We start from the raw sequence: 44610 nt of genomic DNA on the forward strand, positions 1-44610 counted from the left end.
CCGGGGTTTTCGTTTGTGCGACAGGCGGTCGATAAGCCGATGCTGACAGCCCGCCGGCAAGCGGTTAATGTCTTGTCTTCGCTCCCTGCCGTATTCCCCATGAATCCCTTGCGTTGGTCGTTCCGCGTCAGCCTGCTCGCCGGCTTCCTCGTCTGCGCCGGCCTGATCGGTTTCGCGCTGTACGCGCAGTACGTGCTGCAGATGGACCCGTGCCCGCTGTGCATCCTGCAGCGCGTGGTGTTCATCGGGTTGGGCCTGGTGTTCCTGGTCGGCGGCCTGCACGCGCCGCGCGGCGGGGGCCGCTGGGTCTACGTGGGGCTGCTGGTGCTGGTTGCGCTGGTCGGCATCGGCATCGCCGCGCGCCACCTTTGGATCCAGTCGCTGCCGCCCGGCCAGGTGCCGAGCTGTGGCGCGCCGCTGGGTTACCTGCTGGAAACCCGCGCGAGCAACGGCGGCCTGGTCCGCGTGCTGCTGAAGGTGCTCAGCGGCTCCGGCGAATGTGCCGCGGTGCAACCTATCCTGGGCCTGTCGATGCCGTGGTGGTCGCTGATCTGGTTCGTGCTGCTGGGACTGTGGGCGGTGCTGGCCGGTGCGCGCCGCCCGACGGCGACGCGGCGATGAACAACGCCACGCCAAGCGTGTTCGTGGCGGACTGGACGCCGTCGTCGTGGCAGCAGCGTACGGCGCTGCAGCAGCCGCAGTACGAGGACGCCGCCGAACTGGCCGAGGCCACCACGCAGCTGGCCGGGCTGCCGCCGCTGGTGACCTCGTGGGAGGTGCTGGCGTTGAAGCAGGCGCTGGCCGAGGCGCAGGAGGGGCGGCGCTTCCTGTTGCAGGGCGGCGATTGCGCGGAAAGCTTCGCCGACTGCAGCAGTCCGATCATCTCTAACCGGCTCAAGGTGCTGCTGCAGATGAGCCTGGTGCTGGTGCACGGGCTGAAGCAGCCGGTGCTGCGGGTGGGGCGTTTCGCCGGCCAATACGCCAAGCCGCGTTCGACCGACAGCGAGACGCGCGACGGCGTGACCCTGCCCAGCTTCCGCGGCGACGTGGTCAACGGCCCTGAATTCACCGCCGTGGCGCGGCGTGCCGATCCGCAGCGGCTGATCCGTGCCCATGCGCATTCCGCGCTGACGATGAACTTCGTGCGGGCGCTCATCGACGGCGGCTTCGCCGACCTGCATCACCCCGAGTATTGGGATCTGGCCTGGGTCGAGCACTCGCCGCTGGCCGCCGAGTACCGCCGCATGGTGGCAGGCATCGGCGATTCGCTGCGCTTCATGGAGACCCTGGCCGGGCCGATCGCCGGCTTCACCAAGGTGGATTTCTTCACCTCGCACGAGGCGCTGCTGCTGCATTACGAGGAGGCGATGACCCGCCAGGTGCCGCGGCATCCGGGCTGGTTCAACCTGTCCACTCACTTCCCGTGGATCGGCATGCGTACCGCGGCGCTGGACGGCGCACACGTGGAGTACTTCCGCGGCATCCGCAACCCGATCGCGGTGAAGGTCGGTCCCTCGGTCACCGCCGAGCAACTGCTGCCGTTGATCGACGCGCTGAATCCGCAGGACGAACCGGGCCGGCTGACCCTGGTCCACCGCATGGGCCACGCGAAGATCGCCGAAGCGCTGCCGCCGCTGCTGCGGGCGGTGCAGCGCGAAGGGCGACGCGTGCTGTGGGTGGCCGATCCCATGCACGGCAACACCGAGAGCACCGCCAACGGTTACAAGACCCGCCGCTTCGACAACATCCGCGGCGAGCTGGACCAGGCTTTCGACATCCACGCCGCTGCCGGCACCCGGCTGGGCGGCGTGCACCTGGAACTGACCGGCGAGGACGTCACCGAATGCACCGGCGGTGCGCGCGGACTCTCCGAGGCCGACCTCGAACGCGCCTACAAGTCGATGGTCGATCCGCGCCTCAACTACGAGCAGTCGCTGGAGCTGGCGATGCTGATCGTGCGCAAGTCGACAGCTTCATTGTCTGGTTGACATTGGGGCGTACCTTGCCCGCGATAACTCTGGCGGCTTGATCGAAGCGAAAGCTCAAGGAGGAAAGATGGCTTCAGTGATGTTATCGAAGAAGGTGCGATTCATTGAGGTGGTCTTGCTCGTGATGAGCGCCATGGCTGCGTATGCTCCGCTGCTTCTCGGAATGGGTCTCTCGCTGATCATGTTGATGTTTTGCGACAGCGGCCCTCTGGCGAAATGCGCGGCGATGAGCGGCGATACTTTGCTGATTGCGGCGCTAGCGGCGACCGGGCCATTTTTGGCAACGTTTGCGCTGACCTGCCCGAATGCGAAGATCGCCCGCTTTCTCACGGTATATCCCTACTGGATGCTCGTGCAGGCGTTGGCAACCCTGTATGGGGCGATCAAGTTGCAGTCGATTCCGGCGACTTGGCGGGTCATGCTGGCGCAGGTGGCCGCAGGCTACTTGGCAATGGTAGCCCTGCTGTTCGTGCGTTCGCGGTGGATCAAGCAGGCGACGAAGGCGACACCGTTGTTGGCAGAGTGAGCCTAGCCACGGCCGCGGTCAGCGTGGCGCCACCGGCTTGCCGCCCACCGTGTCGAGGAATTTCGGCGGCTGCCATGCGTGCGTGTGTTGTTCGTAGCCGTAGGCAATCGAGATGAGTGTCGGCTCGCTCCACTTCGCGCCGAACAGCACGATGCCCACCGGCAGGCCGTGCGCCCAGCCGGCGGGCACGGTGATCGAGGGATAGCCCGCCATCGCCGCCGGCTGCGAGGCGCCGCCGATGGTGGGATCGCCGCTGACGATGTGGTCACCCAGCACGAGGTCGGTCATGAAGGCGGGGCCCCAGGACGGCGCCAGCAAGGCGTCGAGGTGCTGCGACTCGAGTGCGGCGTCGATGCCTTCCGGGCCGGCCAGCCGTTTCGCCTTGGCCAGCGCATCGAGGTACGCCTGGTCGGTCAGCGGCCCCTTCGCCTCGGCCTGCTCGAACAGCTCCTGCCCGAACCACGGCATTTCCTGGGCGGCGTGCGCCGTGTCGAAGGCGATCAGGTCGGCCAGCGTGTGCGCGGCGAGGCCGGTACGCGTGGCGAGGTAGGCGTTGATGTCGTGCTTGAAGTCGTACAGCAGCACCGTCATCTCCGGGGCCCCCAGCTCGCTCAGGTGCGGCAGCTGCACGGGGTCGACGATGATCGCGCCCTGCGCCTTCATCGTGGCGATCGCCGCATCGAGCACGCGGTCGGCATTCGGTTCGTTGCCGGCCAGCTCGCGCGCCACGCCGATGCGCTTGCCCTTGAGGCCGTTCGGGTCGAGGAACTTCGTGTAGTCGGTGGCGTGCTTGTCGGCCTCCACCGTGGCCGGGTCGTGCGGGTCGCTGCCGGCGATCACCGAGAGTAGGGCGGCGGCGTCGGCCACGTCGCGCGCCATCGGGCCGGCGGTGTCCTGGTTGTGGCTGATCGGCACGATGCCGGCGCGGCTCACCAGGCCCAGCGTGGGCTTGATGCCCACGATGCCGTTCATCGAGGCGGGGCAGATGATCGAGCCGTCGGTCTCGGTGCCGATCGCCACCGTGGCGAGCCCGGCCGCCACCGCAGCGCCGGAGCCCGCGCTGGAGCCGCAGGGATTGCGGTCCAGCGCATACGGATTCTTCGTCTGCCCGCCCATGCCGCTCCAGCCACTGCTGGAATGGTTGGAGCGGAAGCTGGCCCATTCGCTGAGATTGGTCTTGCCGAGGATCACCGCGCCGGCCTTGCGCAGCTTCGCCACCACGGTCGCGTCGCGCGACGCGGGCGCGCCGGCCAGCGCCAGCGAGCCGGCGGTGGTGCGTTCGCGGTCGCCGGTGTCGATGTTGTCCTTCAGCAGCACCGGGATGCCGTACAGCGGGCCACGCGTCTTCCGGCGTTTCTTGTCCAGCGTGCCGGCGATCTGCAAGGCGTCGGGATTGGTTTCCAGCACCGCACGCAGGTTCGGGCCGCTGCGGTCGGTGTGCTGGATGCGGTCGAGGAAATCCTGCGTCAGCGCCTTGCTGCTCAGGTTGCCGGCATCCATGCGCTGCTGCAGCTGGGCGATGGACGCATAGGCATCGTCGTCATGCTGCTGCGCGCACAGCGGCGCGCTGGCGAGCAGGGCGATGGCGAGCACTGAACGGGCGAACAGTTGGCGCGTCATGACATCCCCCGGCTGGTGCGACATGGTGTCGTGCCGGCAGAGCATAGCCCGCCGGTCCACCCGCGACACGGCGGTGAACCTGCCTATACTCGACGGATGAATGTACGCATGCCTGGCTCCCCGCGTGTCGCTGCCGGACGTACCGCCCGGCGCCTGTCGTCCCTGGTCTTGTCGCTGCTGCTGGCGCCGGCGTTCGCCGCCGCACCCGCGACGTCTTCGTCGTCGCCCGCACCGTCGGTGCCTGACACCTTGCAGCAGCGCATCGCGGCCTGCACCACCTGCCACGGCGTGCACGGCGAGGGTTCGCCCGGCAGCGGCTTCTTCCCGCGCCTTGCCGGCAAGCCGGCCGGTTACCTCGTGCGGCAGCTGCAGGATTTCCAGAACGGCCTGCGCAAGTACGCGCCGATGGAATACACCGTGCGCGGGCTCGATCCGGCCTACCTGAGGGAGATCGCCGAGTACTTCGCGGCGCAGCAGGTGCCGTACGCGCGCTCGCCGCGGCCCGCGGTATCCGCCGCGACACTGCAGCGTGGCGAGCAACTGGTGAGCGCGGGCGACCCCGCGCGCGGCATTCCCGCCTGCGAGCGCTGCCACGGCAGCCAGCTCACCGGCGTGCAGCCCGACATCCCCGGCCTGGTCGGCTTGCCGTACGACTACATCAGCGCCCAACTCGGCGCCTGGCGCACGCACACCCGCGCCACCGTGGCGCCGGATTGCATGGCCGAGGTCGCGGGGCGCCTGAGCGAGTCCGACATCACCGCGGTGGCAGCGTGGCTGGCCGGTCGCGAACTGCCGGCTGACATGCACGCGCAAGCGGCCGGCAGCGTGCAGCCGCCGCTGCGCTGCGGTGTGCTGGCGGACAGCGCCGACGGTACATGAACACCGCGTCGCGACGCGGCGGTGCCGCTGGCCATGCGCCAGCCTTCCGGATCGAGTCGGATTGCGGCAGCGTCGGGGTAAGTGCGTAAGCTCCGTAGAACCGTTCTCCATTCGGAGTGGAGCGCAGCTGCTATCGGTGTATCTGCTGTTCGGTGCGATACAACGCACCCAGTGCACGCCACGACTCGACATCCCAATGCCCTCGAGCCTGCCCGGAAGGCGAAGGCAACACGAACACTTGCGTCTCGCCGATGCGCTCGTCCTGCAGGCCGCAGTCGACGGCATGGCCCAGCGCGGCGCGCGCGGCATTCTTGCTGGTGAAGGCGACGAAGCGCGGTGCGTAGCGCTCGATTTTCGCCCACAGTGCCGGCGCGTCGAAGGCATCGCGCGGCAGTTCGTCGTCGTTGCCGCTGTGGCGCTTGGCGAGGTCGGTGAGGCCGATGCCGAATTGCGGCAGCAGCGGAAACTCGGCGGGTGCGAGCAGGCGCGGCGTGAAGCCGGCCTCGTGCAATGCACGCCAGAACAGGTTGCCGGGGTGGGCGTAGTAGGCGTGCTCGGCGGCGGAGCGCTTGCCCGCCGCGGTGCCGCAGAACACCAGGGCGAGGCCGGGCCGCAGCACGTCGGGCAGCACGTGCGCTTCAGGCTTGCGGGTCATCGTCGAGCAGGAAATCGGTGAACTGGAAGCGGTTATCGCGCAGCACGGATTCACCGCGCCTGAGCTTGAGCGTCTGCTTGAACAGCGGGCCGCCGAAGCTCAAGGTATGAAATTCGCCGCGCTCGCCGCAGGGATCGACGCCGGCCGGCAGGGCGTCGAGCAGGGCGGCATCGTAGGCGCGGCCGCAGAAATCCGCGGCGAGTTGCTGGGTGTCCACGCAGCACAGCATCGCGTGATGGCCTTCGGCCACGAAGCGGCGCGACAGTGTGGCGGTGTCCTCGCCCCACAGCGGGAAGACCGCGCGCCAGTTGTCGCGGCCGAGCTGGCGCACGCGGTAGTCGCGCACATCTTCGAGGAAGAGGTCGCCGAACGCGCAGTGGCGGATGCCGGGCCAGCGCCTGTGCGCCTCGGCCAGCGCCTGCACGTGCGCGGCCTCGTACGCCTCGTTGCTGCCGGGCCAGTCCAGCAGCACTTCGACCAGCGGCAGGCCGAGTGCGGCCACCTGGGCCTTCAACACGTCCTGCCGCACGCCGTGCATGGCGATGCGCTGGTAGTTGCGATTGATCGTGGTGAGCAGGCCGACGACCTGCCAGTGCGGGTCGGCGCGCAGGCGCTGCAGCGCCATCAGGCAATCCTTGCCGCCGCTCCAGGCGAGCAGGATGGGCGTGGGGGTGTCGCTCATGGCGTCTCCGAAGTGATGGCGGCGCGCCAGTCCAGCGTGGCATGCAGACGCTGCTGCGGATCGAGCCGGAAGTCCAGCGCCAGGCCCAGCGCCTGCGCCGCAGCGGTGGTGAGCGCCAGGCCCAGCCCGGCGTGCCCCGCGTGCGGCAACTGCTTGCGCCAGAAGCGCTGGCCGAAGCTGGCGAGATCGGCGTCCGTGAGGCCGGGCGCGGCGTTGTCGATGGAAAGCCCCCGCGTGTCGACGCGCAGGCGCACGGTGCCGCCTGCAGGTGCGTAGGCGCAGGCATTGCCCAGCAGGTTGCCCACGATCACCTCCAGCAGCGCCGAGTCGGTGTGCAGGCCCTCCGGAGGCGTGCCTTCGCAGCTCAGCACGAGGTCGCGCGCCGCGGCGGTGGCGTGCTGGCGCTGCAACTGGCGTTCCAGCCACGGCGCCAGCGTCAGTGTCTGCCATTGCGGCTGCTCCAGGCCGGATTGCAGGCGGGTGAGCAGCAGCAGGGCGGTGACGGTGGCTTCCAGTTCGGCGCCGATGCTGCCGATCTCGGCAAGCAGTTCGGGCGTGCTGCGGCCGCTGGGGTAGCGCGCTTCCACCTCGGCCAGCACGCGCAGTTCGGCGAGCCGGGTGCGCGTCTCGTGGGCGAGGCCGCTGGCGAACTGGCGCTCGCGCGCGAGGCCGTCGTCCATGCGGCCGAGCACGTCGTTGAAGCGCGCCACCAGCGGGTCGAGTTCCTTCAGGCCGACCGCGGCGAGCCGCTGGCCGGGCGCGTTGGGGCCGATGCCGCGCATGCGCTCCACCAGTGCGCCGATCGGGCGCAGGCCGCGGCGCACCACCAGCGGCACCACGATCAGCGCGAAGACCGCGGCGAGCAGCGGCCCCAGCGCGAGGATCCAGTCGATCGCCAGCAGCAACTGGTCGAGCGAATGGCGATCCTGCACGAACAGCAGGCGGCAGGTGGCGGGCGCGGCGTTGGCCGCGGCCAGGCCTTCGTCGTCCTCACCGACCGGGCGGGGGAAGCTCAGCCGTACCGAATCCAGATGATGCTCGTGGTGGCCAAGCCGGGCAAAACGCGGCTGCGGGCCGGTGTCGTCGGGCCAGCCCTCGGGCACGGCCGGCGGCGGCGGGTCGCTGCGCCGGGGCGCGGCCCCGTCGCAACGCAGCTCGTACCAGCTGTTGCCGTCGCCACCGGGCTGGCCGGCGGCGAGGCGGCCGTTGGGCGCGTCCTGCTCCAGCGCGACCATGTTGCCGAGGGTACGGGCCTGGCTCAGCAGGTCCGCGCGGAAGCGGCTGGCCATTTCGTGGTCGATCCGCCAATCCATCAGCTTGGCGCCGCCGCCCAGCACCAGCAGGCAGACGATGGCCAGCAGCACGGTGACGCGGGCGGAGAGGGAGGTGGGCCTCATGTGCGCAGGCTCCCCCTCTCCCGCTGGAGGAAGAGGGGGTTGGGGAGAGGGGCTTTTCTCGTCGCGCTCTCGCAAGATTCAAAGCGGTTTCGTCCACCTGCCGGTGGCCGAGCTACTTCTCTTTTGCTTGTCCACGCATGCGCAGGAGCGCATGCGAACAGCGAAGCTGGCCCGCAAGGGCGAAGGGCAGGATGCCCGGAGTCAAAGAGAAGTAGCCAAGAGAAAAAGACACCCCGCGGCGGCGCTTTCCACCCATCCATGGGCGGAAAGTCCGTGATCCGTGGCCGGGCTTTTCGAGCGGGCTCCTGCCCGCGCGAAAAGGCGAGCCCATCCATGGCCTCGCCCGCTGCGCGGCCTTGTCGTCCACGCCTCACCGCCGCCGAGGGGCCCCACAAGAGCCGGTGCGCATCGTGCGCGCCAGAAGCAACAGCGAGAGCAAAAGCAGGGCGATGCAAGCGTGTTGTCTCCCTCCCCTGCCTGCAGGGGAGGGCCGGGGTGGGGTGCTCTTGCCGTTGTTTCTGCGCGCAGGAGCGCGCTGCTTCACCCGGGCCCCCTATGGCGCGGCGGGTGGGTGGAGGAAAGTCCGCAGGATGGCCCGCAGGGATGCGGGCCAGTTTTCCGCCGGCACACGGAGGTGCCGTCGGAAAACCCCGTAACCCGCCCGCGCACCCGTAGCCCATGGGTGGGCGCAGGGCGCGCCATCGGGGGGCCGTTTCTCTTTGGCTACTTTCTCTTGACTCCGGGCATCCTGCCCTCCGCCCTTCGGGCCAGCTTCCGCTGTTCGCCGCCGCTCCTGCGGCGGCGTGGACAAGCAAAAGAGAAGTAGCTCGGGCGCCGGCAGGCGTCCGAAACCGCTTTGAAGCGCGTGCAAGCACAGAAGCAGAAACCCCCCTCACCCCAACCCTCTCCCCCAACGGACAAACTGTTGGGGGAGAGGGAGCAATCGCATCCCGCAAGTAGGTGAAGGGAGTCGGATACCGACAGGTATCCGATACCGCCTCGAACCTCGCGCAAATCGGGCAACCGCGATGCATGTTCATGGCGCACCGCCCGCCGGCGCCTGCGGCTGGCCCAGCCGCAACGTGTCGAAGTGCGCCGTTTGCGGATGCGCGGCGCTGCCCCACTGCACCGCCAGATCCAGCCGGTACAGCTGCAGCGCGCCGCCGCCACCGGGCGGCGTGCCGGGCACTTGCCACGGCGTGACGTCCAGCATCCAGCGATAGCGATCATTGAAGCGGCCACTGCGACTGCCCGGCGCCACCGGCTCCGTGACGAAGGCGCTGTCGAGCAGGCTGCGCGCCCACAGCGCCGCCTCGTCGTGCGCCGCCGCGTTGCGCGACAGCGCGATCGCGCCGCCGGCCACCTTCATCAGCGCGGCGAAGGCGATTGCCAGCAGCAGCATCGCGGCTATCACTTCGAGCAGGGAGAAGCCGCGCTGCCGCTTCATCGCGCCACCACCTGGTCCACCACCGCGACCTGCCCGGTGAGCCACGACACGTTGATGCGCCACTGGCGGCGGCCGCTGGCCAGGGTGATGTGGCCGCCGGTGGAGCTGCCGTCGGGGAAGAAGCGGATGCGCCCGGTGTGCTGGTCCGGGCGATCTTCCAGCGCGCTGGTGATCGAGAGTTTCAGGCCCTTGGGCAGGCGCACGTCCTTCCGCTTCGCGTCGCTGTACGTGTCGCTGCGGACATCCACATCGAAATGCTGTTCCTTGCCCTGCACGATGGCCTGTGCGCGCGTGGCGCGCAGCGCGGCGGCGATCTCGCCGCTGGCCGCATTGATGCGCGCGCTGGCCAGCCCCTGGGTCACCGACACCGCGACCGCCGCCGCCGCGATGCCGATCAGCACGATCACCACCAGCATTTCGAGCAGGGTGAAGCCGCGCCCGCATCGCCACGCTCCCGTCGCCTGTGTGGCAGGGAATCCGGGCTCGCATGGCGATGCAAGGCGCATGGATTTATTGCCAGTTGCCCACGTCCTTGTCGTAACCGTCACCACCGGGCTTGCCGTCGCGGCCGAAGAAGATCAGGTCGAAGCTGCCGTGGTCGCCGGGCGCCTTGTAGCCGAAGGCATGGCCCCAGGGATCCTTCAGTTCGGATTCCTTCGCATACGGGCCTTGCCAATTCGGCGCGTTCGCGGGTTTGGCGACCAGATCCTCCAGCTGCTGCGGCGGGCTGCCGTTGTCCAGCGCATAGTTCTCGATCTTCTGGCTCAGGGTCACCAGTTGCGCCTTGCCCGCGCCGTACTTGCCCTTGTCCATGTTCTTGCCGACCTGGGTCACCACCACCGCGCCGATGACGCCGATCAGCACGATCACCGCGAGCATTTCCAGCAGGGTGAAGCCGCGCGTGCGGCGCAGGGAACGGATGCGTTTGTGTTGCATGCAAGACCTCGTCATGTCGAACTCCGGAACGGTGTGCGGTGGCTACTGGATGTTGCTGGTGAGGCTGAGCAGCGGCAGCAGGATCGCCGCCATGATGAAACCCACCAGCACGGTCATCACCACGGTGAGTGCGGGCACCAGCGCGGCGAGCAGGCGGTCGATGCTGCGACGGCTCTCCAGCTCGAAGGTGTCGGCCACCTTGAGCAGCATGCCGTCCAGTTCGCCGGCCTCCTCGCCCACCTGCACCATCTGCAGCGCGAGCCGCGGGAACAGCTTCGACTGGCCCAGCGCGAAGCCGAGCCCGGAGCCTTCCTTCACTTGCTCGTGCGCCTGCGCCAGCGCCTCGTCCAGCGCGCGGTTCGCGGTGACCTGGCGCGCGATGGCGAGTGCGCCGAGCAGCGGCACGCCGTTCTTCAGCAGCGTGCCGAGCGTGCGGGCAATGCGCGCGGTCTGCACCTTGAGCAGCAACGGCCCCACCACGCGCAGGCGCAGCACGCGTGCATCCCAGGCCAGCCGCGTGGCCGGCTCGCGCAGACGCATGCGGAAGAAGAACGCACCGCCGACCAGCAGCAGCAGGATCAGCCACCACCACGACTGCAGCGTCTGGCCCAGCGCCAGCACCGCCTCGGTGATCCACGGCAGCGGCACCTGCATGTCCTCGAAGATCGGCACGAACTGCGGCACCACGTAGGCCAGCAGCAGCACCAGCGAACCCAGCACGCCTACCAGCAGGAAGGCCGGGTAGATCAGCGAGTTGACGATGCTGCCGCGCAGCTGCTGCGAACGTTCGAGGTAATCGGCGAGCCGGCGCAGCGTCTCCTCCAGCGAACCGCCCGCCTCGCCCGCACGCACCAGCGCGATGTAGAGCTTGGGGAACACGCCGTGTTCCTCGTCCAGCGCCTGCGACAACGGCATGCCGCCGCGCACGCGGTCGCGCACGCGCTCGATCAGCTTCTTCGCGCGCTCGCCTTCGGGCAGGTCGAGCAGGATGCCCAGCGCGCGATCCAATGGTTGGCCGGCGCCGAGCAGGGTGGCGAGCTGGTGGGTGAACTGCGCCAGCTGGTCGCCGGTGAACGGACCGCGCTTCAGCAGCGCGGCAAGGCCGGAGCCGCCTCCCGACGCATCGGCCGGCTGCGCCTCCAGCGGCGTGTGGCCCTGGTCCTGCAGCCGCGCCACCACTTCTTCGACGCTGGCGGCTTCCATCTGGCCTTGCAGGACTTCGCCGGCTTCGCTGACGGCTTTGTATTGGAACTGGCTCATGGCGCCGAACTGCATGCTTGAGCCCCTCTCCCGCTGGACGCGGAGAAGGGCCACGGATGGCCCTGCTTTGAGGAGCGAGGAAGAGGGTTGGGGTGAGGGTTCGGGTATGCCGCAATGCTGCGCTCCGGCCGTACCCTCATCCGCCTTGCGGGCACCTTCTCCCGGAGGGAGAAGGAAAAGAGCACATCAGCCCTCCTGCGTGACACGCAGCACCTCCTCCAGCGTGGTGACGCCGGCGAGCGACTTGGCGATGCCGTCCTCGTACATGGTGCGCATGCCTTCGGCGCGCGCCTGCTTCTCGATCTCGCCGGCGTCGGCCTTCTGCATCACCAGGCGGCGCAGCGAGTCGCTCATCACGAGGAATTCCATGATCGCCTGACGGCCGCGATAGCCGCTGGGATTCGCCGCGCTGCTGCCGGGCTTCCACAGGCGGATCGGTTTGCCGCCCGCGTACTTCTCCAGCTCGAACTGGGCGATCACCTCGGGCGAGGGTTCGTAAGGCACCGCGGTCGCCGGGTCGAGCCGGCGCACCAGTCGCTGCGCAAGGATGCCGTTGACGGTGGAGCCGAGCAGGTAGTCCTCCACGCCCATGTCGAGCAAGCGCGTGATGCCACCGGCCGCGCTGTTGGTGTGCAGGGTGGACAGCACCAGATGGCCGGTGAGCGCGGACTGGATAGCGATGCGGCAGGTCTCCAGGTCGCGCATCTCGCCGATCATGATCACGTCGGGGTCCTGGCGCACGATGGAGCGCAGCGCGCCGGCGAAATCCAGCCCGATCTGCGGCTTCACCTGGATCTGGTTGATGCCTTCGATCTGGTACTCGACCGGGTCCTCGACGGTGATGATCTTCACGTCCGGCGTGTTGATCTTCGACAGCGCGGTATACAGCGTGGTGGTCTTGCCCGAGCCGGTGGGGCCGGTGACCAGCAGGATGCCGTGCGGGCGTTCCAGCACCTCGACGAAGCGCGACTGGAAGCTGTCGGTGAAGCCCAGCGTGGCGAAGTCGAACACCACCGATTCGCGGTCGAGGATGCGCATCACCACCGACTCGCCGAAGCTGGTCGGCACGGTGGACACGCGCAGATCCAGCTCCTTGCCCTGCACGCGCAGCTGGATGCGGCCGTCCTGCGGCAGCCGGCGCTCGGCGATGTTGAGCTTGGCCATGATCTTCACGCGCGAGATCACCGCCGCGGTGCTCGATGCCGGCGGCGCCTCCACCTCGTGCAGCACGCCGTCGATGCGGTAGCGCACCTTGAGCCGGTTCTCGAACGGCTCGATATGCACGTCGGACGCGCGCTGCTCCACCGCGCGCTGCAGGATCAGGTTGACCAGGCGGATCACCGGCGCCTCGCTGGCGAGGTCGCGCAGGTGTTCCACGTCGTCCACTTCGCTGGCGCCGCCGTCGATGTTCTCCACGATGGTGCCCATCGCGGAACGACCCGAGCCGTAATAGCGCTCGATCAGGTCGTCGATCTCCGAGCGCAACCCGATGCGCAGCGCCACCGGGCGCCCCGCCGCCAGCGTCACCGCCTGCAGCGGATACGGGTCGGCCGGATCGGCCATCAGCAGCGCCAGCCCGTGCCCGCCGTCGCTCACCGGCACCACGTGCTGCTGCTTGAGGAAGCGCAACGAGAGGTCGAGATCCGGTGGCGCGAGTTCCGGCGCCTCGCGCGCGGCCAGCATCGGCACGGCCAGCAACTCGGACCAGGCCTCGGCCAGCTCGCGCTCGTTGACCAGGCCCAGCCGCGCCAGCAGCGCGGTGAGCGTGCCCTCGGTGGCCTCCTCGTGCAGCCGGCGCGCGCGCGTCAGGTCGCCATCCTTCAGGCGGCCGCGCGCGACCAGCAGCGCACACACCGCCGCCTCGCGTCCTTCCGTTGCCGTCGATGTTTCTCCAGCTGCCGCCGTCGTCAACATCCGCTGCACCCTCGCTTGCGATCCATCCCCGATCGGACAGTCACTGTACCGTGCCACCCCGACAAGCGGTACGACCGCGCCGGCGCGATGCGGTTCAGCGCGACAGTTCTTGCGAACACCGCGCCGGACGCGCAAAGAAAGCCGGCGCCCATGGGCGCCGGCTTTCCCTACATCGCTTCGATGTCGTCGCTTACCAGCCGAAGCCCACGCCCACGCCGCCGGACGCCTCGTTGCCGCTCACTGCGGCACCGACGGTGAGGTTCGCGTTGCGCGACAGCGAGCGCGAGTAGCCCACCGACAGCGCGGCCTGGCCACGGTAGCCGCCCACGCCCACGCCCACGCGGCTGGGCGTGTCGATGCCCTGCGTGCTGAACGCCATCTGCGACATCGCCGCACCCATCGCGCCGATCCGGCCCATGCGCTGGTTCACCACGCGGAACTGGTCGTTGACCTCGCCGCGCAGGGAGTTCAGGTCGGCGCTGGTCGCCATCCCGGCCACCTTCTGGTCGGTATAGGCCTTGGCCGAATTCAGCGTGGCCTGGTTGCCGACATCGGCATAGGCCTTGGCGTCGACCAGCGCCTGCTGCACCTGCCCGGTGTTCGCCGCGTCGGTGGCCTGCGTGCCGGCCGCCACGTTGACAACCTGGCGCTCGCTGCCCGCCGCGCCCACCGACACCGTGTTCGCGCGATCGGCCACCGAACCCGCGCCCAGCGCCACCGCGTTGCTCGCCCCGTTCACCACACTGGCGCCGGCACCCAGCGCAACGCCGGAGGCCGCGTCGTTGCTGGCGTTCGCGCCCACCGTGACCGAGTCGGTGGCGGCCGCGGTGGAGCTGGCGTTGGTGCCGATCGTGGTGCTGTTGTCGGCGCCGATCGAGCTGCCATGACCGATCGCGATGTCGCCGCCGTCCTTCGCCACGCTGCCGTGGCCGAGCGCCATGCCGTCGCCGCTGCCGGACGGCAGGCCACTGTTGCCCGAGCCGGGCGCGCCGCCGTTCTGCAGGTCGGTCAGCGCTCTTTCCGCACTATCCACGCGACCGGTGAGGTTGCCGAGCGCCCCGTCCAGCGCGCCCAGCGCGTCGCCCACGCTGTAGTAGCTGCCGAGCTGCAAGCTGTAGACCGGCCCCATGAAGCCGCCGGCCCCCATCATCGCGCCGCCGCCCAGCGCCTGCGCCACGTCGCCGGCGAGGTTGAACAGCTGGCCGCCGTTGACCGCCTCCATGCTGCCGGCAGCCAGCGCGCCTGCCCTGACGTTGGCCAGCGTGGTGCCGCCGTTACCGGCCAGCGAGATCGCGGCCTTGTCGGCATCGTCGTAAGTCACCGCATTGACGATGTTGCCGTCGATGCCGCCGATGGCGTCCTGCAGCTGCTTTACGTTCACCGCGTCGGTGGCCGCGCTGCCGGCCGCCACGTTGGCGATCTGGCGCTCGAAGCCGGCACTGCCCACCGAGACGGTGTTCGCGCGGTCGGCCAGCGACTGCGCGCCCAGCGCCACGGCGTTGACCGCAGTCGCCTTTACCCAGGCACCGGCGCCGAGCGCAGTGCCGTTCGCCGCATCGGCCCCGGCCAGCCAGCCCAGCGCGGTGGCCTGGTCCGCCGTGGCATAGCTGCCGGCACCCACCGCCACCGTGCCGAAGCCGCTCGCCTCGGTGGCGAACAAGCCGTACACGCTGCCGCCGATCGCCACGCTCTGGTCGGCATGGGCCAGGCTGCCCTCGCCCACCGCCACGCTGCTTTCGCCCGCCGCCTCGGCGCCCACGCCGCCGGCATAGGCGTAATCGCCCGAGGCCGTGGCGCCGTAGCCCACGCCGGTGCCGAGGAAGCCATCGGCCTGCGCATAGCTGCCCAGCGCCGTGGCCCCGTCGGCCGTGGCGCTGGCGCGGAAACCCGCGGCCAGCGCCTGCGTGCCGTCGGCTGCCGATCCGGCGCCCAGCGCCGTGCCGTACGCACCGGTGGCCTGTGCCGCGTTGCCGTAGGCGGACGCCCCATCCGCGTCGGCCAAACTGCCCGCGCCGGTCGCCACGCTGTCGTCTCCATTGGCCTGTGCCCCGTTGCCTGCCGCCACGCTGTTCACGCCCTGCGCCAGGCTGCCGTAGCCCACGGCCAGGCTGCCCACGCCCAGCGCGTACGCACTCGATCCCAACGCCGTGGACTGGTCCATCCACGCGAAACTGCCCGCACCGATCGCGGTGCTGTTCACGCCTTCCGCGTCGGCGCCGAAACCGAACGCCGCGCTTTCCGTGCCCAGCGCCATCGCGCTCGCGCCCGCCGCCACGCCGTGCTCGCCCAGCACCAGCGCATCCTCGCTGCCGTCCGTCGCGCCATCCGCGGCGAACAGGTGCGAGGCCGACGCGGCGGCATTCGCCACCGCGTCGAGCTGGGCCTTGTTCACCGCGTCCGTCGCCTCCGTGCCAGCCGCCACGCCGGTGATCTGGCGGGTCAGGCCATCCTTCACGCTGCCGACCGAAACGGTGTTGTCGCGCTCGGCCCAGCTGTTCGCGCCCAGCGCCACGCTGCTGTCGGCGAGCGCGGTGCTGCTGTCACCGATGGCCACACTGCTGGCACCGGAGGCCCAGCTGTTGGTGCCCAGCGCGGTGGCATAGTCCGCCGGCGCGTAGGCGAAGTAGCCCAGCGCGGTGCTGGCGATGCCGCCGGCCTCGCTGATCGCACCCACGGCCGTCGCGTTGTCGGCCAGTGCATGGGCGCCCGCACCCAGCGCGGCGGCGTTCTCGCCGCTGGCCACGGTGTCGACGTAGAAGCCCAGGCCCGGGATCAGGTCGGCCGAGCCGCCCAGCGCCACGCTGCCGTTGCCGATCGCGGCGCTCTGCGAGCCCACCGCGGTGGCGAACGTGCCGCTGGCGGTGGCCACGCCGCCCAGCGCCGTGGCCTGCTGGCCGACGGCGCTGGCGCCCACGCCGAACGCGGCGCTGGCCAGGCCATCGGCCTCCGCGCTGGCGCCGACGGTGGTCGCGCCGGCGCCCTTGCTGCTGGCGGCGGCGGCGACCGGATTGCCGCTGCCGTCCTGCAGCAGCGGATCGCCGTCCTCGTCCACGGCCACGCCGCCGATCGCGATGCTGGCGGCGCCGTCGGCGCGGGCGTCGGCGCCGTACGCCGCGCTGTTTTGGCCCGTGGCCTGCGCGTTGTTGCCGGTGGCCACGCTGTTCGCGCCCTGCGCCAGGCTGCCGTAACCCACTGCCACGCTGCCCAGGCCCAGCGCGTACGCGCTCGAGCCCAGCGCGGTGGACTGGTCCTGCCAGGCGAAGCTGCCCGAACCGAGCGCGGTGCTGTACATGCCTTCCGCATCGGCCTTGTAGCCGTACGACGCGCTCTCGTCGCCGATCGCGAAGCTGCTTGCACCCGCCGCCACGCCGTGCTCGCCCAGCACGAGGACATCCTCGCTGCCGTCGGTCGCGCCGTCGGCCTGGAAGAAGCGCGTCGAGCCGGCCACCGCCTCGTTCAACTGCGACAGGTTCACCGCATCGGTGTCTTCGGTGCCCGCGGCCACGTTGGCAACCTGCCGTTCGGCGCCGACGGCGCCCACCGAGACGGTGTTCGCGCGATCAGCCACCGCATTCGCGCCGATCGCCACGCTGTTGTCGGCCAACGCCACGGCCTGGAAACCCAGTGCCGTGCTGTCGACGTTGAGGGCGCCCGCCAACGCGCCCACGGCGGTGGCATTCGCGGCGGCCGCGTAGCTGCCGCTGCCCAGTGCCGAACCGAAGTCCTCGTCGGAGACTGCGCCCGCGCCGAGCGACGTGCCTTGCACGCCCCAGGCCTCGGCCTGCGCGCCGAAGGCGCTGGAACCGAGGTCCGCCGCCGCCGCGCTTTCGCCCACCGCGACGCTGCTCACGCCGTCGGCATAGCTGTTCCAGCCCAGCGCGGTGGCGTACTCGTTGGTGGCCCAGGCACCCGCACCCAGCGCGGTCGTGCCGGTGCCGCTCGCCCGCGACGGAATGAGGCCGTAGTAGGTCGAGCCGCCGATCGCCACGCTCTCGTCGCCGCTGGCCTGGCTGCTCTCGCCCAGCGCCACGCTGCCCGCACCTGCCGCCTCGGCGCCCGCGCCGCCGGCAAAGGCGTAGTCGCCCGAGGCCGTCGCGCCGTAACCCACGCCGGTGCCGAGCAAGCCGCCGGCCTGCGCGTAGCTGCCCAGCGCCGTGGCCCCGTCGGCGGTGGCGCCGGCGCGGAAACCCAGCGCCAGCCCCTGCGCGCCGCCGGCTGCCGCCTCGGTACCCAGTGCGGTGGCGTAGGCTCCGGTGGCCTGCGCGGCGTTGCCGTAGGCCGAGGTGCCGTCCGCATCGGCCAGGCTGTCCGCGCCGGTGGCCACGCTGCCTTCGCCGTTGGCCTGCGCGTTGTTGCCGGTGGCCACGCTGTACCCGCCGGACGCCAGGCTGCCGTAGCCCACGGCCAGGCTGCCCAGGCCCAGCGCATACGCGCCCGATCCCAGCGCCGTGGCCCGGTCTCCCAGCGCGAAGCTGCCCGCGCCGATCGCGGTGCTGTTCGCGCCTTCCGCATCGGCGCCGAAGCCGAACGCCGCGCTCTCGTCGCCGTTCGCCATCGCGCTCGCGCCCGCGGCCACGCCATGTTCGCCCAGCACCAGCGCGTCCTCGCTGCCGTCCGTCGCGCCATCGGCCTGCAGGAAGCGCGTGGCGTCTTCCACCGTCGCGTTCAAGCCGTCCACCGCGGCGCCCAGCTGCGCCACGTTCACCGCGTCCGTGGCCGCGCTGCCGGCCGCCACGTTGGCGATCTGCCGCTCGCTGCCGGCGCTGCCCACGGAAACCGTGTCGGCACGGTCGGCGACGCTGTTGGCGCCCAGCGCGACGCTGTTCTGCGCATTGGCATGGCTGGCGATGCCTAGCGCAGTGCCGTTCACGGCGCTGTCCAGCACGCGGCTGTCGTAGCCGACCGCGGTGGCGCCGCGCGAACGCGCCTGCGCGTTGGAGCCCAGCGCGCTGGCGGTGGCCTGCAGCGCCTGGGTGTTCGCGCCGATGGCGGTGGCATTGGTGTCGATGGCCTTGGCGTTGTTGCCGAAGGCCGAGGCGCTGATCCTGCTGGCTTGGCTGGCGCCACCCACCGCCGTGCTGCCATTGGCCGCGGCGGAGGCGTTGTTGCCGATCGCGGTGGCGTTGTTGCCGGTAGCGGTGCCGCCGCCAGTGGCGAAACTGCCGTCGGGATTGGCGGCCTCGTCCGGCGTGACGTCGGCGGGCGCCGGCGCCGTCACGCTGCGAACGGCAGGCACGGCAGGGGTGACTCCTGTGGCATGGGCCGTGCCGGCGATGCCGACGGCCAGCGCGGTGGCGCCGAGCGCGGCGCGCAGGCGCTTCGAGGCACCGCCCTTGCCACTGGCGTGCGCGTGTTCGGACGCGACGACGAGGCAGCCGAGCGCCTTGTTCCAGACCTTGCTGTGAATCCTGTTCATGTGTTGCTCCCCTCAAGCCAGTGATCGCCAGCCGATCGGGCGCCCAGGGCGGCCCGCCGTCGGTGGCATGTGCAGGTGTGCGCACGCGGTCCCGCCGGACCGGCGGGGGCGTGGGAATGGATGGACCGGCCCCCGCCGTGCGGGCGGGAGGCCGGGTGCCGCGGCCCGCTCAGCGCGGAGCGGTGAAGTTGCCCAGTACCGTCACGCCGCTCCAGACGCTTTCGCCCGTCACGGTGAGGTACCAGGTGCCGGCAGCCGGACGCGTGATCACCACGGACTCGTTGTTGCCGGAATGCGCCGACTTGAAGTCGTAACTGCCGGCGCTGGCCGGGGCGCCCTGCTTCACGTACAGCGTGACGTCGCCCTGGCCGCCCGAGGTGCGCAGACTGAGGCCGAGCGCCCCGGCCGGCACCTCGAGCTTGTAGACCGTGTTCGCGCCCGCCTTGCCGGACTGACCGGCCAACGCCAGGCCGTTGCCCAGCACGATGGCCGGGTCCGGTTCGCCCGGCTCGTCGCCGCCACCGGCCACGGCCTTGGCCACCGCGGCAGCGGCATCGACGATGCCGGCGCCGATCGGGCGGTTGTCCGGCGGCGCCACCTTCGGCGCCATCGCGGTGGACTGCAGCACGTCGAGCACCTCGTCCGGACCCAGCAGCGGCAGGTGGGCGGCGAGGCGCGCGCCCTGCACCAGCGCCACGATGCCCGAGACATGCGGCGTGGCCTGCGACGTGCCGGCCATACCGCCATAGTTGCTGTCGTTCGCCACCGGCGTGGTCTTGCCGCTGTTCAGCGCCTGCCAGATGAAGCCGTCGTTGGCCTGCGCGCCGCTGCTGCCGTCGTTGGCGTAGACGCCGCCGCCCGGCGCGGCGATCTTCACCGTGCTGCCGTAGTTGGAGTAGTACGCGCGCTTGCTGGTGACGCCGGAGGCGGCCACCGCGATCGCGCCGGGGCAGCTGGCGGGCGAGTAGCCAGCCGCATCCTTGTTGCTGTTGCCGGCCGCCACCACCACCACGGCGCCGAGCGCACGAGCCTTGTCGATCGCCTTGGCGGCCGAGCTGCTGGCGGTGCAGCTGCCGCTGCCGCCGAGGCTGAGGTTGATGACCCGGGCCGGATGGGTGTTCGCGGGCACACCGTCCACGCTGCCGCCCGCCGCCCACACGATGGCGTCGTTGATGTCGCTGTTGTAGCCGCCGCAATGACCGAGCACGCGCACCGGCAACACCTTCGCGCCATGCGCGATGCCCGCCATGCCCGCACCGTTGTTGGTCAGTTCGGCGCCGCTGGTGCTGGCGACGTGGGTGCCGTGCCAGCTGCTGTCCTCGGGCGGATTGGCGGCGTCGGTGCATTCGCTCAGCCACGGCTCGGTGGTGGTCCAGTCGCCGAGGTCCCAGCCGCCGGGGACGCGGCCGTCCTGCTCGCGCCCGGAGACGAAGGCGTCGGTGATGAAGTCGTAGCCGGCGTCGGCCAGCGAGGTGTCGACATCGACATGGCTGGTGATGCCGGTGTCCAGCACGGCGATCACGATGCCGCTGCCGTCGGCAAGATCCCAGGCGTTGTTGACGTTGCTGCCGCCCCAGTTCGCGGCACCGGACACGGTGGCCGCGCCGTCCGGCGTCTTCAGGTTCCACTGATACTTCGCGTAGTAGGTGTCGTTCGGGGTGAACGTGGCCGGGGCCAGCAAATCGGACGCGCGGATGTCGCGCACCGCGTGCCACAGCAGGTCGGGTTCGACGTAGGCCACCGCCGGATCGGCGGCGATCTGCTCGATCAGCGCGGCGGCTTCGGCGCGGCCGAGCTTGCGCGAGGTGCGGATCAGGTCCGCCCCGGCCGCCAGCTTGCGCTGGTAGCTCGCCGCGACCGTCTTCGGCGGCGTGTTGCCCGGCATGCGCGCCGCCGCGTTCAAGCCCGCGCGATCGATCGCCGCGCCGACGCTCTGCACCGCGGCGCCACGCTGCACGGCCTGCGTGCTGCCGTCGCGGTAACTGACGATGAATCGGTCGTAGCTGCCGCCATCCTGCAGGCCACTGACATCGAAACGCGCCGCCGCCTGCAGCGCGCCGCCCGCCACCGCGGGCAACGACAGCGCCATGGCCACGGCCGCCGCGAGCAAACCCTTGACTCCCAAGTGTTTCGTCATGCCGAACTCCCCGTTGTGCCGGCGGCCATCCGCCGCCCGGCGTCCCTGGCGCCCATCGGCGCCTTCGATATGCCGTTCCTCGTCCCCACGAGGTAACGGCGTCCGGTCAGTCCACGGGCGTGGACAGGCGGGGCGGTCACACCGGCCCGCGCCCCGCCCGTTTCGTGACATGCTTCGCAAACTAGCCGCAAAGATTTGCGAAGGTCAATACGAATCACGAAAGTTCTTGCATAAGCTGCCGATAACGCGGCGCGGTTTGCGTTCGTGTCATCCGCGGCGGACGGATGGCGAATCTGCGCGGGTCTGGGACAATCCCCGTTCGCCCTCCATGGATCCGCGCATGCAGCTGCTCGACATCGGCGCCAATCTCGGCCACGAATCCTTCCGCCACGACTTCGACGCCGTGCTGCAGCGTGCGCGGGAACATGGCGTGGACCGGATGATCGTCACCGGCGCATCGCGCGAGGGCAGCGAACACGCGCTGGCGCTGGCGCATGCCCATCCCGGCGTGCTGTGGGCCACCGCCGGCGTGCACCCGCACCACGCGGTGGACTACGGCGACGCCACCGACGCACGGCTGCGCGTGTTGGCGCAGGATTCTGCGGTACGTGCGGTAGGCGAGACCGGGCTGGACTACAACCGCAACTACTCGCCGCGCGACGTGCAGCTGGCGGTGTTCGAGCGGCAACTGGCGATCGCGGCGGAACTGGGCAAGCCGCTGTTCCTGCACCAACGCGACGCGCACGGGGATTTCGTCGCCCTGCTCCGCCGCTGGCGCGACAAGGTGCCGGCCGCGGTGGTGCACTGCTTCACCGACAGCCGCGAGGCGCTGCGCGACTACCTCGCGCTGGACTGCCACATCGGCATCACCGGCTGGATCTGCGACGAACGCCGCGGCAGCCACCTCCGCGAGCTGGTGCGCGAGATTCCCGCCGACCGCCTGATGATCGAGACCGATGCGCCCTATCTGTTGCCGCGCACCGTGCGCCCGCAGCCCTCGCACCGGCGCAACGAACCGATGTACCTGAAGCACATCTGCGCGGAGATCGCACGCGACCGCGGTGAGCCGGCCGAGGTCACCGCGGCGAACAGCACGGCCACGGCCGCGGCGTTCTTCGGTCTGCCACGCGCCGACTGATCAGCCGGTGCGGCGCAGCCACAGGCTGCCGCCGTGGCGTGGACGCTCGCCGAGAAAGTCGCCGAGCGCAGCACCGTGGCGTTCCCGCGCAATGGCGCTGCCGTACACGATCTGCCAATCGCGGTTGCCCGACAGGAAGGCCTGCAACAGGTATTGCTCGTTCCAGCTGAAGCCGAGTTCGCATACCCAACGCTGCGGGTAATCGAGCGGCAGAAAGATGTCGTGGAAATGCACCAGCACGCCTGGCTGCAGGATCGGCAGGATGTCAAGCACCAGCCGGTTCACGTCGCTGCCGGTCTTGGAGACATGCGATGAATCGACAAACAGCACGTCGTCCCGCGCCAGTTCCGCGAAGCACCGTTCGTCGACTCGCTGCACCCGCTCGCGAATGAGCGTGATGCGACCCGCGTCGTGTGACCGCTGGAGAAATGGCCGCGGATATGGCTCGATGCAGGTGATCGACGCCTCGTCTCCGAAAAACCGCGCGTTCATGTCGAGCAGGAGCAGGGTGGAATAGCCCGACCCCACCTCGACGATCCGACGCGGCTTGACCGTCTGCAGCAGGCAGTACATCACACGCGGGTCCTGGCGCTCGAACTGGCCGTTGAAGTCGTAGAAGCGGTCGAGCGTATCGTCGGACGGCCCGCTTTCCGGGTAATCGTAGCCTTGGAGCAGCGGCGGAAACACCTCGCGCAGCAGATGTTCGTGCCCGGACGGATTGAGATCGATGCCGCGCATCGGGCGTTCCGTTTCCCACAGCATGGTGCGGTCGGCGATCGCCTCGTCCGGGTTGACCACCGGTGAGTAGAAGTGGCCATCGGGAAAGGCTGGTTTGGTCATGGAGACGACACCCGGCGAAGAATTCGCAAAGCCTATCCTGATGTGCACGCGGTTGTCGCAGTGTGCATCGACGCACACGGGCGAACGTCAGCCCACGCGGCCCACCAGCGTCACGAACGGCCAGCGCACCGCGCGCACCTGCTCAGGGTCACCCCATGCCGCAGCCAGTTCCGGCGTTGCCGCCTGTACCGCGTCGCTGCCGGTGCGCTTCTGGTACCGCTGGGTGGCCGACCACGAGCGCAGGTAGGCGAGGAACTGGGCGAGGTTCCAGTCGGCACGCATCATGAAACTGGGCGACTCCACGCGCGTGAACGGGAACGGCAGGTCGCGGTAGCCGGTATCTACCAGCGCGCGTTCGGGTGGCCAGTCCGGGCCCAGCGTGTCGGCGTAGAGGCGCCGTTCGACCGCATCGACCTCGTGGCTCACGCTGCAGTTGCCGTAGGCGGAGATCGCCAGCAGCGCGCCGGGTTTCGCCACGCGGCGCACCTCGGCATGGAAGGCGTCGAGGTCGAACCAGTGCAGCGCCTGGGACACGCCGACCAGGCTCGCGCTGCCCGCGGCGAGCGTGCTGCGCTCGGCCGGCTCCACGCGGTAGTCGATCTGCGGTTGCGCGGCAGCCTGTGCGATCTGGGTGGCGCTGGGATCGGTGGCGACCACGCGCCCGAAATGCGCGGCGAGGCCGAGGCTGGCCTGGCCGTTGCCGCAACCGGCGTCCCAGGCCAGCGCGCGGTCGGGCGCCTGCTGCGCCAGCCAGTCGAACCAGTCGGCGGGCGGCAAGGGACGCGCGTCGCGATACAACGCGGCGTGGCCGGAGAAGTGATCCTTGAATTCCATGCGCGGACTCCGTGGGGACGGACGCCGCGATTATCGCGCCTCAGTGCATGGTTTTTTTTGCGATCGTCCCTGATCGCGAGGATCAAACGGGGCGGCCATCCATGGCTGCACTCCCTACCCTCTTGCGATCATCCATGATCGCGAGGATCAAACGGGCGGCCATCCATGGCCGCACTCTTCAAGCGATCACGCGCGTTTCGCCCGGCGCAAGTCCATCGAGCGCGTAGTCACCGATGCGCACGCGGATCAGCCGCAGCGTGGGGAAACCTACCGCCGCGGTCATCCGCCGCACCTGGCGGTTGCGGCCTTCGCGCAAGGTGAGCTCGAGCCAGCTGGTGGGGATGCTCTTGCGGAAGCGCACCGGCGGGTCGCGCGGCCACAGCCAGTCCGGCTCCTCCGCGTGCTCGGCAGGCGCCGGCAAGGTGGGGCCGTCGTTCAACAGCACGCCGCGGCGCAGCGCGGCGAGCGCCGCGTCGTCGATCGTGCCATCCACCTGCACCAGGTAGGTCTTGGGTTGCTTGTGGCGCGGGTCGGCCAGCCGCTGCTGCAGCCGGCCGTCGTCGGTGAGCAGCAGCAGGCCTTCGCTGTCGTGGTCCAGCCGGCCCGCGGCGTAGACGCCCTTCTGTTTCACGTAGTCGGCCAGCGTGGGCCGGCCGTGCTCGTCGGTGAACTGGCAGAGCACGCCGTAGGGCTTGTTCAGCGCGATGAGCATGGCCGCCGTGTGCGCGGTGTTAGTGCGCTGGCGCGGCGGTGGCTTCCACCGGCTTCACGAAGCGCAGCGTCATGCGGTCCGATTCGCCGATCGCCAGATACTTCGCCCGGTCCTTGTCGCCCAAGGTCAGCGTGGGCGGCAAGGTCCACACGCCCTTCGGATAGTCCTTGGTGTCCCTGGGGTTGGCGTTGATCTCGCTCTGGCCGGCGAACCTGAAGCCGGCGTCGGTGGCGAGCTTGATCACGTAGTCCGTGGGCAGGTAGCCGCTGGATTCCACGGCGGCCAGGCTGGCGCCCGGCGCGGCGCGATGGTCGGTCACGCCGAGCACGCCACCAGGGCGGAGTACGGCGAAGAACGCCTTGAACATCGCCGGCGCGGTGCCGGCCTCGGTCCAGTTGTGCACGTTGCGGAAAGTCAGCACGCGGTCGGCCGAGCCGGGCGGCCCGAACACCGGCGCCCTGGGATCGAACTCGACGATGCGGGCCTTGCCGTAATCGACCGGATCGGCCGCGAATTTCTTGCGCAGCTTGCTGTCGTCGCGTTTGGCTTCGTCACCGCTCGCCGGCACGGGCTCGGCAGCGATGTAGTGGCCGTGGTCGCGCAGCAGTGGCGCAAGCACCTCGCTGTACCAGCCGGCGGACGGGTTGATTTCGACCACCGTCTGGTTCGGCTGGACGCCGAAGAATTGCAGCGTGGCCTTCGGGTGGCGGTAGACGTCGCGCGCGCGATTCGCCGGCGAGCGCCAGCCGCCCGCCAGCACGGCATCGATGCTGCTGGCGCCGGTCGACGATACCGCCGCGCCGGCGGGTGGATGCTTCATCGCCTGCTGCGCGCCTGCCGCTGCGCCGAAAACCATCAGTGCAATGCCTATTCCACGGAGCTGCGAACGTTTCATGGTGACTCCTCGTACATGAAGCCGGCCGCACACTCTGCCGGCCGGTCAGTGGGGGAACGGTCGAGACGTAACAGCCGCGCCTCAGAACGGTCGCGGACACACCGATTGCAGGCCGTCGATATGCTCGTGCAAGTCCGAGGCGATGCCCTGCCACATCGGGTCGAGGATGAAGTCTATGCCTTCGCGTCGCGCCAGCTTCGCGGCGGGGATGAAGTCCGCGTCCCCGGCCACCAGCACGATCTGGTCCACCAGGTGCTTGTAGGCCAGCGCGGCGATGTCGATGCCGATCTTCATGTCCACCTGGGTCTGGCGCATGTCCGGCTCGTAGTGCTCGTCGCGCAGGTCGTCCCATTTCAAGCTGCCGTCGCGGAGCTGCTGCATGGCCTGGTACTTCAGCTTCCACTCGCCGCGCTCGGCGAGCCGGCCCAGCCGCAGCGCCATCTTGCGCTGGCGGCGCAGCTGCTCATGCAGCTCGCGGCGGAACGCGGCGGCGCCGCTGCGGCCGAAGTCCACGCTGTCGCCGCTCACCGGGCGCGCGAAGGTCTTGTCCAGCGGCGGGCAGTCGTAGAAGAAGATGCGGTACAGCGATTCGCGCGGGCGGTCCAGCGCCTTCAGGTGTTCCAGTGCCATGCCGAACACGGTCTTGGCCACGGTGCGTGCGTCGTTCGCGTCGCGCTCGCCCCACACCTTGCGGTAGCGGGCGAGGAAGAAGGCGCCGTCGACGAGGATGGCGGTGCGTTGCATAGGAAATCCTCATGGGGTGCAGCTAATAAAGTACGCATGGTCCGCGCGCAACGGCGCGCGCCCGCATTTTACGCAATGCCTGTCGTCGGCGAAGCGGATCAGGCGACGGGCAGCAGTGCGTCCGGCTCCCACACGTGCATCTGCTCGCGAAAGGTCTTCGCCTCGACCAGCAGCCACTCGCGGAAGGTCTGCAGGCCGCGGTGCTCCTGCGAGCGCGGCGGGTAGACCAGCCAGTACGCCTCCGGCACCGGCAGGTAGTGGCTGCCCAGCACCACCAGCAGGCCGGCGTCGATCAGCGATTTCGAGGTGACCATGCGGCCCAGCCCCACGCCGAGGCCTTCCAGTGCCGCGTGGCGCGCCGCGTCGACGCTGTCGAAGTTCGCCACGCGCCGCGCGGGCAGCTTGCCGCCGAAGCGCTGGAACCAGTCGCGCCAGCGGTCGGCCGGGTTCGGATCGCCCAGCAACGGCCAGTCGCTGAGGTCGGCGGAGCTGGCGCCGCCCATCCGCGCCACCAGCGCCGGCGCCGCCACCGGAGCCAGCCATTCGGCGAACAGCCGGTCGGCATGCAGGCCCGACCACTCGCCGCGACCGTAACGCAGCCCGCAGTCCACCGGCTCGCGCTCGAAATCGACCAGCGCCGACGAAGACTGCAGGTTGAGCTCCAGATCCGGATGCGCCGCCACCATGCGCGGCAGGCGCGGCATCAGCCAACTCGACATGATGCCGGGGCTGGCGCTGAGGGTGAGCGCGTCGTGACGGTGTTCGCGGTAGCGCATCAGCGCGTGCTCGATGCCGTCGAAATGCTCGCCCACCGCCTCGAACAGGCGGCAGCCTTCCACGGTGAGGCTGACCCCGCGCGGGCCGCGCTCGAACAGGCGCCGGCCCAGCCGATCCTCCAGCTGGCGCATCTGGTGGCTGAGCGCGCTCACGGTGAGATTGGCCTGTTCGGCGGCGCGCGACAGCTTGCCGAAGCGGGCGACCAGCACGAACTGCTGCAGCAAGTCCAGCGAGAGCCGCGTCATCTTGAATTTCCTTCAAGGCAGACTTGCGAAGATATCGCTTTTTCGGCGCGGCGCCACGCTTTACCTTGCACTCGTCCCCACCCCCACTTGCAAGGAATTCACCATGCGCTCGCCCTTCGTCGGCCTGCTGCTGCAGCACGGCCATGTGCATTCCCCTGAACTCGTCCGCGAGCTGGATCGCGCGGACCAGCGTCCGCTGACCCTGCGCGGTGCGTTCCGTCAACTCACCGCGCCGGACGCCGCCGAACGCCGCAACTCGTGGCGCGCCACGGCCGGCGGTGCGCGCCGGCTGTTCCCCATCAACTCGCCCTGAGCTGGTCAGCCGGGCATGCCCGCACCGGCATGCCCGGTCGGGGCGCCCATGAACGGAGTGCGACCGTGAACCGCCAGGCCATCAACTTCCAGCAAAAACTCGCCCTCTTCGCCGAGCCATGGCAGCCGCGGGTCGTGGCCGAAATGAACGACTACCAGTTCAAGCTCGTGCGGCTGGTGGGTGACTTCGTCTGGCATGCCCACGCGGACACCGACGAGGTCTTCATCGTCCTCGAAGGCCGGCTGCGCATCGACTTCCGCGACGGCGCCGTGGAGCTCGCCGACGGCGAGATGTTCGTGGTGCCGAAGGGTGTCGAGCACAAGCCGTTTGCCGACGGCGAGGCCAAGGTGTTGCTGGTCGAGCCGCGTGGCGTCGTCAACACCGGGGACACGGCCAGCGAGCGCACGACCCGCAACGACATCTGGGTCTAGGCGTACCCTGATTGACCCGGCACGGGAGAACCCCATGATCTGCCGCATCTGGCACGGCATCACGCCACGCGCCAAGGCCGATGCCTACGCGCGCTTCCTTGAGCAGCGCGCGATTCCGGACTACCGTTCCGTTTCCGGCAACCGCTCGGTCGCCGTGCTTCGGCGCGACGAAGCCGAGGTCACGCACTTCCTGACCGTGACGCACTGGGATTCGGAGGAGAGCATTCGTGCCTTCGCCGGAGACGCGTTGCTCACGGCCAAGTACTACCCCGAGGACCGGGACTATCTGCTGGAATTCGAGCCGCAGGTCCGGCACTACGTCGTGAGTGCTTTCGAAAGTTCCGGCTGAGTCGGCGCTCGTGGTGCCGTCTGGCCGCATCGGCATCAGGAGATTTCCATGCAATACCGCCCGCTCGGCCGCTCGCCGCTCTCCATCGCCCCGCTGGTGTTCGGCGGCAACGTGTTCGGCTGGAGCGTCGACGAGGCGCGCGCATTCAAGCTGCTCGACGCGTTCGTCGACGGCGGCGGCAACACGGTCGACACCGCCGACGTCTACCCGGCCTGGGTGCCGGGCAACCACGGCGGCGAGTCGGAAGCCATCATCGGCAAATGGCTGCAAAAGAGCGGCAAGCGCGACCGCGTGCTGATCGCCACCAAGGTGGCGAAGTGGGACCGGCATCCCGGGCTGTCGCCGATCAACCTCCGCGCGGCGGTGAAGGGTTCGCTCCAGCGCCTCAGGACCGACCGCATCGACCTCTACTTCGCCCACCAGGACGATGCCAGCGTGCCTATGCACGAGACACTGGGCGAGTTCGCGCGATTGATCGGGGAAGGCAAGGTGCGCGCGATCGGCGCCTCCAACTTCACCACCGACCGCACCGTCGAGGCGCTGGCGGTGTCGAAGGCATACGGCCTCCCCCGCTACGAATGCCTGCAGCCGGAATACAACCTCGTGGCGCGTGCCGGCTACGAGACGGCACTCGAACCGCTGGTGCGCGAGCAAGAGCTGGGCGTGACCTGCTACTACGCGCTGGCCAGCGGCTTCCTCAGCGGCAAGTACCGCAGCGCGGCGGACTTGGCCAAGAGCAGCGCGCGCGGCGGCGCGGCGAAGCGCTTCCTCAACCCGCACGGCCTGGCGGTGCTCGCCGCGCTGGACGACATCGCCGCCACGCACAAGGCCACGCCCGCGCAGGTGGCGCTGGCCTGGCTGATCGCGCGTCCGTCCGTCACCGCGCCGATCGCCAGCGCCACCAGCGTGCCGCAGCTGCAGGAACTGCTGGGCGCGATGCAGCTCGACCTGGGTGCCGACGAAGTCGCCGCGCTGGACCGCGCCAGCGCAACGATCAGCGCGTGACGCTGGCCGCCGCGGCCGGTGCCGTGGCGCTGCCTGCGGCGACCGGCGCCTCGTCCAGCCCCGGCGGCGCCTCCACCGTGTAGCCCGCGGCCTTCAGCTTGCTCAAGTAGCCGGTGGGCGAGAGCAGTTCGCCCATCGGCAGCAGCGCGAAGCTGCTCGCATTGTCCGCCAGCGCCTTGCGCGCCGCGCCCAACCACACGGCCTCCAGTTGCGCGGGCACATCGTCGAGACCGAGCTGGTGGGCGAAGCCGGCGCTGGTGATCGCGGTGACGCAGGCGTCGCGGCGATGGCTGTCGGGCAAGCGGCGCAGCTCCTCCAGGTCGCCGGTGGCCCAGGCGTTCGCGCGCGCGGTCATCGCCGGCAAGTCGTGCTCGATGCTGTCCAGCGTGCGGTTGAAGCATTCCAGGTCGCTGGGCGCCGCGGCCTTGAACGCCTTCAGCGCCTCGCGCGGCTGCTTGATCTCCACGCGGTATTCCACCGGCGTCTCCGGAACGCCGTCCTGCTTCGCCATCGCCGCCACCGCACCCGACACGCCTCCATCGTTGCTCAGCCCATTCGCCTTGAGCGCCTTCCGGTACAACTCCTGCGCCGCGAACAGCGGGCGCCAGCGTTCGATGCCGCTGTCGCCGCCGAGGTACTTCCGCTTCAGCGCCTGCCAGCGCGCGTAGGTCGGCGCATCCATCACCTGGTCCAGCGTCTTGCCGTCCGGGTTCTTGCGCGCGCCGTAGGCCGTGGGCAGCAGGAAAAGCTTTCCGAAGAAACCTACGTCCGCCTTGAGCTTGATCTTCGGCTCCAGCAGTACCTGCCTAGCCTGCGCGAGCACCTGCGCCACCTCGCGCGACTCCCACTGGATATGCCCCGGCAGCGGCGACAGCGTCCCCAGCACCCGCAGCACGTGATCGCCCTTGCTTACCTTCCACAAGCCGGGCCCGGGCACCACGCCGCTGACGACCACGGGCGAGAGCAGGGGCACGTCGCTGGGCACTGGTGGCGCCGTGGTCGTGGCGGCTGATGGCGGCAGCCGTGCCGGCACGGCAAGCACAGCCGGTGCGGCAAGCACGAAGCACAACGGCACGGTCCAAGGGCGCATCAGTTTCATCCTCATCGTCGATTGCCGGCGTTGTGGCCGAGGCAGTTGCGCGATGTTCGCTGCCGCAGCGGCAACGGCACTTGAACGACCATCGCCATGTCGGAACAATGGTCGCGTTCGCGTCACTGGCGCCGCGAGAGGGAGCACCCTCGGGGAGCGCGGACACCATACCGTAGCCGCGCGCCTGGGCACTCCTCCTTCCGCAACGGAGCCGTGCCATGCCTACAACACCCCATCTGCTTGCCTTCGCACTGATCGCCTTCGGCCTCGTGCTCACGCCGGGTCCGAACATGATCTACCTGATCTCGCGTTCGATCTGCCAAGGCCACGTAGCCGGCCTGATCTCGCTTGGCGGCGTAGCGCTGGCGTTCGTCGTCTATCTGCTGTGCGCAGCGCTGGGCATTACGGCCTTGCTGTTCGCCGTGCCCTATGCCTACGACGCCTTGCGTTTCGGCGGCGCGCTCTACCTGCTCTGGCTGGCGTGGCAAGCAGTGCGCCCCGGCGGGCGCTCCCCGTTCCATGTGCGCGAGCTGGAACGTGTACAGCCCCGCAAGCTCTTTGCAATGGGCTTTCTCACCAACCTGCTCAATCCGAAGGCCGCAGTGCTCTATCTTTCACTGCTGCCGCAATTCATCAGCCCCGGGCACGGCAGTGTATTGAGCCAGGCGCTGGTGCTCGGCGCCACGCAGATGGGCATCAGCCTCACGGTGAACGCTGTCATCGTCGTGCTTGCCGGCAGCATTGCCGCATTCCTTGGCAGTCGGCCACGCTGGCTGGGCGCGCAACGCTGGATGATGGGTACGGTGCTCGCCGGGCTTGCTGTACACATGGCCGTACAGTCGCGGCGTTGAAGCGACAAAACAAACGGGGCGCCGCGGCGCCCCGTTTCGCCTGCCGGTCCGGTTGCTTACTTCAACCCCGCCAACGCCGCATTGAACGTGCCGCTGGGCCGCATTGCCTTGCTTACCAGCGTCATGTCGGGGTGGTAGTAGCCCTTGATGTCGACGGGCTTGCCCTGCGCGCCGTTGAGTTCGCCGACGATGGTCGCCTCGTTCTCGGCGAGCACCTTGGCCAGCGGGGCGAACTTCGCCTTCAGCGCGGCGTCCTCGCCCTGCGCGGCCAGCGCCTGCGCCCAGTACAGGGCGAGGTAGTAGTGGCTGCCGCGGTTGTCGAGTTCGCCCACCTTGCGCGCGGGCGACTTGTTGTGGTCGAGGATCTTGCCGTTGGCCTGGTCCAACGTCTTCGCCAGCACCTTCACCCGCGCGTCGCCGGTCTTGTCGCCCACGAATTCCAGCGAGGCCTGCAACGCGAGGAACTCGCCCAGCGAATCCCAGCGCAGGTAGTCCTCTTCGAGGAACTGCTGCACGTGCTTGGGCGCGGAGCCGCCGGCGCCGGTCTCGAACAGGCCGCCACCGGCCATCAGCGGCACGATGGAAAGCATCTTGGCGGACGTGCCCAGCTCCATGATCGGGAACAGGTCGGTGAGATAGTCGCGCAACACGTTGCCGGTGACCGAGATGGTGTCCTGGCCCTTGCGGATGCGCTTCAGCGAGAACTTCGTGGCCGCCACCGGATCGAGGATGCGGATGTCGAGGCCGGCGGTGTCGTGGTCCTTGAGGTAGCGCTCCACCTTCCTGATGATCTCGCGGTCGTGCGCACGCTGGGCATCGAGCCAGAACACCGCCGGCGTGTTGCTGAGGCGCGCGCGCGACACCGCGAGCTTCACCCAGTCCTGCACCGGCGCGTCTTTGGTCTGGCAGGCGCGCCAGATGTCGCCGGCTTCCACGTCGTGCTGCAGCAGAACCTTGCCGGTTTCATCGGTGACCTTGACCACGCCATCGGCGGCGATCTGGAAGGTCTTGTCGTGCGAGCCGTATTCCTCGGCCGCCTGCGCCATCAGGCCCACGTTGGGCACGCTGCCCATGGTCGCGGGGTCGAACGCACCGTGTGCCTTGCAGTCGTCGATGGTGACCGCATACACGCCGGCGTAGCTGCGGTCGGGAATGATCGCCTTGCAGTCCTGCAGCTTGCCTTCGGCGTTCCACATCTTGCCGGAGTCGCGGATCATCGCCGGCATCGAAGCGTCGATGATGACGTCGCTGGGCACGTGCAGGTTGGTGATGCCCTTGTCGGAATTCACCATCGCCAGCGCCGGGCGCTTCGCGTATTCGGCCGCTATGTCGGCCTTGATCGCCGCCTGCGTCTCCGCCGGCAGGCTGCCGAGGCGCGCGTAGAGGTCGCCGATGCCGTTGTTGGCATCGAAGCCGGCCTGCTTCAGCGCGTCGGCATGCTTCGCGAGCACGTCCTTGTAGAACTCGTTCACCACCACGCCGAACATGATCGGGTCGGACACCTTCATCATGGTGGCCTTGAGGTGCACCGAGAACAGCACGCCCTTCGCCTTGGCGTCGGCGACCTGCGCATCGATGAAGGCGGCCAGTGCCTTGCGGCTCATCACCGACGCGTCGAGGATCTCGCCGGCCTTCAGCGCCACCTTCTCCTTCAGCAGCTTGCTGGAGCCGTCCTTGCCGAGCCACTCGATCTTCACCGCGGTGGGCGCATCCACCACCACGGATTTCTCGCTGCCGTAGAAATCGCCGCCGTCCATGTGCGCCACGTGGGTCTGCGAATCCTTGCTCCACGCGCCCATCTTGTGCGGGTGCTTGCGCGCGTAGTTCTTCACCGAGAGCGGCGCGCGGCGGTCGGAATTGCCCTCGCGCAGCACCGGGTTCACCGCACTGCCCTTGACCTTGTCGTAGCGCGCCTTGGCGTCCTTCTCGGCGTCGTTGGCGGGCGTGTCCGGATAATCCGGCAGCGCGTAGCCCTGCGCCTGCAGCTCCTTGATCGCGGCCTTGAGCTGTGGCACCGAGGCGCTGATGTTAGGCAGCTTGATGATGTTCGCGTCCGGCGTGGTGGCGAGCCTGCCCAGCTCGGCGAGATGGTCGCCGATCTGCTGCCCATCCTTCAGGCGGTCCGGGAACTGCGCCAGGATGCGCCCCGCCAGCGAGATGTCGCGCGTCTCCACCGCGATGGCCGCGGTGGCGGTGAACGCCTTGACGATCGGCAGCAGCGAAGCGGTGGCGAGGAACGGCGCTTCGTCGGTGAGGGTGTAGATGATCTTCGGCGTATCGGACATGGTCGGCACGACTCTCTGACGGCAAGGGGGAATGGCAGCGGGCCATTGTCGCGGTTTCGCGGGCAGGCGGCAAAGCGCGTGCCGTATCGGGCCACATCGCCTGCAGGCGGCGCCGACCGCGACACGCTGCGGCCTGCGCGCCGTCGCGGCGATCTGCTAGTTTCCCGAATCCATGTGCTTATGCGATCCCGTCATGTTCCCACGCCGCACCATCGTCGCCTTGTTCGCAGCCGCCCTGCTCGCCGGCTGCGCCCACCAGCCCGTGCATGCGCCCGCGCTGCCGGACGGCACGCGCGCCACGGTGGCGATCCTGGAAACCACCGACATCCACTCCAACATCCTCGGCTACGACTACTACAAGCAGAAGGCCGACCCCACGCTGGGCTTCGAGCGCACCGCCACGCTGATCAAGCAGGCGCGCGTGCAGTTCCCGAACCACTTCCTGTTCGACAGCGGCGACACCATCCAGGGCACGGTGCTGGCCGACTGGCAGGCACAGGTGCAGAAGCTGGCTTGCGACCAGGAGCTGGCGATCTACCGCGCGATGGACGCGGTGGGCTACGACGGCGGCACCGCGGGCAACCACGAGTTCAATTACGGGCTGGCTTACCTGTCGCAAGTCACCGGCACGCCGATGAACGTGGACGGTGGCACGCGGCAGCGCTGCGCCGGCCCGCATTTCCCGCTGGTGCTGGCGAACGTGGACAGCGCACGCGACGGCGCACCGATCTTCAAGCCGTGGACGATCGTCACCAAACCGATCGCCGTGCAGCTGCCTGACGGCAAGACGGAAAGCGTGCCGCTGCGCGTGGCGATCATCGGTTTTACCCCGCCGCCGATCCTGCAATGGGACAAGCAGAACCTGGCCGGCAAGGTGACCGTGGACGGCGTGGTGGAGGCGGCGAAGAAGTACCTGCCGCAGATCGAGGCGCAGCATCCCGACCTGGTGGTCGCGATCGTGCATGGCGGCCTCGACACCGCACCGTACACGCCCGCGATGGAGAACGCCGGCTGGCATCTCGCCGGCGTGCCCGGCATCGACGTGCTGCTGCTCGGCCACTCGCACACCGAGTTCCCCGGCCCGCGCTTCGCGGCGATGAAGGACGTGGACGACATGCACGGCTTCGTGCGCGGCAAGCCGGCGGTGATGGGCGGCTTCTTCGGCAAGGATCTCGGCGTGATCGCGCTGGCGCTGGATCGCGTCGACGGCCGTTGGGTGATCGACAAGCAGGACACGCACAGCGAGGTACGGCCGATCTGCACGAAGCCCGGCGACGCCGCCAGCTGCGTGGCGGCCGATCCCGCCATCGCGCCGCTGGTGGCGAAGGTGCAGCAGGCCGCGGTGGCCTACGTGAACACCCCGATCGGCGAAAGCCGCGTGCGCATGTCGAGCTATTTCGCCGACGAGGGCGACATGAGCGCGCTCGCCGTGGTCAACGCCGCGCAGCGCGACTACGTGCGTGCCGAGTTGCCGCGCCTGCATCCGGAACTCGCGGACGTGCCGGTGCTCTCCGCCGCCGCCGCGTTCCGCACCGGCTTCGGCGGCCCGGACGACTACACTGACGTGGCGCCGGGCCCGCTCACCCTGCGCAGCGCGGCCGACCTCTACTTCTATCCGAACACGCTGGCCTCGGTGAAGACCGATGGCGCGGGCGTGAAGGCGTGGCTGGAGGAATCCGCCAGGCGCTTCAACCGCATCGACCCGACGAAAGGCACGCCGCAGGAACTCGTCAACACCCGCTTCCCTGGCTTCAACTTCGACCAGATCCAGGGCGGCATCCATTACGTCATCGACGTGAGCAAGCCCGCGGGCCAGCGCATCGTGTCGCTGAGCTTCGACGGCAAGCCGGTCACGCCCGACCAAGCCTTCATCGTGGTCACCAACAACTACCGCGCCAGCGGCGGCGGCCGCTTCCCGGGGCTGGACGGCAAGAACATCGTGCTGGCCGCACCCGACGGCACGCGCGAGATCGTGGCGCGCTGGCTGCAGCAGCATCGCGAGATCACCGCACGCGAGCTGCCAGCCCGCTCCTGGTGTTTCGCCCCGCTCAAGACCGCCGGACCGGTGCTGTTCACCAGCGCCAGCGGCAAGGCCGCCATCGCGAAGTCCGACGGCCTCGATTCGATCCGCGAGGTGCAGGACCACGGCGACGGCACCGCCACCTACGCCATCGACCTGTCGCGCTGACGAGCACTGCCCGGTGGCGCGCTCCCGCGGTGCCGCCGGCCTCGGCTAGAGGTAGCACAATGGATGGCGGTCCGGACGATCAATCGCGCGCCTCTGCTCGCAGCGCGCCGGATCGCACTCGACGAGCTTGACGAGCGGGCGGCGCCACTCCAGTTCGACCCGACCCTCGTTCACCGGCAGCGGCGCCACCTCGCGCGCCGGCCCGAAACGCGCGGAAACGGTCGAGCCGGGTCCGCGCCCTGGGCGAGACCTTTGCTCAGAGCGGCATGGCGGGTTCGTCCGACTCCGCCATGCGCCGCAAGCATTCGGCCGTCGTCGCATCGGCAGGCACGAAGGCCTCCAGCGCCAGTTCGGCCAAGGTAATGTCCACCGGCGTGCCGAACACCGTGGTGGTACTGAGCATGGAGAGCACTTGGTCGCCCACCTCCAGTTGCATGGGTACGGCTATGGACGTCTGGACGTCCGCCACACCCGAGCCGTCCGGAACCGGCATGGCTTGCAGTTCGCGCAGCAACGCGACGAGCACGGGGTCGTGGCAGGCATCGATCTGTTGACGCAGGCGCTGCAACAGGTGTGCTCGCCATTGACCCAGATTGCGTATGCGCGGCGCGAGCCCGGCAGGATGCAGGCTCAGGCGAAGCACGTTGATCGGCGGCTCCAGCAACACGGGCGCCACGCCGCCAAGCAGGCGCAGGGTTGCCCCGTTGCTGGCGACGAGCTGCCAGTAGCGGTCAACTGCCAGCGCCGGGCAGGGCTCCAGCCCCTTGAGCAGCAGGTCGATGGTGGCGCGTGCGGCAGCGAGCGCAGGATCGTCCAGGGTGCGTTGGCGAAAGGTGGGCGCGAAGCCCGCGGCGATCAGCAGAGTATTGCGCTCGCGCAACGGCACGTCGAGGTGCTCGGCCAGGCGCAGGATCATGTCGCGGCTGGGCTGCGCGCGGCCGGACTCGACGAAGCTCAAGTGCCGCGTGGAGAGTTCCGCATCGGTGGCGAGTTCGAGTTGAGAGAGGCGTCGGTGGCGACGCCACTCGCGCAGCAGGTCGCCGACTGGGCGGGCGGTGTCGATGGGTTGGGCGTTCATGCGGCGATGATGCCAGCGGTCGGAGGTCGATGGTCAGGCGGCCCGGGGCACGCCGCCGGCCTCGCGCAGGAAGGCGTGGATGTCCGCCACCAGCCGCTCGTAATGCGTGTGGTAGAACCCGTGCGGAGCGCCGTCGTACTCCAGGTACCGGCCGTTCGGCACCATCGCCGCGATGGCGCGACCCTGCTGCACCGGCTCGCTGGCATCGCGGTTGCCGTGGATCACCAGCAGCGGCACCGGCAAGCTGCGCAACTCCTCGCGCAGGTCCACGCGCTTGGCGCGGAAGCATTCCACCAGCGCCTGCAGCGAGGTGTCGCAGATCATGTCGATGGTGTACTGCATGTATTCCGGCGTGGTACCGGTTTCGGCGGGCAGGAAGAAGTCGTTCGCGTTGTCGGTCAGCCAGTACGGCAGGTCATGGCGGATCGCGGCGAGCACCGCCGCAGTGGTGGGTTCGTCCATGCTCCACGGCTCGCGGCTGCCCTCGACGTAGCTGGGTGCGGTCGGGGCAAGGAAGACCGCGCGGGCGACGCGTCCGCGGCCATGCCCTGCGAGGCAGCGCGTGGCTTCGCCGCTGGCCATCGAGTGCGCGACCACGCTGACGTCGCGCAGATCCAGGTGTTCGAGCAGTTCCGCCAGATCGTCGGCGAGGCGGTCCAGCCGGTAGCCGTGGCCGGGGTCGTCCGAACGGCCATGGCCGCGCCGGTCCAGCGCGATGCAGCGATAGCCGAGTTCCTGGAAGTGCAGCATGTATGGGGCCCAGGCGCGCGAATCCAGCGCCCAGGAGGCGACGAACACGATGGGCCGGCCGCGACCGCAGTCGCGATAGAACAGTTGCGTGCCATCGGTGGTGGTGAAGTGGCTCATGGCGTACTCCGGCAGAGGTGATGCGGGGAGACAGGCGTGGCGCAAGCGGCTCAGGCCGCCTGCGGCACCTTGTCCAGGAAGCCGTGGATGCGGCGCACGCGCCCCTCGTCCAGTTCCGCCACGTCGAAACCGACCACCAACGGTTCGTCGTTGCCCGGAGCGATCAACTGCCACCGGAAGCGGGCCAGGTCGTGATGCGCGTCCACTTCGCCGGCGAGGGCGAAGCGATGGCCGGGGAACATGCCTTGCACCGCGGCGATGGTGGTGTCGATGCCTTCCCAGCCGCGCACCTGCGCCATCGGGTCGGTGTAGGCGACGTTCTCGGCGTAGACGCGCTCGATCAGCGCGCGACGACGCAGCGGATCGGTTTCGTTCCAGCTGCGGATGTAGTTCTCGATCAGTTCGCGGATGGCGCTCATGGCTGTGCTCCGTGGTGGGTGTGGGCACAGCTTGCGGTGGCCACCGCCGCAAGACGATTACTTCGCAGGTAATGGAGTGGCGCAGCTCGCCTCGAGCAAGGGACTGCCCAGGCCGTGGGCGAGCCGGAGGGGATGGCGACTGCAGGCCCCATGGATTCGGGCACAGGAGCCGCCGATGCGTGCCCGTGACTGAACCGTCGGCGTGGTCGACCGAGCCGCCTGACGCCGTGCAAGCGCGAACAGCCAAAACCGATCTTCAAGATCCGGCTGGCGGCGACCGATGCGCGGGCCACCCGAGGAGCGGGTCGCCCCACGTATCGTTTGGGCGCCAGGGGAAGCATCCGGTGCGCCCGCCACGCGGACGGCACGGGCAAGCTCCGCGAAGCACAGGAACACGGCGGCGGCACCGCGACCTGCGCGATCGACCTCGCGCGCCGAACGCGCTCAATCCACCGGCGTGTGGCGCAGGCGACCCACTTCGGCGGGCCACACCGCGCTGGCGCGGTTCGACCAGGACTGGCGGATGTAGTTGACCACCGCGGCCACCTCGTCGTCGCTCAACTGCTGCGCGAACGGCGGCATCGAATACGGCCGCGGGTTGCCGACGGTGGCCGGCGCGAAACCGCCAAGCAGCACGCTGCGCACCGCATTGGTGGCCGTGGGCGCGGTCACCGAGCTGTTGCCGTCCAGCGGCGGATAGACGCCGGGCGCCCCTTCGCCCTGCTTGCCGTGGCAGGCGGCGCATTGCCGCGCGTAGAGCTCGCCGCCCTGCGCGTGGCTGGCGGCCTGCGTGTATGTGGCGGGCGCGGGCGCAGGTGCACGCGCGGGCAGCGCCTGCAGGTAGACCGCCACCGCCTGCAGGTCGACGTCGCTCATGTGCTGGGTGCTGTTGCGCACCACGTCGGCCATCGGACCGAAGGCGACGCCCCTGGCCGACTGGCCGGTCTTGAGCAGGTCCACGATGTCCTGGCTGCTCCAGCCCGCCAGGCCGCCGCCCGGCTGCGTGCCGAGATCGGGCGCATACCAGTCCTGCACGGGAATGGTGCCGCCGGCGAGGTGGCGATCCTGCTCCATGCCGCCCCAGGCGTTGCGCGTGGTGTGGCACTCGTTGCAATGGCCCAGGCCCTGCACGAGGTAGGCGCCGCGGTTCCATTCCGGCGACCGGGCCGGATCGGGCCGGTACACGCCCGGCTTGAAGTACAGCGCACGCCACGCCAGCAGGCTGCTGCGCACGCTGTAGGGGAAGGCCAGGCGCGGCGCGCGATCGGGCTGGTGCACCGGCGGCAGCGATTTCAGCCAGGCGAAGATCGCCAGCGCGTCGTCGCGGGTGACCTTGGTGAACGAGGTGTAGGAGAACACCGGATACAACGGCTCGCCGCGGCGGCCCTTGCCCTCGTGCAACGCGCGCCAGAAGTCTTCGAAGCTCCACCGGCCGATGCCGGTCTCCGGATCGGGCGTGATGTTGGGCGCAGGCACGTCGCCGAACGGCGTGGCGAGCACGCGGCCGCCGGCATAGCGCTGGCCGCCGCGCTCGGTGTGGCAGGCGGCGCAGTCGCCCACGGCGGCAAGGTATTCGCCGCGGGCGATCAGCGCGGGGGCGCGCAGTTTCGCGGCCTCCGCCTCAAGTTGCGCGGGCGGCATCTGCTGCACGCAGCCGGGCGCGAACAGCCACCAGCCGAGCAGCGCCATCCCGAGCAGCACGAAGATCAGGATGCCGCGTCGCCACCAGCGTTTCATGGATTCACCCCGCCATTGCCCGGCACGCACCAGCCCGGCAGCGGCTCGCGCTGCGCACCGGCCGGCACGGGATGCATATCGGCCGGCGGCGGCTGGCTGGCCAGCCACGCGGCCACTGCGGCGACATCGTCGCCGGTCATGCGGTTGGCCACCACGACCATGCAGCCGGGGCCGTCGGCAACACGCTGATGCGTGCGCCACGCATCGAGCTGGGCGTCGATGTAAGCGTAGGACAGGCCCGCCAGGCCCGGCATCATCGGTTCCACGCCGGTCAGCGTATCGCCGTGGCAGCTCGCGCAGGACGGCACGCCGCGGCTGGGGTCGCCGTGGCGCACCAGCTGCTCGCCGCGCTGCATCGCGGCGGCGGCCACCGCTGGCGCCGCCTGCCGGCGGTACGGCACCTGCTGGGCCGCGAAGTATTCGGCGATCTGGCGCAGGTAGTCCGGGCTCAGCTGGCGCACCACGTATTCCATCGCCGCATGATGGCGCCGACCGCTCTGGAAGGATGCGAGCTGCTGCTGCAGGTAAGCGGCCGGCTTGCCGGCCAGGCGCGGCACTTTCGCGTCGCCGGGCAGGCCTTCGCCGCGGGCGCCGTGGCAGCTGGCGCAGGCGGCCACGCGCTGCTGCATGGGGTCCGGGACATCCGTTGCAGCGGCTGCCGCACCGGCGCCTGGCGCAAGCACCGCGACGCCGGCACGGAGCAGCCAGCGCAAGGGGGAGGAGGAATTCATCGCCGCCATTGTAGTGACGCGGGTCCGCGCCGGACGGCCGAAACGGGCCATCGCGACAACCTGCCGCGGCCGGCTGCCGTCATCGGCAGCGGCAGCGGCAGCGGCAGCGGCAAAACAGTTGCAAATGCACCTGTTGACTGCAGTGCAGCATCGGACTTAGTGTCAGCGCCATGTCGCCGCATTCCGCCCTCGTTCGCATGCACTTCGCCCCGGCTTCCGCCGGCCGCATGCCATCACGCGCGGGCGACATCGCCAGCATCATTACCACCACGATTACCACCGGTACCGGTACCACGCGTCCCGGGCGGAGCATCGTGCGTAGCTGAGTTTTCCCACGCAACGGCCCGCCCTCGACGAGGCGGGCCGGCACGCGCCGACACGCCAGACGGGACGGGCCTCCAACGGAGAGGCCGTCGTGATCACCTGTGCACCCGAGCAAGTCCCGCTGCATCCCCTGCCGCCGCTGGCGATGCCGCGCATCGGTACCACCGGCCAGCGCACGCTGGCGGTGGGCGTGATCGGCCCCGGCCGGGTCGGCGGTGCGTTGCTGGACCAGTTGCGCGCGGCGCAACCGCGGCTGGCGCGCGACCACGCACTGGACCTGAAACTGTGCGGCGTGGTGGCCAGCAAGCGCATGTGGCTGGACTGCGACGACGCCGAGCTCAACGGTCGCCACGGCGGCGCGCAGACCTGGCGGCCGAACGACCTCGACGCGTTCGCCGCCCACGTGCGCGGCGACGGCGACCGCCACGCGCTGCTGATCGACTGCAGCGCCAGCGAGGCGGTGACCGCGCACTACCCATACTGGCTGGCCGCCGGCCTGCACGTGGTGACGCCGAACAAGCTGGCCGGCAGCGGCCCGCTGGAGCGCTGGCAGGCGATCCGCGCCGCCTGCGCGGGCGGCGCGCGCTTCCGCTACGAGGCCACCGTCTGCGCCGGCCTGCCGGTGGTGCAGACCCTGCGCGACCTGCTCGACACCGGCGACGAACTGCTCGGCATCGAGGGCATGTTCTCCGGCACGCTGGCGTGGCTGTGCAACCGCCACGACGGCAGCCAGCCGTTCTCCGCGCTGCTGCGCGAGGCGCATGCGCTGGGCTACACCGAACCCGATCCGCGCGCCGACCTGTCCGGCCTCGACGTGGCGCGCAAGCTGGTGATCCTCGCCCGCGAGGCCGGCTGGCCGCTGTCACTGGAACAGGTGGACGTGGAGAGCCTGGTGCCGCCCGAACTGGTCATGCCGGCGCCGGAGGAATTCATGCAGCACCTGGCCGAACTCGACGCGCCGCTGGCCGCGAAACTGGCCGCCGCGCGCGCCGCAGGCGGCGTGCTGCGGCACGTCGCCAGCCTCGACCACCATGGCCGCGCCAGCGTGCGCCTTGCGGTGCTGCCGACCGCACATGCCTTCGCGCACAGCCGGCTCACCGACAACGTGGTGCAGTTCACCACCCGCCGCTACTGCGATAATCCGCTGCAGGTGCAAGGCCCCGGCGCGGGGCCGGAAGTCACCGCGGCCGGCGTGTTCGCCGACCTGCTGCGCATCGCCGAGTCGCTGGGGGTGCCGGCATGAACGCCCTCGCCGATGTCCCCTTGCAGGAACCCATGAGCGCACGATCGCCCCGCCTGGACCACGCCGCCGCCTTCGCCCCCGCCTGCGTGGGCAACGTGGGCGTGGGCTTCGACATCCTCGGCCACAGCATGGCCGGCGCCGGCGACCGCGCCGAAGTGCGCCGCATCGCCGAGCCGACCGTGCGCATCGCGGCGATCCACGGCGTGACCCGCGGGCTGCCGCTGGAAGCGCAGCACAACACCGCCGGCGCCGCCCTGCTCGCGCTGCGCAAGGCGCTGGGCCTGCACCACGGTTTCGAACTCGTGCTGCACAAGGGCATCGCGCTGGGTTCGGGCATGGCCGGCTCGGCGGCCTCCTGCGTGGCCGCGCTGGTGGCCGCGAACGCGCTGCTGGAACGTCCGCTGCCGCGCGAGGCGCTGTACGGCTTCGCGATGGACGGCGAGGCGGTGGCCAGCGGCGGCCGCCATGGCGACAACGTGGGCCCGCAACTGCTGGGCGGACTCACGCTGGCCACGCACGAGCGCGTGCTGCGCATCCCGGTGCCCGCCGACTGGCACTGCGCCCTGGTGCATCCGCACTGCGTGCTGGAGACGCGCAAGTCACGCGCCGCGCTGGCCGGGCATTACGCGCTGGGCGAGTTCGTGGCGCAGAGCGCGAACCTGTCGCTGCTGCTGGCCGGCTGTTTCCGCGGCGACGCCGCGCTGGTGCGCGAAGGCCTCAAGGATGTGCTGGTGGAGCCGCGGCGCGCGCCGCTGGTGCCGAACTTCGCGCGCGTGAAGCAGGCGGCGCGCGATCATCGCGCGCTGGGAGCGAGTATTTCCGGCGGTGGGCCCAGCGTGTTCGGCTGGTTCGAGCATCGCGCCGAGGCGGAGGCGGCTGCCGTGGCGATGCGGGCGGCGTTCGCCGAGGCCGGGTTGGGCAGCGACGCCTTCGTGGCGCCGATTGATGGGCCGGCGGCGGTGCTGGTCGATGACGGGATGGCGCATGAGTGACTCGCTGCGCTACATAAGCACACGCGGCCGCGCGCCGGCCGCCACGCTGGGCGAGGCCATCGCCGCGGGGCTGGCGCCGGATGGTGGCTTGTATGTGCCGGAGCGGTTGCCGACGCTCGATCCGGCGGACTTCGATGCACGGGGAACGCTGGCGGATACCGCGGCGACGTTGCTGGCGCCGTTCTTCGCGGGCGACCCGCTCGCCGCCGGACTGCCGGCGATCTGTGCGGAGGCGCTGGATTTCCCGGTGCCGATGCGCACGCTGCCGTATCGCGATGCGCAGGTGCTGGAGTTGTTCCACGGGCCGACGGCGGCGTTCAAGGACGTGGGTGCGCGCTTTCTCGCCGCCTGCCTGCGCCGCCTGCCGCGGGCGGATGCGCGGCCGCTGACCATCCTGGTCGCCACCTCGGGCGATACCGGCGCGGCGGTGGGCGCGGCGTTCCATCGCCAGCCGGGCGTGCCGGATTCAAATGTGCGCGTGGTGATCCTGTATCCCGACGGCCTGGTCTCGCCGCGGCAGGCGCACCAACTCGGCTGCTTCGGCGACAACGTGCAGGCGCTGCGCGTGGCCGGCCGCTTCGACGATTGCCAGCGCATGGTGAAGGCCGCGCTCAACGACGCGGAACTGCAGCGCGATGTGCCGCTCAGTTCCGCTAACAGCATCAGCCTCGGCCGGCTGCTGCCGCAGATGAGCTACTACGCGCATGCCGCGCTGGGTTTCTGGCGCGAGCGCGGCGCAGCGCTGAGCTTCATTGTGCCCACCGGCAACCTCGGCAATGCGTTGGCCTGCCTGTGGGTGCGCGCGCTGGGCCTGCCGGTGGGCGAAGTCCGGTTGGCCTGCAACGCGAACGCCACGCTGCCCGAGTTCTTCGCGGGCCGCGACTACGCGCCGCGCCAGGCGGTCGCCACGCTGGCCAACGCGATGGACGTGGGCGCGCCCAGCAACTTCGAGCGCCTGTGCTGGACTTTCGGGAGCGACAACTTCGCGCTGCGCCACGCCCTGCACGCCGAAAGCGTGGACGACACCACCATCCGTCACACGCTTGCCGCACACGCGCGCGAACATGGCGAGGTGTTCTGCCCGCACACGGCGACCGCCGTGCACCTGCTCGATCGCCTCCGCGCCAGCAGCGACGCGCAACCGTGGGCCGTGGTCGCCACTGCGCATCCGGCGAAGTTCGAGCAGGTGGTCGAGCCGCTGCTCGGCCATCCCGTCGACGTGCCGTCCGCGCTGGCGGCGATGCTGCAACGCTCGGCCAGCGCCGAACCGCTGGCGGCGACGAATGCCGCGCTGGAACGCTGGCTGCGCGAGGAGGCCGCGGCCTGAACGCAGCCACGACGGCGACCGCACGCGCTATGCGACAGGACCGGGCAGCCGCTAGGATAGGTCGAGCGGGAGCGCCTGCGTCACGGATCGCGCATACGATCCCGCGCCTGCGGCCCGCGGCCCCGTCCGCGACCGCGGCGGCGCGACCGCCGCCATCCGTCGCGGCCGCCCAGAGGCAGCCGCGTGCCAGCCAGCAGATCCCAAGGACGCTCGCATGCGGAATCCGCAAGACAGCAAGATCGCCATCATCGGCCTGGGCTACGTCGGCCTGCCGCTCGCGGTGGAATTCGGCAAGCACTACGCCACGCTCGGCTTCGACATCAACCAGACGCGCATCG

Annotated in this window: 38 protein-coding genes and 1 riboswitch; of the genes, 14 read left to right on the plus strand and 24 right to left on the minus strand. The window is 69.9% G+C overall.

What is annotated here, in order from left to right; genetic code table 11:
* The first annotated feature begins 99 nt into the window (after positions 1-99).
* From B0E52_RS02275 to B0E52_RS02285, 3 genes are all read left to right on the plus strand, one after another.
* Entirely contained in the window at positions 100-621 is a 522-nt protein-coding gene (locus tag B0E52_RS02275) for a disulfide bond formation protein B (RefSeq protein WP_077481346.1), read from the plus strand.
* A complete protein-coding gene (locus B0E52_RS02280) occupies positions 618-1988 on the plus strand; it encodes a 3-deoxy-7-phosphoheptulonate synthase class II (RefSeq protein ID WP_077481422.1) in 1371 nt (456 codons plus the stop codon). The genes B0E52_RS02275 and B0E52_RS02280 overlap by 4 nt, the downstream gene beginning before the upstream one ends.
* A gap of 67 nt (positions 1989-2055) precedes the next feature.
* On the plus strand, positions 2056-2514 hold the full coding sequence (locus B0E52_RS02285) for a hypothetical protein (protein WP_139351551.1): 459 nt from the start codon (positions 2056-2058) through the stop codon (positions 2512-2514).
* An 18-nt stretch (positions 2515-2532) separates the two neighbouring features.
* Here B0E52_RS02285 and B0E52_RS02290 read toward each other — a convergent pair whose 3' ends face one another.
* Entirely contained in the window at positions 2533-4134 is a 1602-nt protein-coding gene (locus B0E52_RS02290; protein ID WP_077481350.1) for an amidase, read from the minus strand.
* 108 nt (positions 4135-4242) lie between these two features.
* Between B0E52_RS02290 and B0E52_RS02295 the strand changes: the two genes are divergently transcribed.
* Positions 4243-5013 (plus strand): c-type cytochrome, encoded by a 771-nt coding sequence (locus tag B0E52_RS02295; RefSeq protein WP_139351552.1) that lies wholly within the window; start codon positions 4243-4245, stop codon positions 5011-5013.
* Between the two features lie 130 nt (positions 5014-5143).
* Here the strand turns inward: B0E52_RS02295 and B0E52_RS02300 are convergent, their stop codons facing one another.
* From B0E52_RS02300 to B0E52_RS02345, 10 genes are all read right to left on the minus strand, one after another.
* Complete coding sequence (locus tag B0E52_RS02300) at positions 5144-5668, minus strand: mismatch-specific DNA-glycosylase (RefSeq protein WP_077481354.1); 525 nt, start codon at positions 5666-5668, stop codon at positions 5144-5146.
* Positions 5652-6350, minus strand: a complete 699-nt coding sequence (locus B0E52_RS02305; protein ID WP_077481356.1) for an ATP-binding protein — start codon at positions 6348-6350, stop codon at positions 5652-5654. The genes B0E52_RS02300 and B0E52_RS02305 overlap by 17 nt, the downstream gene beginning before the upstream one ends.
* Positions 6347-7747 carry an ATP-binding protein gene (locus tag B0E52_RS02310; protein ID WP_077481358.1) on the minus strand — a complete coding sequence of 467 codons (1401 nt, stop codon included), beginning with the start codon at positions 7745-7747 and terminating at the stop codon, positions 6347-6349. The genes B0E52_RS02305 and B0E52_RS02310 overlap by 4 nt, the downstream gene beginning before the upstream one ends.
* Before the next feature lie 1036 nt (positions 7748-8783).
* Entirely contained in the window at positions 8784-9194 is a 411-nt protein-coding gene (locus tag B0E52_RS02315; RefSeq protein WP_077481360.1) for a prepilin-type N-terminal cleavage/methylation domain-containing protein, read from the minus strand.
* Entirely contained in the window at positions 9191-9700 is a 510-nt protein-coding gene (locus tag B0E52_RS02320) for a GspH/FimT family pseudopilin (RefSeq protein WP_077481362.1), read from the minus strand. Before B0E52_RS02320 ends, B0E52_RS02315 begins: the two co-directional genes overlap by 4 nt.
* A 4-nt stretch (positions 9701-9704) precedes the next feature.
* Positions 9705-10130, minus strand: coding sequence for a type II secretion system major pseudopilin GspG (gspG, locus tag B0E52_RS02325; protein ID WP_077481364.1), 426 nt, complete (start codon positions 10128-10130; stop codon positions 9705-9707).
* Positions 10131-10172: 42 nt separating this feature from the next.
* Positions 10173-11390, minus strand: coding sequence for a type II secretion system inner membrane protein GspF (gene gspF, locus B0E52_RS02330; protein WP_077481424.1), 1218 nt, complete (start codon positions 11388-11390; stop codon positions 10173-10175).
* 186 nt (positions 11391-11576) lie between these two features.
* Positions 11577-13304: a type II secretion system ATPase GspE gene (gspE, locus tag B0E52_RS02335; protein WP_077481366.1), complete on the minus strand. Its 1728-nt coding sequence runs from the start codon at positions 13302-13304 to the stop codon at positions 11577-11579.
* 190 nt (positions 13305-13494) lie between these two features.
* Complete coding sequence (locus B0E52_RS02340) at positions 13495-18720, minus strand: ESPR-type extended signal peptide-containing protein (protein WP_077481368.1); 5226 nt, start codon at positions 18718-18720, stop codon at positions 13495-13497.
* A gap of 169 nt (positions 18721-18889) precedes the next feature.
* Entirely contained in the window at positions 18890-20857 is a 1968-nt protein-coding gene (locus B0E52_RS02345) for a S8 family serine peptidase (RefSeq protein WP_077481370.1), read from the minus strand.
* Between the two features lie 340 nt (positions 20858-21197).
* Here B0E52_RS02345 and B0E52_RS02350 point away from each other — a divergent pair, with 340 nt between their 5' ends.
* On the plus strand, positions 21198-21995 hold the full coding sequence (locus tag B0E52_RS02350; RefSeq protein WP_077481426.1) for a TatD family hydrolase: 798 nt from the start codon (positions 21198-21200) through the stop codon (positions 21993-21995).
* Here B0E52_RS02350 and B0E52_RS02355 read toward each other — a convergent pair whose 3' ends face one another.
* The 6 genes from B0E52_RS02355 to B0E52_RS02380 all read right to left on the minus strand — a co-directional run bounded on the left by B0E52_RS02355 (position 21996) and on the right by B0E52_RS02380 (position 27042).
* The gene (locus B0E52_RS02355; protein WP_139351553.1) at positions 21996-22883 is read right to left on the minus strand and encodes a class I SAM-dependent methyltransferase; all 888 of its coding nucleotides are present in this window, start codon (positions 22881-22883) and stop codon (positions 21996-21998) included.
* 39 nt (positions 22884-22922) lie between these two features.
* Positions 22923-23669: a class I SAM-dependent methyltransferase gene (locus tag B0E52_RS02360; RefSeq protein WP_077481374.1), complete on the minus strand. Its 747-nt coding sequence runs from the start codon at positions 23667-23669 to the stop codon at positions 22923-22925.
* A gap of 178 nt (positions 23670-23847) precedes the next feature.
* Complete coding sequence (locus tag B0E52_RS02365; RefSeq protein WP_077481376.1) at positions 23848-24381, minus strand: rRNA large subunit pseudouridine synthase E; 534 nt, start codon at positions 24379-24381, stop codon at positions 23848-23850.
* Between the two features lie 19 nt (positions 24382-24400).
* A complete protein-coding gene (locus tag B0E52_RS02370) occupies positions 24401-25201 on the minus strand; it encodes a methyltransferase (protein WP_254426672.1) in 801 nt (266 codons plus the stop codon).
* A 156-nt stretch (positions 25202-25357) separates the two neighbouring features.
* Positions 25358-26020: an NYN domain-containing protein gene (locus B0E52_RS02375; protein ID WP_077481380.1), complete on the minus strand. Its 663-nt coding sequence runs from the start codon at positions 26018-26020 to the stop codon at positions 25358-25360.
* Between the two features lie 98 nt (positions 26021-26118).
* The gene (locus tag B0E52_RS02380) at positions 26119-27042 is read right to left on the minus strand and encodes a LysR substrate-binding domain-containing protein (RefSeq protein WP_077481382.1); all 924 of its coding nucleotides are present in this window, start codon (positions 27040-27042) and stop codon (positions 26119-26121) included.
* Positions 27043-27145: 103 nt separating this feature from the next.
* Between B0E52_RS02380 and B0E52_RS02385 the strand changes: the two genes are divergently transcribed.
* Genes B0E52_RS02385 through B0E52_RS02400 form a run of 4 tightly spaced genes read left to right on the plus strand, consistent with a single transcriptional unit; the run spans position 27146 to position 29140 of the window.
* Entirely contained in the window at positions 27146-27355 is a 210-nt protein-coding gene (locus B0E52_RS02385) for a hypothetical protein (protein ID WP_077481384.1), read from the plus strand.
* A gap of 29 nt (positions 27356-27384) precedes the next feature.
* Positions 27385-27786 carry a cupin domain-containing protein gene (locus tag B0E52_RS02390; RefSeq protein ID WP_077481386.1) on the plus strand — a complete coding sequence of 134 codons (402 nt, stop codon included), beginning with the start codon at positions 27385-27387 and terminating at the stop codon, positions 27784-27786.
* Between the two features lie 34 nt (positions 27787-27820).
* Positions 27821-28135: an antibiotic biosynthesis monooxygenase gene (locus B0E52_RS02395; RefSeq protein WP_077481388.1), complete on the plus strand. Its 315-nt coding sequence runs from the start codon at positions 27821-27823 to the stop codon at positions 28133-28135.
* Positions 28136-28183: 48 nt separating this feature from the next.
* Positions 28184-29140 (plus strand): aldo/keto reductase, encoded by a 957-nt coding sequence (locus B0E52_RS02400; protein ID WP_077481390.1) that lies wholly within the window; start codon positions 28184-28186, stop codon positions 29138-29140.
* On the opposite strand, the gene B0E52_RS02405 is transcribed toward B0E52_RS02400, so the two are convergent.
* The gene (locus tag B0E52_RS02405) at positions 29130-30230 is read right to left on the minus strand and encodes a TraB/GumN family protein (RefSeq protein WP_077481428.1); all 1101 of its coding nucleotides are present in this window, start codon (positions 30228-30230) and stop codon (positions 29130-29132) included. The genes B0E52_RS02400 and B0E52_RS02405 overlap by 11 nt on opposite strands.
* A gap of 111 nt (positions 30231-30341) precedes the next feature.
* Positions 30342-30427, plus strand: a riboswitch (ZMP/ZTP riboswitch).
* Between the two features lie 21 nt (positions 30428-30448).
* Between B0E52_RS02405 and B0E52_RS02410 the strand changes: the two genes are divergently transcribed.
* The gene (locus B0E52_RS02410; protein ID WP_077481392.1) at positions 30449-31081 is read left to right on the plus strand and encodes a LysE family translocator; all 633 of its coding nucleotides are present in this window, start codon (positions 30449-30451) and stop codon (positions 31079-31081) included.
* Between the two features lie 56 nt (positions 31082-31137).
* On the opposite strand, the gene B0E52_RS02415 is transcribed toward B0E52_RS02410, so the two are convergent.
* A complete protein-coding gene (locus B0E52_RS02415) occupies positions 31138-33366 on the minus strand; it encodes an NADP-dependent isocitrate dehydrogenase (protein WP_077481394.1) in 2229 nt (742 codons plus the stop codon).
* Positions 33367-33559: 193 nt separating this feature from the next.
* On the opposite strand from B0E52_RS02415, the gene B0E52_RS02420 reads away from it, so the two are divergent.
* Positions 33560-35554, plus strand: a complete 1995-nt coding sequence (locus B0E52_RS02420) for a bifunctional 2',3'-cyclic-nucleotide 2'-phosphodiesterase/3'-nucleotidase (RefSeq protein WP_077481396.1) — start codon at positions 33560-33562, stop codon at positions 35552-35554.
* 256 nt (positions 35555-35810) lie between these two features.
* Here B0E52_RS02420 and B0E52_RS02425 read toward each other — a convergent pair whose 3' ends face one another.
* From B0E52_RS02425 to B0E52_RS02445, 5 genes are all read right to left on the minus strand, one after another.
* Positions 35811-36632 carry a helix-turn-helix transcriptional regulator gene (locus B0E52_RS02425; RefSeq protein WP_077481398.1) on the minus strand — a complete coding sequence of 274 codons (822 nt, stop codon included), beginning with the start codon at positions 36630-36632 and terminating at the stop codon, positions 35811-35813.
* Positions 36633-36665: 33 nt separating this feature from the next.
* Positions 36666-37499 carry an alpha/beta hydrolase gene (locus B0E52_RS02430; RefSeq protein WP_077481400.1) on the minus strand — a complete coding sequence of 278 codons (834 nt, stop codon included), beginning with the start codon at positions 37497-37499 and terminating at the stop codon, positions 36666-36668.
* 50 nt (positions 37500-37549) lie between these two features.
* Positions 37550-37918, minus strand: coding sequence for a nuclear transport factor 2 family protein (locus tag B0E52_RS02435; RefSeq protein WP_077481403.1), 369 nt, complete (start codon positions 37916-37918; stop codon positions 37550-37552).
* A 444-nt stretch (positions 37919-38362) separates the two neighbouring features.
* Positions 38363-39655 carry a cytochrome c gene (locus tag B0E52_RS02440; RefSeq protein ID WP_077481405.1) on the minus strand — a complete coding sequence of 431 codons (1293 nt, stop codon included), beginning with the start codon at positions 39653-39655 and terminating at the stop codon, positions 38363-38365.
* Complete coding sequence (locus tag B0E52_RS02445; protein WP_343124491.1) at positions 39652-40284, minus strand: c-type cytochrome; 633 nt, start codon at positions 40282-40284, stop codon at positions 39652-39654. The genes B0E52_RS02440 and B0E52_RS02445 overlap by 4 nt, the downstream gene beginning before the upstream one ends.
* A 517-nt stretch (positions 40285-40801) precedes the next feature.
* On the opposite strand from B0E52_RS02445, the gene B0E52_RS02450 reads away from it, so the two are divergent.
* The 3 genes from B0E52_RS02450 to thrC are packed head-to-tail and all read left to right on the plus strand — an operon-like array spanning position 40802 to position 44272.
* A complete protein-coding gene (locus B0E52_RS02450) occupies positions 40802-41953 on the plus strand; it encodes a homoserine dehydrogenase (protein WP_077481407.1) in 1152 nt (383 codons plus the stop codon).
* Positions 41950-42945, plus strand: coding sequence for a homoserine kinase (locus B0E52_RS02455; RefSeq protein ID WP_077481409.1), 996 nt, complete (start codon positions 41950-41952; stop codon positions 42943-42945). The genes B0E52_RS02450 and B0E52_RS02455 overlap by 4 nt, the downstream gene beginning before the upstream one ends.
* Entirely contained in the window at positions 42938-44272 is a 1335-nt protein-coding gene (thrC, locus tag B0E52_RS02460) for a threonine synthase (RefSeq protein WP_077481412.1), read from the plus strand. The genes B0E52_RS02455 and thrC overlap by 8 nt, the downstream gene beginning before the upstream one ends.
* The last annotated feature ends 338 nt before the right edge of the window (positions 44273-44610 follow it).

Origin of the sequence: Rhodanobacter sp. C06 (assembly GCF_002001105.1) — a bacterium.
GTDB lineage: Bacteria > Pseudomonadota > Gammaproteobacteria > Xanthomonadales > Rhodanobacteraceae > Rhodanobacter_A.

Excerpts from the sequence above, each read along its gene's own strand:
- B0E52_RS02285 (WP_139351551.1), top strand. The coding sequence starts at position 2,056 with ATGGCTTCAGTGATGTTATCGAAGAAGGTGCGATTCATTGAGGTGGTC.
- B0E52_RS02290 (WP_077481350.1), bottom strand. The coding sequence starts at position 4,134 with ATGACGCGCCAACTGTTCGCCCGTTCAGTGCTCGCCATCGCCCTGCTC.
- B0E52_RS02390 (WP_077481386.1), top strand. The coding sequence starts at position 27,385 with ATGCCCGGTCGGGGCGCCCATGAACGGAGTGCGACCGTGAACCGCCAG.
- B0E52_RS02400 (WP_077481390.1), top strand. The coding sequence starts at position 28,184 with ATGCAATACCGCCCGCTCGGCCGCTCGCCGCTCTCCATCGCCCCGCTG.
- gspE (WP_077481366.1), bottom strand. The coding sequence starts at position 13,304 with ATGTTGACGACGGCGGCAGCTGGAGAAACATCGACGGCAACGGAAGGA.
- B0E52_RS02360 (WP_077481374.1), bottom strand. The coding sequence starts at position 23,669 with ATGGAATTCAAGGATCACTTCTCCGGCCACGCCGCGTTGTATCGCGAC.
- B0E52_RS02385 (WP_077481384.1), top strand. The coding sequence starts at position 27,146 with ATGCGCTCGCCCTTCGTCGGCCTGCTGCTGCAGCACGGCCATGTGCAT.
- B0E52_RS02435 (WP_077481403.1), bottom strand. The coding sequence starts at position 37,918 with ATGAGCGCCATCCGCGAACTGATCGAGAACTACATCCGCAGCTGGAAC.
- B0E52_RS02280 (WP_077481422.1), top strand. The coding sequence starts at position 618 with ATGAACAACGCCACGCCAAGCGTGTTCGTGGCGGACTGGACGCCGTCG.
- B0E52_RS02430 (WP_077481400.1), bottom strand. The coding sequence starts at position 37,499 with ATGAGCCACTTCACCACCACCGATGGCACGCAACTGTTCTATCGCGAC.
- B0E52_RS02320 (WP_077481362.1), bottom strand. The coding sequence starts at position 9,700 with ATGCGCCTTGCATCGCCATGCGAGCCCGGATTCCCTGCCACACAGGCG.
- B0E52_RS02345 (WP_077481370.1), bottom strand. The coding sequence starts at position 20,857 with ATGACGAAACACTTGGGAGTCAAGGGTTTGCTCGCGGCGGCCGTGGCC.
- gspG (WP_077481364.1), bottom strand. The coding sequence starts at position 10,130 with ATGCAACACAAACGCATCCGTTCCCTGCGCCGCACGCGCGGCTTCACC.
- B0E52_RS02275 (WP_077481346.1), top strand. The coding sequence starts at position 100 with ATGAATCCCTTGCGTTGGTCGTTCCGCGTCAGCCTGCTCGCCGGCTTC.
- B0E52_RS02305 (WP_077481356.1), bottom strand. The coding sequence starts at position 6,350 with ATGAGCGACACCCCCACGCCCATCCTGCTCGCCTGGAGCGGCGGCAAG.
- thrC (WP_077481412.1), top strand. The coding sequence starts at position 42,938 with ATGAGTGACTCGCTGCGCTACATAAGCACACGCGGCCGCGCGCCGGCC.
- gspF (WP_077481424.1), bottom strand. The coding sequence starts at position 11,390 with ATGAGCCAGTTCCAATACAAAGCCGTCAGCGAAGCCGGCGAAGTCCTG.
- B0E52_RS02395 (WP_077481388.1), top strand. The coding sequence starts at position 27,821 with ATGATCTGCCGCATCTGGCACGGCATCACGCCACGCGCCAAGGCCGAT.
- B0E52_RS02300 (WP_077481354.1), bottom strand. The coding sequence starts at position 5,668 with ATGACCCGCAAGCCTGAAGCGCACGTGCTGCCCGACGTGCTGCGGCCC.
- B0E52_RS02310 (WP_077481358.1), bottom strand. The coding sequence starts at position 7,747 with ATGAGGCCCACCTCCCTCTCCGCCCGCGTCACCGTGCTGCTGGCCATC.
- B0E52_RS02440 (WP_077481405.1), bottom strand. The coding sequence starts at position 39,655 with ATGAAACGCTGGTGGCGACGCGGCATCCTGATCTTCGTGCTGCTCGGG.
- B0E52_RS02365 (WP_077481376.1), bottom strand. The coding sequence starts at position 24,381 with ATGCTCATCGCGCTGAACAAGCCCTACGGCGTGCTCTGCCAGTTCACC.
- B0E52_RS02375 (WP_077481380.1), bottom strand. The coding sequence starts at position 26,020 with ATGCAACGCACCGCCATCCTCGTCGACGGCGCCTTCTTCCTCGCCCGC.
- B0E52_RS02410 (WP_077481392.1), top strand. The coding sequence starts at position 30,449 with ATGCCTACAACACCCCATCTGCTTGCCTTCGCACTGATCGCCTTCGGC.
- B0E52_RS02370 (WP_254426672.1), bottom strand. The coding sequence starts at position 25,201 with ATGAAGCATCCACCCGCCGGCGCGGCGGTATCGTCGACCGGCGCCAGC.
- B0E52_RS02455 (WP_077481409.1), top strand. The coding sequence starts at position 41,950 with ATGAACGCCCTCGCCGATGTCCCCTTGCAGGAACCCATGAGCGCACGA.
- B0E52_RS02340 (WP_077481368.1), bottom strand. The coding sequence starts at position 18,720 with ATGAACAGGATTCACAGCAAGGTCTGGAACAAGGCGCTCGGCTGCCTC.
- B0E52_RS02315 (WP_077481360.1), bottom strand. The coding sequence starts at position 9,194 with ATGAAGCGGCAGCGCGGCTTCTCCCTGCTCGAAGTGATAGCCGCGATG.
- B0E52_RS02415 (WP_077481394.1), bottom strand. The coding sequence starts at position 33,366 with ATGTCCGATACGCCGAAGATCATCTACACCCTCACCGACGAAGCGCCG.
- B0E52_RS02405 (WP_077481428.1), bottom strand. The coding sequence starts at position 30,230 with ATGCGCCCTTGGACCGTGCCGTTGTGCTTCGTGCTTGCCGCACCGGCT.
- B0E52_RS02380 (WP_077481382.1), bottom strand. The coding sequence starts at position 27,042 with ATGACGCGGCTCTCGCTGGACTTGCTGCAGCAGTTCGTGCTGGTCGCC.
- B0E52_RS02350 (WP_077481426.1), top strand. The coding sequence starts at position 21,198 with ATGCAGCTGCTCGACATCGGCGCCAATCTCGGCCACGAATCCTTCCGC.
- B0E52_RS02445 (WP_343124491.1), bottom strand. The coding sequence starts at position 40,284 with ATGCAGCAGCGCGTGGCCGCCTGCGCCAGCTGCCACGGCGCCCGCGGC.
- B0E52_RS02295 (WP_139351552.1), top strand. The coding sequence starts at position 4,243 with ATGCCTGGCTCCCCGCGTGTCGCTGCCGGACGTACCGCCCGGCGCCTG.
- B0E52_RS02425 (WP_077481398.1), bottom strand. The coding sequence starts at position 36,632 with ATGAACGCCCAACCCATCGACACCGCCCGCCCAGTCGGCGACCTGCTG.
- B0E52_RS02420 (WP_077481396.1), top strand. The coding sequence starts at position 33,560 with ATGTTCCCACGCCGCACCATCGTCGCCTTGTTCGCAGCCGCCCTGCTC.